The 55,992-nt window shown below is 60.5% G+C and carries 57 protein-coding genes and 1 other RNA gene (1 of these 58 running past the window's edge); 14 read left to right on the top strand and 44 right to left on the bottom strand.

Translation table 11 applies throughout. The annotated features are described in order from the left end of the window. Positions 1-151: 151 nt before the first annotated feature. The 7 genes from mnmA to A6U86_RS32065 form a co-directional block, all read right to left on the bottom strand. Entirely contained in the window at positions 152-1,351 is a 1,200-nt protein-coding gene (gene mnmA / locus A6U86_RS32095; protein WP_068400561.1) for a tRNA 2-thiouridine(34) synthase MnmA, read from the bottom strand. Positions 1,352-1,626: 275 nt separating this feature from the next. Beyond that, positions 1,627-2,277, bottom strand: a complete 651-nt coding sequence (locus A6U86_RS32090; protein WP_068400420.1) for a CDP-alcohol phosphatidyltransferase family protein — start codon at positions 2,275-2,277, stop codon at positions 1,627-1,629. Further along, the gene (locus A6U86_RS32085) at positions 2,267-2,683 is read right to left on the bottom strand and encodes a hypothetical protein (protein ID WP_068400417.1); all 417 of its coding nucleotides are present in this window, start codon (positions 2,681-2,683) and stop codon (positions 2,267-2,269) included. The genes A6U86_RS32090 and A6U86_RS32085 overlap by 11 nt, the downstream gene beginning before the upstream one ends. Further along, on the bottom strand, positions 2,680-3,630 hold the full coding sequence (locus A6U86_RS32080; RefSeq protein ID WP_068400415.1) for a phosphatidate cytidylyltransferase: 951 nt from the start codon (positions 3,628-3,630) through the stop codon (positions 2,680-2,682). Before A6U86_RS32080 ends, A6U86_RS32085 begins: the two co-directional genes overlap by 4 nt. A 2-nt stretch (positions 3,631-3,632) precedes the next feature. Beyond that, entirely contained in the window at positions 3,633-4,280 is a 648-nt protein-coding gene (locus A6U86_RS32075) for a lysophospholipid acyltransferase family protein (RefSeq protein WP_068400557.1), read from the bottom strand. Positions 4,281-4,487: 207 nt separating this feature from the next. Next, the gene (serA, locus tag A6U86_RS32070) at positions 4,488-6,083 is read right to left on the bottom strand and encodes a phosphoglycerate dehydrogenase (RefSeq protein WP_068400412.1); all 1,596 of its coding nucleotides are present in this window, start codon (positions 6,081-6,083) and stop codon (positions 4,488-4,490) included. Positions 6,084-6,169: 86 nt separating this feature from the next. Further along, positions 6,170-7,348 (bottom strand): phosphoserine transaminase, encoded by a 1,179-nt coding sequence (locus A6U86_RS32065; RefSeq protein ID WP_068400409.1) that lies wholly within the window; start codon positions 7,346-7,348, stop codon positions 6,170-6,172. Between the two features lie 268 nt (positions 7,349-7,616). Here A6U86_RS32065 and A6U86_RS32060 point away from each other — a divergent pair, with 268 nt between their 5' ends. Beyond that, the gene (locus A6U86_RS32060; protein ID WP_068400406.1) at positions 7,617-8,402 is read left to right on the top strand and encodes a glycosyltransferase family 25 protein; all 786 of its coding nucleotides are present in this window, start codon (positions 7,617-7,619) and stop codon (positions 8,400-8,402) included. A gap of 9 nt (positions 8,403-8,411) precedes the next feature. On the opposite strand, the gene A6U86_RS32055 is transcribed toward A6U86_RS32060, so the two are convergent. Both A6U86_RS32055 and A6U86_RS32050 read right to left on the bottom strand, forming a co-directional pair. Continuing rightward, positions 8,412-9,245, bottom strand: coding sequence for an outer membrane protein (locus A6U86_RS32055; RefSeq protein WP_068400403.1), 834 nt, complete (start codon positions 9,243-9,245; stop codon positions 8,412-8,414). Positions 9,246-9,488: 243 nt separating this feature from the next. Beyond that, on the bottom strand, positions 9,489-10,334 hold the full coding sequence (locus A6U86_RS32050; RefSeq protein ID WP_068400556.1) for an outer membrane protein: 846 nt from the start codon (positions 10,332-10,334) through the stop codon (positions 9,489-9,491). A 319-nt stretch (positions 10,335-10,653) separates the two neighbouring features. Between A6U86_RS32050 and A6U86_RS32045 the strand changes: the two genes are divergently transcribed. Next, positions 10,654-11,208 (top strand): SH3 domain-containing protein, encoded by a 555-nt coding sequence (locus tag A6U86_RS32045; RefSeq protein WP_068400399.1) that lies wholly within the window; start codon positions 10,654-10,656, stop codon positions 11,206-11,208. Between the two features lie 94 nt (positions 11,209-11,302). Here the strand turns inward: A6U86_RS32045 and glmM are convergent, their stop codons facing one another. The 11 genes from glmM to ybgC form a co-directional block, all read right to left on the bottom strand. After that, positions 11,303-12,655, bottom strand: a complete 1,353-nt coding sequence (gene glmM, locus A6U86_RS32040; RefSeq protein WP_068400396.1) for a phosphoglucosamine mutase — start codon at positions 12,653-12,655, stop codon at positions 11,303-11,305. A 654-nt stretch (positions 12,656-13,309) separates the two neighbouring features. Next, a complete protein-coding gene (ftsH, locus tag A6U86_RS32030) occupies positions 13,310-15,256 on the bottom strand; it encodes an ATP-dependent zinc metalloprotease FtsH (protein WP_068400390.1) in 1,947 nt (648 codons plus the stop codon). A 116-nt stretch (positions 15,257-15,372) separates the two neighbouring features. Next, entirely contained in the window at positions 15,373-16,704 is a 1,332-nt protein-coding gene (gene tilS, locus A6U86_RS32025) for a tRNA lysidine(34) synthetase TilS (protein WP_068400387.1), read from the bottom strand. A gap of 5 nt (positions 16,705-16,709) precedes the next feature. After that, entirely contained in the window at positions 16,710-17,726 is a 1,017-nt protein-coding gene (ybgF, locus tag A6U86_RS32020) for a tol-pal system protein YbgF (protein ID WP_068400385.1), read from the bottom strand. Between the two features lie 160 nt (positions 17,727-17,886). Next, entirely contained in the window at positions 17,887-18,420 is a 534-nt protein-coding gene (pal, locus tag A6U86_RS32015; RefSeq protein ID WP_047629123.1) for a peptidoglycan-associated lipoprotein Pal, read from the bottom strand. A 154-nt stretch (positions 18,421-18,574) separates the two neighbouring features. Continuing rightward, complete coding sequence (gene tolB, locus A6U86_RS32010; RefSeq protein ID WP_141683860.1) at positions 18,575-19,900, bottom strand: Tol-Pal system beta propeller repeat protein TolB; 1,326 nt, start codon at positions 19,898-19,900, stop codon at positions 18,575-18,577. Next, positions 19,900-20,322, bottom strand: a complete 423-nt coding sequence (locus A6U86_RS32005) for a TonB C-terminal domain-containing protein (RefSeq protein ID WP_068400382.1) — start codon at positions 20,320-20,322, stop codon at positions 19,900-19,902. The genes tolB and A6U86_RS32005 overlap by 1 nt, the downstream gene beginning before the upstream one ends. A gap of 8 nt (positions 20,323-20,330) precedes the next feature. Continuing rightward, positions 20,331-21,554, bottom strand: coding sequence for a hypothetical protein (locus A6U86_RS32000; protein WP_068400379.1), 1,224 nt, complete (start codon positions 21,552-21,554; stop codon positions 20,331-20,333). A 9-nt stretch (positions 21,555-21,563) separates the two neighbouring features. Beyond that, positions 21,564-22,025 carry a protein TolR gene (tolR, locus tag A6U86_RS31995; RefSeq protein WP_068400376.1) on the bottom strand — a complete coding sequence of 154 codons (462 nt, stop codon included), beginning with the start codon at positions 22,023-22,025 and terminating at the stop codon, positions 21,564-21,566. A 27-nt stretch (positions 22,026-22,052) separates the two neighbouring features. Further along, positions 22,053-22,775, bottom strand: a complete 723-nt coding sequence (tolQ, locus tag A6U86_RS31990) for a protein TolQ (RefSeq protein ID WP_068400373.1) — start codon at positions 22,773-22,775, stop codon at positions 22,053-22,055. A gap of 417 nt (positions 22,776-23,192) precedes the next feature. After that, complete coding sequence (ybgC, locus tag A6U86_RS31985; protein ID WP_068400553.1) at positions 23,193-23,648, bottom strand: tol-pal system-associated acyl-CoA thioesterase; 456 nt, start codon at positions 23,646-23,648, stop codon at positions 23,193-23,195. A gap of 137 nt (positions 23,649-23,785) precedes the next feature. Between ybgC and A6U86_RS31980 the strand changes: the two genes are divergently transcribed. The 3 genes from A6U86_RS31980 to A6U86_RS31970 are packed head-to-tail and all read left to right on the top strand — an operon-like array spanning position 23,786 to position 26,798. After that, positions 23,786-25,006 carry an NAD-dependent epimerase/dehydratase family protein gene (locus A6U86_RS31980; RefSeq protein WP_068400370.1) on the top strand — a complete coding sequence of 407 codons (1,221 nt, stop codon included), beginning with the start codon at positions 23,786-23,788 and terminating at the stop codon, positions 25,004-25,006. Between the two features lie 14 nt (positions 25,007-25,020). Next, positions 25,021-25,869: a glycosyltransferase gene (locus A6U86_RS31975; protein ID WP_068400550.1), complete on the top strand. Its 849-nt coding sequence runs from the start codon at positions 25,021-25,023 to the stop codon at positions 25,867-25,869. Continuing rightward, positions 25,866-26,798: an NAD(P)-dependent oxidoreductase gene (locus tag A6U86_RS31970; protein ID WP_068400367.1), complete on the top strand. Its 933-nt coding sequence runs from the start codon at positions 25,866-25,868 to the stop codon at positions 26,796-26,798. The genes A6U86_RS31975 and A6U86_RS31970 overlap by 4 nt, the downstream gene beginning before the upstream one ends. Here A6U86_RS31970 and A6U86_RS31965 read toward each other — a convergent pair. From A6U86_RS31965 to ruvC, 8 genes are all read right to left on the bottom strand, one after another. Next, positions 26,767-27,330: a DinB family protein gene (locus tag A6U86_RS31965; RefSeq protein WP_068400364.1), complete on the bottom strand. Its 564-nt coding sequence runs from the start codon at positions 27,328-27,330 to the stop codon at positions 26,767-26,769. The genes A6U86_RS31970 and A6U86_RS31965 overlap by 32 nt on opposite strands. Positions 27,331-27,342: 12 nt before the next feature. Continuing rightward, complete coding sequence (locus A6U86_RS31960) at positions 27,343-27,852, bottom strand: NUDIX hydrolase (protein WP_198929119.1); 510 nt, start codon at positions 27,850-27,852, stop codon at positions 27,343-27,345. A 5-nt stretch (positions 27,853-27,857) separates the two neighbouring features. Next, positions 27,858-28,760 carry a metallophosphoesterase gene (locus A6U86_RS31955; protein WP_068400362.1) on the bottom strand — a complete coding sequence of 301 codons (903 nt, stop codon included), beginning with the start codon at positions 28,758-28,760 and terminating at the stop codon, positions 27,858-27,860. After that, complete coding sequence (ruvB, locus tag A6U86_RS31950) at positions 28,761-29,801, bottom strand: Holliday junction branch migration DNA helicase RuvB (protein WP_068400359.1); 1,041 nt, start codon at positions 29,799-29,801, stop codon at positions 28,761-28,763. A 154-nt stretch (positions 29,802-29,955) separates the two neighbouring features. Then, positions 29,956-30,570 carry a Holliday junction branch migration protein RuvA gene (gene ruvA / locus A6U86_RS31945; protein ID WP_068400357.1) on the bottom strand — a complete coding sequence of 205 codons (615 nt, stop codon included), beginning with the start codon at positions 30,568-30,570 and terminating at the stop codon, positions 29,956-29,958. Positions 30,571-30,582: 12 nt separating this feature from the next. Further along, entirely contained in the window at positions 30,583-30,996 is a 414-nt protein-coding gene (locus A6U86_RS31940) for a type II toxin-antitoxin system VapC family toxin (protein WP_068400354.1), read from the bottom strand. 2 nt (positions 30,997-30,998) lie between these two features. Next, a complete protein-coding gene (locus tag A6U86_RS31935; protein WP_007701353.1) occupies positions 30,999-31,250 on the bottom strand; it encodes an AbrB/MazE/SpoVT family DNA-binding domain-containing protein in 252 nt (83 codons plus the stop codon). A gap of 61 nt (positions 31,251-31,311) precedes the next feature. Then, positions 31,312-31,824: a crossover junction endodeoxyribonuclease RuvC gene (gene ruvC / locus A6U86_RS31930; RefSeq protein WP_068400352.1), complete on the bottom strand. Its 513-nt coding sequence runs from the start codon at positions 31,822-31,824 to the stop codon at positions 31,312-31,314. A 191-nt stretch (positions 31,825-32,015) separates the two neighbouring features. Here ruvC and A6U86_RS31925 point away from each other — a divergent pair, with 191 nt between their 5' ends. Further along, on the top strand, positions 32,016-33,014 hold the full coding sequence (locus A6U86_RS31925) for an LLM class flavin-dependent oxidoreductase (RefSeq protein ID WP_068400349.1): 999 nt from the start codon (positions 32,016-32,018) through the stop codon (positions 33,012-33,014). 64 nt (positions 33,015-33,078) lie between these two features. Here the strand turns inward: A6U86_RS31925 and A6U86_RS31920 are convergent, their stop codons facing one another. The 3 genes from A6U86_RS31920 to A6U86_RS31910 all read right to left on the bottom strand — a co-directional run bounded on the left by A6U86_RS31920 (position 33,079) and on the right by A6U86_RS31910 (position 35,084). Beyond that, positions 33,079-33,516 (bottom strand): DoxX family protein, encoded by a 438-nt coding sequence (locus A6U86_RS31920; RefSeq protein WP_068400347.1) that lies wholly within the window; start codon positions 33,514-33,516, stop codon positions 33,079-33,081. A 106-nt stretch (positions 33,517-33,622) separates the two neighbouring features. Continuing rightward, complete coding sequence (locus A6U86_RS31915; protein WP_068400344.1) at positions 33,623-34,084, bottom strand: tetratricopeptide repeat protein; 462 nt, start codon at positions 34,082-34,084, stop codon at positions 33,623-33,625. Positions 34,085-34,109: 25 nt separating this feature from the next. Continuing rightward, a complete protein-coding gene (locus tag A6U86_RS31910) occupies positions 34,110-35,084 on the bottom strand; it encodes an MBL fold metallo-hydrolase (protein WP_068400341.1) in 975 nt (324 codons plus the stop codon). Between the two features lie 333 nt (positions 35,085-35,417). On the opposite strand from A6U86_RS31910, the gene A6U86_RS31905 reads away from it, so the two are divergent. Both A6U86_RS31905 and A6U86_RS31900 read left to right on the top strand, forming a co-directional pair. Further along, positions 35,418-36,206: a sigma-70 family RNA polymerase sigma factor gene (locus A6U86_RS31905; RefSeq protein ID WP_234906239.1), complete on the top strand. Its 789-nt coding sequence runs from the start codon at positions 35,418-35,420 to the stop codon at positions 36,204-36,206. Continuing rightward, positions 36,203-37,006: an anti-sigma factor gene (locus A6U86_RS31900; protein WP_068400339.1), complete on the top strand. Its 804-nt coding sequence runs from the start codon at positions 36,203-36,205 to the stop codon at positions 37,004-37,006. Before A6U86_RS31905 ends, A6U86_RS31900 begins: the two co-directional genes overlap by 4 nt. A 59-nt stretch (positions 37,007-37,065) precedes the next feature. Here A6U86_RS31900 and A6U86_RS31895 read toward each other — a convergent pair whose 3' ends face one another. The 8 genes from A6U86_RS31895 to A6U86_RS31860 all read right to left on the bottom strand — a co-directional run bounded on the left by A6U86_RS31895 (position 37,066) and on the right by A6U86_RS31860 (position 46,650). Beyond that, positions 37,066-37,812 (bottom strand): YebC/PmpR family DNA-binding transcriptional regulator, encoded by a 747-nt coding sequence (locus A6U86_RS31895; protein ID WP_068400336.1) that lies wholly within the window; start codon positions 37,810-37,812, stop codon positions 37,066-37,068. Between the two features lie 125 nt (positions 37,813-37,937). Next, entirely contained in the window at positions 37,938-38,780 is an 843-nt protein-coding gene (locus A6U86_RS31890) for an MBL fold metallo-hydrolase (protein ID WP_068400331.1), read from the bottom strand. Positions 38,781-39,007: 227 nt separating this feature from the next. Next, entirely contained in the window at positions 39,008-39,832 is an 825-nt protein-coding gene (locus A6U86_RS31885) for a TIGR00282 family metallophosphoesterase (protein ID WP_034476099.1), read from the bottom strand. Between the two features lie 3 nt (positions 39,833-39,835). Then, entirely contained in the window at positions 39,836-40,423 is a 588-nt protein-coding gene (locus A6U86_RS31880; protein ID WP_068400328.1) for a 5-formyltetrahydrofolate cyclo-ligase, read from the bottom strand. A gap of 103 nt (positions 40,424-40,526) precedes the next feature. Next, entirely contained in the window at positions 40,527-41,234 is a 708-nt protein-coding gene (locus A6U86_RS31875) for an HAD family hydrolase (protein WP_068400324.1), read from the bottom strand. A 192-nt stretch (positions 41,235-41,426) separates the two neighbouring features. After that, positions 41,427-42,824, bottom strand: coding sequence for a virulence factor (locus A6U86_RS31870; protein WP_068400322.1), 1,398 nt, complete (start codon positions 42,822-42,824; stop codon positions 41,427-41,429). Next, entirely contained in the window at positions 42,821-45,430 is a 2,610-nt protein-coding gene (gene mprF, locus A6U86_RS31865) for a bifunctional lysylphosphatidylglycerol flippase/synthetase MprF (protein ID WP_068400320.1), read from the bottom strand. Before mprF ends, A6U86_RS31870 begins: the two co-directional genes overlap by 4 nt. A gap of 737 nt (positions 45,431-46,167) precedes the next feature. Next, a complete protein-coding gene (locus A6U86_RS31860; protein ID WP_068400317.1) occupies positions 46,168-46,650 on the bottom strand; it encodes an SRPBCC domain-containing protein in 483 nt (160 codons plus the stop codon). A 67-nt stretch (positions 46,651-46,717) separates the two neighbouring features. Between A6U86_RS31860 and A6U86_RS31855 the strand changes: the two genes are divergently transcribed. Continuing rightward, positions 46,718-47,041 carry a helix-turn-helix transcriptional regulator gene (locus tag A6U86_RS31855; RefSeq protein WP_068400315.1) on the top strand — a complete coding sequence of 108 codons (324 nt, stop codon included), beginning with the start codon at positions 46,718-46,720 and terminating at the stop codon, positions 47,039-47,041. A gap of 9 nt (positions 47,042-47,050) precedes the next feature. Here the strand turns inward: A6U86_RS31855 and A6U86_RS31850 are convergent, their stop codons facing one another. Next, the gene (locus A6U86_RS31850) at positions 47,051-47,914 is read right to left on the bottom strand and encodes a helix-turn-helix transcriptional regulator (RefSeq protein WP_068400312.1); all 864 of its coding nucleotides are present in this window, start codon (positions 47,912-47,914) and stop codon (positions 47,051-47,053) included. A 101-nt stretch (positions 47,915-48,015) separates the two neighbouring features. Between A6U86_RS31850 and A6U86_RS31845 the strand changes: the two genes are divergently transcribed. Then, positions 48,016-48,663, top strand: a complete 648-nt coding sequence (locus A6U86_RS31845) for an SDR family NAD(P)-dependent oxidoreductase (protein WP_068400544.1) — start codon at positions 48,016-48,018, stop codon at positions 48,661-48,663. Between the two features lie 45 nt (positions 48,664-48,708). Continuing rightward, entirely contained in the window at positions 48,709-49,425 is a 717-nt protein-coding gene (locus A6U86_RS31840; protein ID WP_068400309.1) for an SDR family oxidoreductase, read from the top strand. A 39-nt stretch (positions 49,426-49,464) separates the two neighbouring features. Here A6U86_RS31840 and A6U86_RS31835 read toward each other — a convergent pair whose 3' ends face one another. Beyond that, the gene (locus A6U86_RS31835) at positions 49,465-49,902 is read right to left on the bottom strand and encodes a MarR family winged helix-turn-helix transcriptional regulator (RefSeq protein ID WP_068400305.1); all 438 of its coding nucleotides are present in this window, start codon (positions 49,900-49,902) and stop codon (positions 49,465-49,467) included. Positions 49,903-50,027: 125 nt separating this feature from the next. On the opposite strand from A6U86_RS31835, the gene A6U86_RS31830 reads away from it, so the two are divergent. Next, positions 50,028-51,827: a chloride channel protein gene (locus A6U86_RS31830; protein WP_068400303.1), complete on the top strand. Its 1,800-nt coding sequence runs from the start codon at positions 50,028-50,030 to the stop codon at positions 51,825-51,827. 73 nt (positions 51,828-51,900) lie between these two features. On the opposite strand, the gene ssrS is transcribed toward A6U86_RS31830, so the two are convergent. The 3 genes from ssrS to A6U86_RS31815 all read right to left on the bottom strand — a co-directional run bounded on the left by ssrS (position 51,901) and on the right by A6U86_RS31815 (position 52,826). After that, positions 51,901-52,059, bottom strand: a non-coding RNA gene (gene ssrS / locus A6U86_RS31825) — 6S RNA. 66 nt (positions 52,060-52,125) lie between these two features. Further along, positions 52,126-52,503: a cell division protein ZapA gene (locus tag A6U86_RS31820; RefSeq protein ID WP_068400300.1), complete on the bottom strand. Its 378-nt coding sequence runs from the start codon at positions 52,501-52,503 to the stop codon at positions 52,126-52,128. A 47-nt stretch (positions 52,504-52,550) separates the two neighbouring features. Then, positions 52,551-52,826 (bottom strand): DUF4164 domain-containing protein, encoded by a 276-nt coding sequence (locus A6U86_RS31815; protein WP_077469497.1) that lies wholly within the window; start codon positions 52,824-52,826, stop codon positions 52,551-52,553. 405 nt (positions 52,827-53,231) lie between these two features. Here A6U86_RS31815 and tkt point away from each other — a divergent pair, with 405 nt between their 5' ends. Both tkt and gap read left to right on the top strand, forming a co-directional pair. Then, positions 53,232-55,214, top strand: a complete 1,983-nt coding sequence (tkt, locus tag A6U86_RS31810; protein WP_068400294.1) for a transketolase — start codon at positions 53,232-53,234, stop codon at positions 55,212-55,214. Positions 55,215-55,278: 64 nt separating this feature from the next. Next, positions 55,279-55,992 carry the 5' portion of a type I glyceraldehyde-3-phosphate dehydrogenase gene (gap, locus tag A6U86_RS31805; RefSeq protein WP_068400291.1) on the top strand. 297 nt of this gene lie beyond the right edge of the window, so only the first 714 of its 1,011 coding nucleotides appear in the window; its start codon is at positions 55,279-55,281; its stop codon lies off the right edge, out of view.

Raw genomic sequence — 55,992 nt, 5'->3', positions numbered from 1 at the left:
TCTCTGAATATCATGCGTAGAGGTCAAACGAACCACCGCTCGAAAAGCGTTGGCCCGTCGGTTGAGCGGCTTATAAGGTGCGGCTCGGCTTTGTGTCAAGCGGATGATGTGGAAAAATCAGTGCTTTCTCATTACCAAAGCCGACCGGCCGTCAAGCAGCGACCGGGCTGGCCAGCAGAGCCTTCAGCGAGGCCTCGGCGACCGGCTCACGCTCGGAGCGTTCGATGAAGCCGCCGCCATAGACACGGGCGTCGTCACCCGGCGCCGAATAGAGCGCGCAGGCCTGTCCGGGCGCAACGCCTGCCTCGCCGATCGTCAGGTCGACATAGATGCCGCTAGCGTCGATGTGCAGCACGGCCGGCGATGGCGCGCGGGTGGAGCGGACCTTGGCGTAGCAGGCAAAACCCTCGCCGGAAGCCGCCTGAGCCAACGGCTCGTCGCCGAGCCAGTTGACATCACGCAGATAGACGCGGTGCGTTTCCAGCGCTTCCTTCGGGCCGACGATGACGCGGCGCGAGCGGGCATCGAGATAGACGACATAAAGCGGCTCGCCGGTGGCGACACCGATGCCGCGGCGCTGGCCGATCGTATAGTGCAGGATACCCTCATGCTGGCCGAGCACACGGCCATCGAGATGCACGATCTCGCCGGCGAGCGCCGCATTCGGCTTCAGCTTGGCGATCACGTCGGAATACTTGCCTTGCGGCACGAAACAGATGTCCTGGCTGTCGGCCTTCTTGGCGACGACGAGGCCCATTTCCTCGGCAAGCGCGCGCGTCTCGGCCTTCGGCATGCCGCCAAGCGGAAAGCGCAGATAGTCGATCTGCTCCTGCGTGGTGGCAAAGAGGAAGTAGCTCTGGTCGCGATCGGCATCGGCCGGGCGGTAAAGCGCACGGCGGCCGGGATTGTCGGCGGATGGGTTCGGGCGCGAGCGAATGTAGTGGCCGGTCGCCAGAGCATCGGCGCCGAGCTCCTTGGCGGTCAGCAGAAGGTCGGCGAACTTGACTGTCTGGTTGCAGGCGACGCAGGGGATCGGCGTCTCGCCGGCAACATAGCTCTCGGCGAAGGGGTTGATCACCGTCTCGCGGAAGCGCTTTTCATAATCGAGCACGTAGTGCGGGATGCCGAGCGTTTCGCAGACGCGGCGCGCGTCGTCGATATCCTGGCCGGCGCAACAGGAGCCGGCGCGATGAACGGCTGCTCCATGATCATAGAGCTGCAGCGTAATGCCGAGCACATCATAGCCCTGCTGCTTCAAAATGCCGGCAACGACGGAGCTGTCGACACCGCCCGACATGGCGACGACGACGCGGGTATCTTCCGGCCTCTTGTCAAAATCCAGTGTATTCACGGTCGTTGCCGCCAGTCTTGAACGATCTTCGATGCTGCCGAGCGGAATGACTTTTCTGCGAAAAGCCGTCACGCTCTCTCTATTTGATTTCGCATGATCTTACCCAAAAACCGCTACACACTTTTTGGGATCATGCTTCTCACCGCTGGATGCCATGCAAAAGCGGCGAATTTTCATCATGCGGGGCGTATCGGCCGCTCTTTGCGGCCCACCTCAATTGTGGAGGGATATAGAAAGGATTGCCATCCGGCGCAAGGGGCAGGCGGATATGCGAATCACCCCCTGGCTTTCAAATGCCCGATCAGATTGCGCCCACGGCGCAGCACGGTGACGGCCGACCCGACCGCGACGATCCACAGCGCAATGGTCAAGATCCACATGCCGCCGGTCCACAAGGCCTCGACAACGGAGAGGAGCGCCGCCGCGGTGGTGACGGCCATGCGGTGCTGCTTGGCCATGGGCCCGCCGAAATCGCTGGGATTGCCTGTCGCGCGCCCGAGCTCGCGGACATAGGCCGTCAGCACGGCAAAGGCGGCGGCAGCCCAGCCGAGCCCGGGAGACGTGATGCCGTAGCCGATGCCAGCGAAAATCAGGATGTCGGCAATGCGGTCCGGAAATTCGTTCCAGAAGGGCCCATCGGCTTCCCCCTTGCCGCCTTCGACTGCCACCATTCCATCAAGCAGGTTGCAGAGCAGCCGCAGTTGGCAGAACAAGGCCCCGAGGAGCAGCAGCAGCACGCGCGTCCCCGTGCCGCCAGAGCCGGAAAGCCAGAAGCTGGCGCCGGCCAGCGCTGCCATCGCCATGCTCGCCTGCGATATCTGGTTCGGTGTGATCGAAAGCGCGGTCATGCGCCGCGCCAGGGCTTGCGCCCATCGCGTATTGCGGCTGGCCAATGGCCGCCTGTCTCCTATCCCCTCACCCGCCATGGCTCTCACCTGTCATGCTTCGACGCCTTCCGCCGGAAATCGAATAATTGTAGATCGCCGCATAGCTCGACGACACCAGCAGCGGCACGGCAATCGTCTTCAGGATCTCCGGTGTGCCGCTCAAGGCATGGATGGTCACCAGGATCGCCGCAGAGCCCAGGCACGCAATCAGCGGCGGCGCCCAGAGGACGGTAAAGCCATTGAACCGCTTCGATAGAGCCTCGACGGCAGACTTCAGAAACAGTGTCAGGCAGCCCGACAGCACGCCCTGCACAAGACCGGCAATCAAAGGACGCGGCATCGGATGCGCGCGATTGGCAAAGACGGCCCAGCCGCCCATGGCGAGGAGCGCGAAAAGCACATGCACGATGCTGCTGCCGGCAAGTGCTTTCAGCCGGCCGCTCATGACACGGACCACCAGAAGCGAACGAGGTGGAAGAAGATGGGCGCCGAGAAGACGACCGAATCCAGCCGGTCGATCAGCCCGCCATGACCTTCGATCAGGTGACCCCAATCCTTGACCCCGCGATCTCGCTTGATCGCCGACATCACCAGCCCGCCGAAAAAGCCCATGATCGTAATGACGAAGGCCAGTAGCCCGGCCTGCAGCGGCGTGAACGGTGTCACCCACCAGAGCGCCGCGCCGATCAGCGAGGCACTGACAACTCCGCCGACAAAGCCTTCGACCGTCTTCGAGGGCGACAGCCGCGGCGCGATCTTCGTCTTGCCGAAGAGCTTGCCCCAGACATATTGCAACACGTCGCTCAGTTGCACAACGATCACCAGGAAGGCGATCAGCAGCACGTTGCGGCCTTCATAGCCCGGAATATGCAGAGTGAGCAGCGCCGGCACGTGCGAGGCGCAAAAGACGCAGATCATCAGCGCCCATTGCACCTCGGCGATACGCACGAGAAACCGCTCGGTATCACCGCGCAGCACCGCGATGATCGGCATGAACAGGAAGGCGTAGACAGGAATGAAGATCGAATAGATGCCGTATTGCTCGGCCCAGAGCAGATAATATTGCACCGGAACGGCGACGAAGAAGGCGGCGGCCAGCGCCCAATGGTCGGCCCGCTTTGTGTTGATCAGCGTCACGAATTCGCGCAGCGCGGCAAAGGAGCAGAAGGCGAAGAGCAGGATGACGCCGGCACGTCCGGCCACGAAGGCGATGCCGATCAGCACCACCATAACCCACCAGGCCTTAATGCGCGCATTCAGATTTTCGATCGCCGCATTCGATCCGTCGGGCGACAGGCGCTGTTCGAGCACATAGCCGACGATGGAGGCGACGATCAGCACGCCGAAAATGCCGAGAACGAGATGGATCAGATCGGCGCTGGCAGCACTCATGCTCAATCCCCCGCCCGCTTCGGCGCAAGCGCCAGCAGGGCCGCTTCGGCCCTCGCCAGGAAATCCGCCTTCTCTTCGGCCTCGCCGATGTGCAGGGCCTCGCCGAAGGTAACTGTGCAGATCAGCGGAATGGGCACGAACTCGCCCTTGGGCATGACGCGATTGAGATTATCGATCCAGACGGGAACGAGATCGATATCCGGACGAGCCTGGGCGAGATGGTAGAGCCCGCTCTTGAACGGCTGCAGCGGCACCTCGGTCAGATTGCGGGTGCCCTCGGGAAACAGGATCAGGGATGAACCGTCATCCAAGGCCTGCGTCATCTGCGTAACCGGATCTTCCTTGCGCGCTTCCCGGTCCCGCTCGATCAGCACTGCATTGAAGACATCGCGGCCGATGAAGCTGTTGAGAGAGGATTTCAGCCAGTAATCGGCGCCGGCAACAGGCCGAACGCGCCGGCGCAGCCTGGGTGGCAACACCGCCCAGATCAGGATGAAATCGCCATGGCTGGAATGATTGGCGAAGTAGATGCAGCGGCGGGTATTCATGCCGCTCTCGGGCCAGATTGCCCTCACCGCCGTAATGGCCCGCGCAAAAAGCACGATCGCAATCGAGACGGGCTTTGCCAGCCACTCGATCGGCGTGCCCATTCCTTCCCCGAGAATGTTCTTCCGCAAAGCCTCCATGGCAAAGAGATAGGCCCGTTTGGCAAAGCTCGATAGTCCGCCGGAACGACTTATCCACAACCCTTGCAACAATGAAAGAAACCCGGCGCAACTTGCGTCGCACCGGGTTTCGGGATTGGCTCTTGGGAGGAGCAGATGAATGCCCTCGCCCCCTGGTAGAGGCGAAGAGGTTTAGTCGACGTTGAATACCAGCGGCTTGGCCTGGCGGATCGCGTGATGCGCCGTCAGCTTGGCAAGCACCTCATCGCTGATCGGACCATCGACATAAAGCAGCGCGATGGCGTCGCCACCCTGCTTGTCGCGGCCGAGCTGGAAGTTGGCGATGTTGACGCCAGCGGAGCCGAGCGTCGTACCGATGAAGCCGATCATGCCGGGTACGTCGGTATTAGCGAGATAGACCATGTGGTTGCCGACATCGGCATCGAGGTTGATACCCTTGATCTGGATGAAGCGTGGCTTGCCATCCGAGAAGACAGTACCGGCAACGGAACGCGTCATGCTGTCGGTGGTGACCGTCAGCTTGATATAGCCGTCATAGACACCGGTCTTGTCGCGCTTCACTTCGGCAAGGACGACGCCCTTTTCCTTGATCATGATCGGTGCCGAAACCATGTTGACGTCGGCGACCTGATTGCGGATCAGGCCAGCAAGCAGCGCGCTCGTCAGGGCCTTGGTGTTCATGTTCGCGGTGACGCCGTCGTAGAGGATTTCGATTTCCTTGATCGGATCATCCGTGACCTGGCCGACAAAGGCGCCGAGAACATCGGCAAGCCTGATGAACGGCTTCAGGATCGGCGCTTCCTCGGCGGTGATCGAGGGCATGTTGATGGCGTTGGAGACGGCGCCCTTGACGAGGTAATCGGCCATCTGCTCGGCCACCTGCAGCGCGACGTTCTCCTGTGCTTCCGTGGTGGAGGCACCGAGATGCGGCGTGCAGACGACATTCGGCAGGCCGAACAGCGGGCTTTCCTTGGCCGGCTCGACTTCAAAGACGTCGAAGGCAGCGCCGGCGACATGGCCAGACTTGATTGCGGCGGCAAGAGCTGCCTCATCGACGAGGCCGCCACGGGCGCAGTTGATGATGCGAACGCCCTGCTTCATCTTGGCGATCGCGCTGGCGTCGATGATGTTGCGGGTCTTGTCGGTCAGCGGCACGTGCAGGGTGATGAAGTCGGCGCCAGCGAAAAGCTCGTCGAGTTCGACCTTGGTCACACCCATTTCCTCGGCGCGCTCCTTTGACAGGAACGGGTCGTAGGCAAGCACATGCATCTTCAGGCCGAGTGCCCGGGCAATGACGATGGAGCCGATATTGCCGGCACCGATGATGCCGAGCGTCTTGCCGGTGATTTCGACACCCATGAACTTCGACTTTTCCCACTTGCCGGCCTGGGTCGAGGCATCGGCAGCCGGGAGCTGGCGGGCAACGGCGAACATCAGCGCGATGGCGTGCTCGGCCGTGGTGATCGAATTGCCGAACGGCGTGTTCATGACGATGATACCGCGGCGCGATGCGGCCGGAATATCGACATTGTCGACGCCGATGCCGGCGCGGCCGACGACCTTGAGATTCTTCGCCGCCTCGATGATCTTCTCCGTCACCTTGGTGGCGGAACGGATGGCGAGACCATCATAATTGCCGATGATTTCGAACAGCTTGTCCTTGTCCTTGCCAAGCTGCGGCTGGAAATCGACTTCGACGCCGCGATCGCGGAAGATCTGGACGGCGGTTTCCGACAGTTCGTCGGATACGAGAACGCGAGGTGCCATGGTAGGCCTCCTGAAAAAGGTCGGGTAACGATGAATTCGGAATGCTGGGCTCCGCCCTATCGGCGGAGCCGTAAACGCTTCAAACCTCAGGCAGCAGCCTGGGAGAGCATTGCCTTCTGCGTTTCGAAAGCCCAGGCGAGCCAAGGCATCAGCTTCTGCATGTCGGAAGCCTCGATGGTAGCGCCGGCCCAGATACGCAGGCCAGACGGGGCATCACGATAGTGGCCGACGTCATAGGCGACGCCTTCCTTTTCGAGGAGCGCGACCAGACCCTTGGCGAAATTCGCCTGACCGTCTTCATCGAGAGCAGCAACGTCCTTGTCGACGATCTTCAGGCAGACCGACGTATTGGACTGTGTCTCGACCTTGGCGGCGAGATTGGCAATCCAGCCATTGGCGGCGACGAAGTCGTGAATGACCTTGGCGTTGGCGTCAGCACGGCCGATCAGAGCCTTGAGACCGCCGAGATCCTTGGCCCAGAGCAGAGCATCGATATAATCCTCGACGCAGAGCATCGACGGCGTGTTGATCGTCTCACCGGTGAAGATACCTTCGATGAGCTTGCCGCCGCTGGTCATGCGGAAGATCTTCGGCAGCGGCCAGACGGGCTGATAGGTGGTCAGACGCTCGACGGCGCGCGGCGACAGGATGATGACGCCATGAGCGCCCTCGCCGCCCAGAACCTTCTGCCAGGAGAAGGTGACGACATCGAGCTTGGCGAAATCGAGGTTCTGAGCGAAAGCCGCCGATGTGGCGTCGCAGATCGTCAGCCCCTTGCGGTCGGCCGGAATGAAATCGCCGTTCGGAACACGGACGCCGGAAGTGGTGCCGTTCCAGGTGAAAACCACGTCACGATCGAAATCGATCGTGGAAAGATCAGGCAGCTCGCCGTAACCGGCTTCGAGCTTCCGGACGTCCTTGAGCTTCAGCTGCTTGACGACGTCGGTAACCCAGCCGGCGCCGAAGCTTTCCCAGGCGACCATATCGACGCCACGTTCGCCGAGCAGCGACCAGAGCGCCATTTCGACAGCGCCGGTGTCCGAGGCGGGAACGATGCCGATGCGGTAGTCCGCCGGCACTTGGAGAATTTCGCGGGTAAGATCAATGGCCTGCTTCAGCTTGGCCTTGCCGACCTTCGCACGGTGCGAACGGCCCAGGGCCGCGTCGGAAAGAGCGTTAAGCGTCCAACCGGGACGCTTCGAGCATGGACCAGAAGAGAAATGGGTATTATTCGGACGGATGTCCGGCTTGGCGAGCTTAGTCATAATGCTATCCTCTCAGATAGAAAGCTCCTCGTTGGGGAGGAGTGTCCCGCCGCCGGATATATTGGAAGCCGCCAGTGAGCGCAACAGCAAAATGCGCGCGCGTCATAAGATCACAAATCTGTGTGTGAAGTTTGACGAGAGGGCAAGGTACACGCAATGGAGTTGAGTTAAATTAAACACTGCAAAGACTGGTTTATGTGCCGATGCGCAATCATATAAGTTCCGGTGCGGATTGATTTGCGCCGACGGAAAACAACAAGTGTGCTCGATGTCTCTCACTGCACTCGCCGAAAGCCCGCTCGTCCTCACGCAGCCTATCCCTGTCTATCTGATCAATATCGACCGGGCAGTGGACAGGCTGGCGGAAATCGAGCGGCAGAGCGGCGAATTCGGCTTCCGGTTTGAAAGAATCAACGGCGTGGATGGCGCGCTTATCCCGCGCGACCAGTGGATCGATGTCGATCACGCCCGCTTTGAGCGACGCCATGGCCGAACCATACTGCCCGGCGAATACGGCTGCTATCGAAGCCATCTGATGGCCTTGCGCCAGTTTCTGGCGGGCGGCGACGATATGGCCGTGATCATCGAAGATGACGTGGCCCTGGATGCGGATTTCCTGGCTCGCGCTGCGGCGGCCAAAGAAGCGGCGCCAACCGCCGATCTGATCAAGCTCGTCAATCACCGCTGGAACGGTTTCCGTCCCATGACCAACAGCAGCAAGGGTGATGTCGTCGGCCGATGCCTTTTCGGGCCGCAGGGTTCGACGGCCTGCTACCTCGTGACACGCAAGGGTGCGGAAAAGATCGTCAAGGCGTTGGCCGTCATGTCGCTGCCCTGGGATGTCGCAGTCGAGCGCGGCTGGGACATGCATACGTCCATATTCACCACCCGTACCAATATTGTCGGCTTCAGCCGGCTGCAAAGAAGCACCATGATCGGCTGGCGCCGCGACTATCGTGCCGCCAAGGCTCCGCCATGGCGACGTGTACCCGCGCATCTGTTCCGTACCTTGGATTTCTTCCGGCGTATCGCCTACATCCTGACGGCGCCATAAGCGCCCAACCTACCAGGTGGTAATCCGCAGGCCGATTCGAATTTCGTGGCGCGACAGCGCGCCGTCACGCCCCATGGCGCCGCCTGCACCTGCGGCCGTATCGGCAGCCGAATAGCCAAACATGTCGCCGCCGGCGACATGGGAGAAGCGATAGCCAAGGTCAACCTTCACATTCGGCGCAACCTCATAGGCCACGCCGGCCATCAGCGCGTAGGTCATGCGCCAATCGCTATCACCGGGATAGCGCGTACTGACCGAAGCCGCACCACCGCAGCCAGAGACGCCGTCGACACAGGAGCCGATGGTATTGACATTGCTCCACGAAATGCGGGTCGCGCCAAGGCCCGCACCCAGATAGGGCGTGAAGCCCGCAAGGGTTCCAAGGTCGACATAGCCGTTGACCATCAGGCTGCCGGCCCTGAACGAAGAGCGCGCCTTGGTGGAGCAACCGGTGCCGCCTGCCCCGCCGGAGCACGGCAAGCCGCTCGACACATGGCCATCATAGTCGCCACTAAAGAAATCGCCGGTAACATCAGCGCGAAACAGATCGTTGAATTGATAGCCGACGCCAAGGCCGCCTGAGAAATCGCCGCCGAAGCGATTGGAATCAAAACTGCCCGAATTATAGTCGCCACCGGTCGGATCGAAGGCGCGGAACTTGGTATCGGTACGGCTGGCGTTGACGGCATAGCCGACATCGCCGCGGACATACCATCCCTTGGCATCCTTGACACTCACTTCCGCCATCTTGATTTCCGGCGGCGGCGCATCGCCGGCAAGGGCAGCGCCCGCCGATGCGCCTGCCATCGCTGCGGCCAGCGCCAAAGCGTCGAAACGGATCATTACCCCCTCGCCTTCCATCTTTCTGCGGATGCCCGCATATCGAATTGGTCGCTTTCCTGGTCTCTCCAGCACCCGAAAGAGGGTGCAAGACCGGGAAGCCGCCATTCTCATTTCATTAACCATAGGGAATTCATGGTTAATGAAGCTTTAAGGCATGGGAAAATTGCTTAACGGGGAAGGAGAAAAAGCAAAAGCCGCCCGGGGGAAACCGGACGGCTTTTCAAAGGCTTGCGCGAAGGGCGCTTACTTGTAGACGGGCTGGATCGGGATCTCGGCCGGCGGCATGTAGCTTGCGGTCTGGCAGCCGCCGAAGGTGTAGCGGGCACCGATGCGGGCTTCATGCAGGTTGATGCCCTTGTCGTAGCCAGGGCCACCATTTTCCGCATAGCCGAACATGTCGCCACCAGCGACGTGGCGGTAACGATAGCCGACGTCGGCCTTGAGATTGCAGGTCAGGTCTATCGAAGTACCAGCCATCAGCGCGTAGGTGAAGCGCCAGCTGCCGCGACCGTTATGGCTAACCGATCCGTCGCACGAGTCCGGATTGGCGTCCGAGCACGAGGTGTTCTTCAAGTTGCTCCACTTGACATAGGTGCCGCCGAGACCACCACCGACGTAAGGCGTGAACACGCCATAGGTACCGAGGTCGACATAGGCGTTGGCGAGCAAGCTATAGGCCGTCAGAGACGCCAGATCACGCGATGTAGCGGGAACAACGGTGAAGTTCGGGCCGCAGCTGCCGCAATCACCCTTCGTGGAACCCTTGAAGTCGGACTTGAAGAGATAGTCCAGCGTCAGGTCCGTACGCAGATAGTTGTTGATCTGATAACCGACGCCGCCGCCAAGCGTAACGTTGCCATCCAGCTTTGCCCTATCAAAATCGACCAGGCTGGAATTGGAACCTTGAAAGTAGTTGGACCCGCGCAGATTGGTGAAGGCGTAGCCGACATCGCCGCGCAGGTACCAGCCGCTGGACTGTGCGACAGACACTTCCGCCGGCTGCTGGGGCTCCGGTGTATAAAGATCAGCGGAAAAGGCTGACGTGCCGACAAGCAAAGTGGCAAGTGCGCCGATCAGGGTTTTCATCATGGCTTTGGCTCCAAATTTCTTGCCATTGGCACAGCAGATGCTTGCCGATCGAAAAGACATGATGGGGATAATGAGCAAAAGGAGTTAAAACCTGATTAACTACGAATATTTACCCTGTTTATTCACGAATTATACTCCAACATTTATATTAGATTTACAGAATATTCAAATAACGCGAACGAGATAGACCTGCCGGCCTTCTCCTTGCTTGTGGCAAGAGCATCGGCCCGGCCCGCAGTCCGGTCCGGCTCTTTAAACCAATTTGCAAGAATCCGGCCATTACAGTGCATCGTCCGGGGGGGTAATTCAGGAGTAAGCCTTGAGCTTCTATCGAAAACTATACACCGGCCTATGCTTGGCCTCTGTCTTTCTAAGCTCCGGCGCACTGGCCAACCCTGCACCCGAAAAACCCGTTACCGCCACCGCATGGAACAAGGGGCGCGAGACGGGATTGCCGATCCCCCGCTTTGTTTCGGTGAAAGCGCATAAGGCGCGCATGCGGGTTGGCCCATCAACGATCTATGCCATCAAATGGATCTATACGAAGCCCGGCCTTCCGATGGAAATCATCGACGAGTATGGCAATTGGCGGCAGGTTCGCGATGATACCGGCGTCACCGGATGGATGCACAGCGCTCTTCTCTCAGGAGCACGTTCGGCTCTGGTGGCGCCCTGGCTGAGCAAGAACGCCCTGTTGCGTACCAAACCGGAACCGGCCGGCGCAACGATCGCTGAATTGCAGCCGCGTGTGCTGCTTTGGTTGCGGTCGTGCACCGGAACGTGGTGCCGCGTCTCCGTCGCGGAGCATTCGGCGAAAGGCTATGTCAGGCAAGACAGGCTCTGGGGCACCTATCCCGGCGAAATGTTCCAATAAACGATCAGCCACCTGGCCGGAGGCGGAAACAACATGGCCGCCCTCGATGAAGGCGGCCATCCATCCCAAATTCGCGATGATTACGACCTGCTGCTCAGGCAGCAGTGCGCACGCTCGAAATTACGTCGATCAACCCGCCGACGATGCGCTCGATCTGGCTGCGATCGTCACCCTCCGCCATGACACGGATCAAAGGTTCGGTGCCCGAGGGGCGGATCACCAGGCGGCCATTGCGGGCAAGCTCGCTTTCGGCATCGGCTATTGCCTTCATCACCTGATTGTCTTCCAGCGGCCGGCCGCCGGAAATGCGGACATTGCGCAGCAGTTGCGGTACCGGCTCGAAGCGCCGGCAGACCTCGCTAACCGGCTTGCCAGTGCGCTTCACCGCGGCAAGGATCTGCAGAGCAGCGACGAGGCCATCGCCTGTGGTGCCATAGTCCGAAAGCACGATGTGACCGGACTGCTCGCCACCGACATTGTAATTGTGCTTGCGCATATGCTCGACGACATAACGATCGCCAACGGCGGTGCGGGCCAGGGACATGCCGCGCTCGCCCAGGAAGCGCTCCAGGCCGAGATTGGACATCACGGTCGCAACAATCCCATTGCCGCGCAGCAGCTGGCTATCGGCCCAGCTTTCCGCGATGACAGCCATCAGCTGGTCGCCGTCGATGACCGTGCCGGTCTCGTCGACGATGATGACGCGATCGGCGTCACCATCAAGCGCGATGCCGATATCGGCGCGCACTTCATCAACCTTCTTCTGAAGCGCCACCGGGCTGGTAGAGCCGCAATTGAGGTTGATATTGGTACCGTTCGGCTCGTTGCCGATGGTCACGACTTCGGCACCCAGTTCCCACAGGGCGGCAGGAGCAACCTTGTAGGCCGCGCCGTTGGCGCAATCGATGGCGATGCGCAGCCCCTGGAGCGTGACGTCGCGCGGCAGCGTGCGCTTGGCATGTTCGATATAGCGGTCATGCACGCCGTCCACGCGCTTGGCGCGGCCAATATTCGCAGCCTTGGCCAGATGCTCCGTCATATCCTTTTCGAGGAGATCCTCGATCTGCATCTCCAGCTCGTCGGAAAGCTTGTATCCGTCAGGGCCGAAAAGCTTGATGCCGTTGTCTTCGTAAGGATTATGCGATGCGGAAATCATGACGCCGATGTCGGCGCGCAGCGACCGCGTCAGCATGGCAACGGCGGGCGTCGGAATAGGACCGAGAACGAAGGCATCGACGCCGGCAGCCGTGAAGCCGGCCACCATCGCATTCTCCAGCATGTAGCCGGAAAGACGCGTGTCCTTGCCGATGACCACTCGGTGGCGGTGGCTGCCTCGATGGAAGATCGTGCCGGCAGCGATACCCACGCGCATGGCAAGATCCGGCGTCATCGGATAGATATTGGATTGACCGCGAATTCCGTCAGTTCCGAAATAGCGACGTTTCATATGCACTCCTGTCGTTGCGACACCTTCACCAGGTGCAGCGGCATCGAAATCGCTGTTCCAGTCTCCGGAGACACGACGAGCATCGACGCTTGTGGCTCATGCCACAGATTGTAAAAATCGGCACTTAAATTACCGAGAAAGCCTATTACAACGCGTTACCATTAATAAGCACTAAAAAACGCCGGTTTCCCACGGAAACCAGGCCATCTGGTTTGTCATTTCGGACCAGAACAGTCTTCAAACTTCGCTGCTCGCGCTTTGCCCGATGCCGAAGCGCTGCCATGCCAGATCCCAGCAGCCGGCACACAGGATTTTGAAATCGGCGGCCCGGAACCAATCCTCGCTCCACCCGTCTTGCAGCAGTGCCGTTTCGCAGGCTTGACACCAGGCATCGGGCCGGGCCGATTGCGTAGGACTGGAACAGTAGCAACCAAGCGTTGCGGCAGCGCCATCGATGGCGGCGGCTACGTGAATGCAGGCAATGCCAATTCCCTGATCTCCATGCCTATCGCATGTCACACGCATAGTGACCGCCCTTCGTTCTCACCTTCGATGACGAGCCGCCAAAACTGTCATTCGCGCCGCTCAAGCAAAAGGCCAGCTTCCGATGAAGGAAGCTGGCCTCTTCGTCTGCGTTTTCAGCTATCTCACGCGTTAGCGCGGCTGCGGCTCGAAGCCACCTTCGGGCTCATCGCCCTCCTTGGTGCCGAGCGAGCCATCCTTCTTCGCGCCGGTCTTCGGCACGGCCGAACCGCGGCTCGGCGGCGTGTCGTCACCGAGGTCACGAGCTGGCTTTTCGCCGCGAATAAGCGCCTTGATCTCTTCGCCCGTCAGCGTCTCGTATTCGAGAAGGCCCTCGGCGATTGCCACGAACCCGTCATGCTGTTCGGTGAGGATGTCCTTGGCCTGATGATAGGCCTGGTCGATCAGGCGGCGTACTTCGTTGTCGATCGTCTGCGCGGTCGCTTCCGAAACATTCTTCGACTGCGAAACGGAGTGACCGAGGAAGACTTCCTGCTGGTTCTCACCATAGGCAACCAGACCGAGCTCGTCGGAGAAGCCCCACTGCGTCACCATCGCACGGGCAAGCTTGGTAGCCTGCTCGATATCCGAGGACGCGCCGGAGGTGATGTTCTCCTTGCCGAAGGTCAGTTCTTCCGCAACGCGGCCACCCATCATGATGCAGAGGCGCGAGACCATCCACTTGTAGCTCATCGAGTAGCGATCGCCCTCGGGGAGCTGCATGACCATGCCGAGTGCACGGCCGCGCGGAATAATGGTCGCCTTGTGCAAGGGATCGGCGAGATCGACATAGAGCGCCGTGATGGCGTGGCCGGCCTCGTGATAGGCAGTGAGCTTCTTTTCCGCCTCGGTCATGGCCGAAGAGCGGCGCTCGGCGCCCATCATGATCTTGTCCTTGGCGTCTTCGAACTCCTGCATCGTGACTACGCGCTTGTTGCGGCGGGCAGCCATCAGGGCAGCTTCGTTGACGAGGTTCATCAGATCGGCACCGGAGAAGCCGGGGGTGCCACGGGCAAGCGTCTTCAGATCGACATTCGGCGCCAGCGGCACGTTGCGGGCGTGAACCTTGAGGATACGCTCGCGGCCGATGATATCCGGGTTCGGCACGACGACCTGACGGTCAAAACGGCCCGGACGCAGCAGCGCCGGGTCGAGGACGTCGGGACGGTTGGTCGCGGCAATGAGGATGATGCCCTCATTGGCTTCAAAACCGTCCATCTCGACCAGCAACTGGTTCAATGTCTGCTCGCGCTCGTCGTTACCGCCGCCAAGACCAGCGCCACGATGGCGACCGACGGCGTCGATTTCGTCGATGAAGATGATGCAGGGTGCATTCTTCTTCGCCTGCTCGAACATGTCACGGACGCGGCTTGCGCCGACACCAACGAACATTTCCACGAAGTCGGAACCGGAGATGGTGAAGAACGGCACATTGGCTTCGCCGGCAATGGCGCGCGCCAGAAGCGTCTTACCGGTACCGGGAGGTCCCACGAGCAGAACGCCGCGCGGGATGCGACCGCCGAGACGCTGGAACTTCTGCGGATCGCGCAGGAATTCAACGATTTCTTCTAGATCCTGCTTGGCTTCGTCGACACCGGCGACGTCCTCGAACGTGACGCGGCCATGCGCTTCCGTCAGAAGCTTTGCCTTCGACTTGCCGAAGCCCATGGCACCGCGCGAGCCGCCTTGCATCTGCCGCATGAAGAACAGCCAGACGCCAAGGATCAGCAACATCGGCAACAGAGTGCCGAGATAGCTCAGGAAGCTGGATGATCCATCAGATTCCGGACGGCCAACGATGTTGACGTTCTTGGATTGCAGGCGGTCAAGCAGGCTGTCGTCGACGACCGGAGCATAGGTCTGGAAGGGCGTACCGTTTTCGACATAGCTGCCAACGACGCGATTGCCCGTGACGGTCACGTCACGAACACGGCCGGAATCAACTTCCCGAAGGAACTGCGAATACGGAATTTCCCTGGAGCCTGTTTGTGCCGGCGCGTTCTGAAACATACTGAACAGGGCAATCAACAGCAGAGCTATGATTGCCCACAGAGCGAAATTACGAAAATTAGGGTTCATCGAACTCCCCAGCACTGAAACTTCCGCCGCTTGAGCGACGGCATTACTTGATCCCTAACATAGGGTTGCGCCAAGCCGTTGCCAAGGCAAACCACATCGACGCATGTTTTTTCCGTCTATAGGGCTGAAAGCGGCGGCCGCATATAGGCTTCACGGCCAAAAGCGACAGAAAGCCGGTTGGCGAAAGTAAGGTCGAATCGTGTCAGAAAGCGGTCGAACGGCGCAAGATGGGGCACGACCGTGACAGCCGCTGCCTCTTCGTTCCCATCCGCCGAGACCAGCGGCATCGCCGCGCCCGCGCGCTGCACCGCCCCTTTCGGCAGATCCGGAGGAAAAGTCGCAGCAGGCTGCGCCCCGCGAGCTTGTATCCGAACGGGTACCGCGCCGGAATTGAGCACGTCGAAACGACCGTCCCAAATAGCCTTTGCACCGGGCATCAGCATCAGCGGCTCGATGTTACGACTTTCCCGCATGAGGTAGAGCGCATCGCGGCGCATATCGAAGACCACCCCGCCTGCCGTCCGCCGTCCCGGATGCCCCGCCTTTACGAAATCGAGAATGCGCGCCATCTGCTGGCGACCGGGGCCGTAAACCTCTCCACCGAAAACGGCGGCCAGAGTGGACAGCGCGTAAGTCACAACGGCCGCATCTTCGCAGAGCGCGGCTCGGTCGATGGCGCAAAGCACATTGGCGTGAACGGTCACATATTCATCCACCCACGACGCCGCCTTGCCGGAAAGCACGGTACGATTGGCGCCGCCATCGGCGAGAACGGCCTGTTCGGCGTCTTGCGCGAGTGTCTTGCGCGTACGCACCCGCTCGAAACTTGTGTCCTCGTTGCTGGGGTCGTCGAGCCAGGAAACGCCGTGCCTGTCGAGATAGCCACGGATATCCATTCGCCGGCAGGCCAGAAACGGCCTGGCGATCCAGATACGGCGGTCAAATAGCAGAGCATCGGCAATACCGGTGCCGACGCCATCTTCACCCTCACGCCGCCGCGAGGCGCGCATGAGGATTGTCTCCCGCTGATCGTCGACTGTGTGGGCCGTGACGATCACATCGGCTGAAATTTCGGATGAGATATCGGCAAGCAGTTCGTAGCGCGCCTCGCGGGCAGCGGCCATGATGCCGTTCTGCGGCTTGTCGCCATCCCAGCAGCGGACGAAATGCGGAATGTCACACGAGGCGCAGAGAGCGGCAACGTTTAGCGCTTCATCTGCAGCGGACGCACGAAGGCCGTGATCGATTGTCGCGGCGGAAAGTGTAATATCCGGATAGGGAAGAGATTTGAGCTGCTCGGCAAGGGCGATCAGGAGCCCTGTGGAATCGCTACCGCCGGAAATGGCGACGAGAATATGAGCAGGCTTGACGAGGGAATTGAGAAAATCGGCTGCGGCGGTTTCAGGCATAGGGGCTGTGGCAGCAGCAGTCACAGCATCGTCAGACATGGCAATCAGCAGGCAAGCCGCTTCTGTTCGCTGGCAACCTTGCCTGTAACGGCTTTGGAAGCCTTCGGATAACGCTTGGTCACTTCGCGCAGCGTCGCGCAGGCCGTATCCTTGTTATCAAGTGCCGCAAGCGACATGCCGAGCTTCAACAGCATTTCCGGCGCCTTTTCCGAGCCGCTATACTTCTGATGCGCGTTGAGGAAAGTCTTGGCCGCATCATTATATTTGCCCTGCGAATAAAGGGCTTCACCCAGCCAGAAATTTGCATCGGCAGACCGCGAGCTGGTCGGGTAGCTCTCGATGTACTGGCGGAACTCCTGTTCGGCGACGCTGTAGTCGCCGGACAGGACATGTCCGTAGGCAGCCTTGTATTGATCGTTCTCGTTGCCGAGCGAAGCCGTCTGGGTTCCGGAACCGGCGCTCGGCGGCGCACCCGAGCCATTATTGGTTCCGGTCGCCGAGCTTCCCACCTGGTCGCCGCTCTGATCGAACTGGATCGACCCGAGCTGGGATGGCGGCTTTCCCGAGCCGCTACCCTGCTGCGACGCTACGCCGCTGCTCTGAGAATCGCTGATGACGCCGGCGATGTCGTCCTGCTGGCCGCCTGCACCCTGGGAAGGAGCGTCGGCTTCGCTCTTCTTCATCGTACCAGTGTTAGACGCCGGTGCGCTACCACCGCGCTTCTCGAGCTGCTGGAAGCGAAATTCATTGTCTTCCTGCGCCTTGCGGATCGTCTCCTGCATCTGCAGCAGCTGATAGCTCATTTCCTCGACGCGGCCGTTCAGCTGGCGCATCTGGTCCTCGAGCTGCTGTACGCGAACCTCGGCATCGCTGTTCTGAACATTGATGACCGGCGCACGGCCATATTGCGCTTGTCGCTGGGGCGCATTGTCCGGAGCTGACTGCGAGGCAGCGTCGCGGCCGCCAAGATGGATTCCAAACAGCGACAAGGCAGAGGCCTCGCGCTCACTACCTGCAAAGGCAGCGAGACAAAGCATGCTCGCCACGACAAGTTTTCTCATATGGATCGTCCTGTCTCATTGATTCTTCGGGCCTGGGGCTCGAACAGGAGATTTTTACAATTGCTCTCAAAAAGCAACGGAGTTCGGCCAAAGTGTGGTCAAAAAAGTAAAGGCGACCACGAGGGCCGCCTTTATACATTTCGACCGGTCGTTTGACCTATCAGGAACCGGCGCCGTTCAGCACAGTGACGGCACGGCGGTTCTGCGACCAGCAGGACTCGTTGTCACAAGTAGCGACCGGGCGCTCCTTGCCGTAGGAGATCGTCTTCATGCGGTTCGCGGGAACGCCGCGCGAAGCAAGGTAGCTTTTCGCTGCGGCTGCGCGACGGGCACCAAGAGCGAGGTTATATTCGCGCGTGCCGGTCTCGTCGGCGTGACCTTCGACCGTGATGGAGTAGTTCGGATAGCGAGCCAGCCACTGAGCCTGACGATCGAGCGTCTGGGCTGCCTCGGAGCTGATGGAGGAGCTATCGACAACGAAGAAGACGCGGTCGCCGACATTGACCGTGAAGTCCTGCGGCGAGCCTGGCGTAGCATTGCCGGCACCGTTCAGGCCGAGACCGTTGGCATCGTTCGGCAGCCCCTTCTTGGAAGCGCAGCCGGCCAGCGAGAGGCCAACAAAAAGCGCGATCATGATCGGGTTGCGTGCGAGGTTCTGCATGTGGCCAACGGCCGGGGTTGCGATGCGGCTCATGGCCGGTCTCTCCTTAAGTCTCTCTATCAGGGTTGCCAGACTGTAACCGGGTTCGGTTAATCGGATTCCAACGAGTATGGTTAATGATGTCCTAAAATTGTCCCGAAACGGTCCAGTCACAGGACTTTGCGGCGATAAAGTGGCAAGCCCTTTATTACTCGAGGAGCGGCGACCATGCTGGATCAGAAGCGAAGCCCGGCGTCGGGATCTTCTGTTCGTTGTAGCCGGTGAGGTCGATCGAATAAATTTGCGGCCCGCTTGCACCCGACGGCGCGCGGAAGAACATGATGACGCGGCCGTTCGGCGCCCAGGTCGGCCCCTCGCTGTAGGAGCCGGAGGTCAGGATTCGCTCACCGGAGCCGTCAGGCTTCATGACACCGATGGCAAAGTTGCCGCCGGCCCGCTTGGTGAAGGCTATGAGATCGCCGCGCGGCGACCATACCGGTGTGGAGTAGGAGCCATTGCCGAACGAGATGCGGTTTTGGCCCGAACCATCCGCATTCATGACGTAGATCTGCGGCTGGCCGCCGCGATCGCTTTCAAAAGCGATTTTCGTACCGTCAGGCGAATAGGACGGCGAGGTATCGATAGCTGCCGTCGAGGTCAGACGCGTCGTCGTGCGTGAACGCAGGTCCATCGTGTAGATATTGGCGTTGCCTTCCTGCTGAAGGCTCATGATCACCCGCTGCCCGTCCGGCGAGAAGCGCGGCGAGAAGGTCATGCCGGGGAAATTGCCCACCAGCTCACGCTGGCCCGTCTGCAACTGCAGCAGATAGACGCGCGGCTGCTGGTTGGCGAAGGACATGTAGGTCACTTCCTGCCGGTTGGGCGAGAAGCGCGGCGTCAGCACGAGGTCGCTGCCATCGGTCAGCATGCGCACATTGGCGCCATCCTGATCCATGATGCCGAGCTGCGTCTTGCGAGCCGTCTTCGGGCCGCTTTCCGCAACGAAAACAACACGTGTATCGAAATAACCCTTCTCGCCGGTGATCTTCTGGTAGATCGCATCGGCAATGATATGGGCGACACGGCGCCAGTTATCCGGCTGTGCGTAGAATTGCTGGCCGATCATCTGGCTGTTGCCGAATGTGTCCCACAGGCGGAATTCGGCGCGAAGGCGCCCGCCTTCCTGCGTCACGCGGCCCGTCACCAGCGCCTGGGCGTTGATCGAGGTCCAGTCCGGGAAGCGCGGGGTCGAATCCGGATTGGTGATCTTCTCGATGAAGGCCTGCTTGTTGATCGGCGCAAACAGCCCCGAACGCTGCAGATCCGCGGCGATGACGCCCGAGATCTGCGGACCGAGGCTGTCATTCGACAGCAGATCGGTGATGGCGATCGGCATGGGCTGAACGTTGCCCTTGTTGATGTTGAGCTCGACCACGGCATAGGCCGGGGTGGAGAGCACTGCCATCAGGCCTGCCAGCACCAGCAGGAGACGGACGAAGGGTTTTCTGATCATATGTATCAAGCCTTTCAGCATTAATTCGCCGGATCGCTGGCATCGAAGTTGATGATGACTTCTTTCCAGTCGTCATATTGATCTATTGGCAGGTTTTTGAACGGGGCAGCCCGGGACACGGCTCGCACCGCGCTTGCCGCGACAGCTTTTTGGGTGTTTTCGGGGCCACCGGTCATGGTCACCTTCGGCTTGCCAACTATATTTCCAGCGCGATCAAGCTCAAACCGGACCTGGACGCGGACATCTTTCATGCCCGTCATGTCGGCAGGTGGAGGCCAGTTCGCCATGACATTGTTACGAATGTTTTCCATGGCGGCGTGACTAAGCTTGTTCTCGCCGCCGGCGACTGCAGGCTGCACCCATAGGGAAGCTGCCAGCATGATTACGAGGGCCGCAATCGATGACAGGCCAAAACGCGGACAGTGGTTTGCCGAAAGCTGCATTCCCCGCATCACATCCCCAGATCCGCTGCGCTGAAGTTGACGACGACTTCCTGCCAGTCGTCATACTTATCCGCCGGAAGAATGGTCATGAACTCCGATTGCGCCCGAAGAACCGCGCGCACAGCGGCGGACTGCATGGCACCCTGCGTCGAAGCCGGTCCACCATTCGTCGTCGCCTCCGGCTCACCAACAATCTGCCCGGATTTGTCGAGCTTGAAGTGCACCTTGATTCGCACGTCGCTGGCGCCTTCGAGACCCGGAGGAAGGTTCCAGTACTTCTGGATCAGGTCACGCAAACCGTCCTGCTGGCTCTGGCTAAGCTTGCCTGCGCCAAGCGACTTCATACCACCGCGTGAGGCGACCTGCGTATCGGCGCCTGCCGAGGCCGGTTTGGACGAACGCGCCGCGCCACCCTTCGAAGATGTATTATTCAAAACGTCGGCGATCTCGTCGGCAAGACCGTCGTCCAAGCCCTTGTTGGAGGCTTTGGCCGTCTGACGCTTCTTGTCAGCATCCTTCTTGCCGTCATCGGCAGAGGTATTCTTGCTGGTGCTCTGCGTCGTCGTCTTGTCGGTCGGCTTGGCGTCGGCCACCTTCACGTCCGGCTTCGGCGCAGGCTTTACTTCAGGCTTCTGCTCGACGGTCTTCTGCGGCGTCGGCTGCGGCTTGACATCCGGCACGGGAACATTGTTCGGGACCGGAATTTCAGCCTGCTGCTCGGTTGGCGGCGGTGTCGGCGCAGCATCGGCCTTCGGGGTCGCCGGCGCAGGGTCCGTCTTCGGCGTCGGAGCAGGCGTCACCTCAGGCTTTTGCTGCGGAATGGCAGCCACTTCCTTTGGCGCAGCCTCGGTATCCTTCTGCTCTATCGTCTTGACGTCATTCGGCCGCGGATCATTTTGCGGAACGGGCACATCCACCTTCTTCGGGGCCAATGCTGCCGTTTCACTCTCCGGCCGCTGCGTCGGCACGACCGGGCTCTTGATATCCACCTTGTTCTCGCCTGCGTTCTGGGCGTTGGCGACCTGATCCTGCTTCGTCGTCGGCTTGCGCGAGACGTGATCCGTCACCGGCGCCTTCTTCTCACCCTGCTGAAGCTGGTCCGCCTGCACGATGTCGACGTCCATCGCCGTGCTTTCCGGCGTCTCCAGAGGCGCCGGCGCACTCAGCGTCACCATGGCGCCGATGAGCACCAGGATGTGAAAAACCGCAGATGTGGCAAGACTGCGCTTCATGGCGATCCGTCAGTGATCCGTTGTCTGCTGCTGCGTGACCAGGCCGATATTCTTGTAACCAGCCTCCTGGATGCGCGACATGACGTCGGCGATGACGCCGTAAGGCGCCTTGCCGTCGCCACGCACGAAGATGCGTTCGCTGTAACCAGTGGTCGCGATCGCCTTCAGCTTGTCGGCAATTTCGGTGGTCTGGATTTGCGATTCCCCGATGAACACCTGGCCATCGGCCTTGATCGAGATGGTGATGGGCTGGGTCTGGGCGTTGAGCGCGCCTGCCTGCGTCTGCGGCAGATCGATCGGCACACCCGATGTCATCATCGGCGCCGCAACCATGAAGATGATCAGCAGCACGAGCATGACGTCGACCAGCGGCGTCACGTTGATTTCGGAAATCGGGCCGCCTCGGCCTCCGCCACGACGACCACCCCGGCGGCCACCGCCGCCACCCTTGCCTCCAACAGACATTGCCATGTGTATTACTCCGGTTCTGTCCGCTACTTACTGAGCCGCCTGGCGAGGCTGCAGCTTCTCATCGATCTGGCGCGAAAGAATGGCGGAGAATTCATCCGCAAAACCTTCCATGCGTGCCGAGAGCTTGCCGGCATCGCCAGAAAACTTGTTGTAGGCGATAACCGCGGGAATAGCCGCGACCAGACCGATGGCGGTCGCCAGCAGCGCTTCGGCGATACCGGGCGCGACAACCGCAAGATTGGTCGATTTCGAACCGGCGATAGCCTGGAACGAGGTCATGATACCGACGACGGTACCGAAGAGACCGATGAACGGGCCGGCCGAGCCGATGGTCGCGAGCGATCCGAGGCGCGCCATCAGATGCTCGGATTCACGCGCGAGCGTGACGTCCATGGCGCGATCGATACGCATCTGCAGGCCGATCGGCGAACGCGCACCGCGCTCGAACGACTTCTTCCATTCCCGCATCGCGGCGACGAAGATGGCGCTGAGGCCGGTATTGTTACGCTCCGAAAGCGTGCGGTAGAGCTCTTCGAGCGACTGGCCGGACCAGAACACCTGCTCGAAGTGATCGAACTGGCGGCGCGCTCGCGCGTAGCTCAGATACTTGTCGATGACGATTGCCCACGTCCATACGGATGCGGCCAGAAGGCCGATCATGACGAGCTTGACCACCAAGCCCGCCTGCATGAATAGCGACCAGAGGGTGATGTCCGGTGTGGTGGCCGCTGCCAATGCTACTTGTTCCATTGATCCAAAATCCCCGAATCCAAACGCCCGGCGCTAGACCGGGCGGCTAAAAGTGATCTCACAAGAAATGTTTGGCAGCCGCCGCTGAACGCCCTGGTCAAGCCTTCCAAGCTTACAACTGCCTTCTTGCCGTCAAATTTGGTCAAAGGAAGGCGTGCACCGCACAAACTCCGCCTTAACCAGTAAGACACTATTATGGTTAAAAGAATGTTAGCGTCGAAACATGAAGAATTTAACGGCGGCGAAGGCTATTCTAGCTCCTGGGAAGAAATGACCGGACGAAACCGGCGGCAAACGCAGGCAGATCTTGCGCGGCGAATTCCTTCACACAAAACTCAAGTTTTTGCAAGGCGACTCTTAGCAATCGCAATATCTTTGCATATCGCTGCCTGCCGCACCAAAAGCTGAAAGCCCTTGCTAGCCGGCGGATTCCGATGCTGCGAGCATCTGTGCGGCCAGCTTCTCCGGCAAGCGCCGCGGCCGTCCCTTGGCATTGATGACGGCGATGATGACCTTGGCGGCGATCAGCAAACTATCGCCCCGGCGTATTTCCTGGGAGAGCACCATCTTGGCGCCGCCGGCCTTCTCGGTGACCGTGCTGATCGTCAGCACGTCGTCCATGCGGGCCGGCCCCTTGAAGTCGATCTCCATGCGATGAACCACGAAGACCAGTCCTTCTTCATCGGCATTCAGCAGCTCGCGCTGTTCCACTCCGAGACAGCGAAGATAGTCCGTGCGGCCGCGCTCGAGGAAATGCAGATAGCGCGCGTGATAGACGAGGCCGGAAAAATCCGTATCCTCGTAATAGACTCGCTGCACCAGCCGGTGGCTTCCGGCTTCCAGTTCCCCAGCTATCAGAAAGGGGCTGTTCATCGTTGCCGCATCTCCTTGTATGTCCGGCATCTCTTTGGCCGAAGTTCTGCCATCAAGCAAGCTTTGAACAATTGTCATAGAGTCCGACTATCCGGGATGGTGCCGGGCAGCGGATCGGCGCAGAAGGAAAAAATCTCATGAAAATAGCGGTAATGGGTGGTGACGGATTCATCGGTTGGCCAACCTCGCTCCATCTCTCCGACGCCGGTCATGAGGTCCATATCCTCGATAATCTCTCCCGCCGATGGATCGATACCGAACTGGGCGTCCAGTCGCTGACGCCGATGGACTCGATCCAGGAACGCACCCGCATCTGGCACGCCGAAACCGGCCGCCGCATCCATTTCAACCTCATCGATCTCGCCAAGGACTATGAGCTTTTGAAGAAGTGGCTGGCCGAGCATCGCCCGGATGCGATCGTGCATTTCGCCGAGCAGCGCGCCGCGCCCTATTCGATGAAGAGCGATCGCCACAAGAACTACACGGTCAACAACAACGTCAATGCCACGCATAACCTGCTGAATGCGCTCGTGGAGCTCAACCTCGACACGCATCTCGTGCATCTCGGCACCATGGGCGTCTATGGCTATTCCACCGTCGGCGCGGCCATTCCCGAAGGCTATCTGCCTGTCGGCATCGAGACGGCCGATGGCCGCACCGTCAGCCAGGAGATACTCTATCCGGCCAACCCCGGCTCCATCTACCACATGACGAAGTGCCTCGATCAGCTGCTCTTCCAGTTCTACGCCAAGAACGACGGCCTCAGGATCACCGACCTGCATCAGGGCATCGTCTGGGGCACGCACACGGAACAGACGCGCCGTCACGAACAATTGATCAACCGCTTCGACTATGACGGCGACTACGGCACCGTGCTCAACCGCTTCCTGATCCAGGCGGCGATCGGCTATCCGCTGACCGTGCACGGCACCGGCGGCCAGACCCGCGCGTTCATCCATATCCAGGATTCGGTGCGCTGCATCGAGCTTGCGTTGAAGAACCCGCCGCAGCGCAACGCCCGCGTCGAGATCTTCAACCAGATGACGGAGACGCATCGCGTCCGCGACCTCGCCGAGATGATCGCCAGGATCAGCGGTGCCGAAATCGTCCGCCTGCCCAATCCGCGCAAGGAAGCACCCGAGAACGAGCTGATCGTCAAGAACGACAAGTTCCTCGGCCTCGGGCTGGCGCCGATCACGCTTGAGACCGGCCTGCTGAGTGAAATCGTCGATGTCGCCAAGAAATATGCCTATCGCGTCGACCGCTCGCGTGTGCCCGCCGTCTCGGCATGGACGAAGGATCTCGCGGCGACCGTCAATCACGATCCCGAAGGCAAGAGATTGAAGTCCGTCTCATGATGCCGGGAAGCGAAATGCTGCAGGGGTTGCGCCCGCGCACCCGTCCACGCTCCGGCCAGGCATTCGTGACCCTCGTCACGAATGCCGACTATGCCATGGGCGCACTGGCGCTGGCGCGTTCGATCACTCGGACCGCCACCAAGGCCGATATCGTCGTTCTACATACGGCAGCCGTCCACGAAGGCGATCTCGCTCCGCTCATCGCGCTCGACTGCCGGCTGGTCGAGGTCGAACACCTGTCCCTGTCGGATGCCTTCAACGAACGGCATGCGCGCGGCAATCTTCATTCCGCCGCGCCCTTTACGAAGGGTCGCAAGCCTTCCTTTCACACGCCACTCGATAATTTCTGCAAGCTGCGGCTCTGGCAGCTCATCGAATACGACACCTGCGTCTTCATCGATGCGGATGCGCTCGTGCTGAAGAATGTCGACAGGCTGTTCGACTATCCGGAATTTTCAGCCGCGCCGAATGTCTATGAAAGCGTCGCGGATTTTCACCGGCTGAATTCCGGCGTCTTCGTCGCCAAGCCCTCGCTTTCGACCTTTCAGGACATGTTGCATCGGCTCGACCGCCCCGATGTTTTCTGGCGACGCACCGACCAGACTTTCCTTGAGACCTTCTTCCCCGATTGGCACGGCCTGCCTGTATTCATGAACATGCTGCAATATGTATGGTTCACCATGCCTGCCCTCTGGAACTGGCAGAGCGTGTCGATCCTGCATTACCAATATGAAAAGCCCTGGGAAGAAAACCATCCGAAGGCCGAGCAGCTGAGACCGCTTATCGACTTGTGGCATTGCTTCCATAATGGGCTCGATGTGCCCGATATCGCGACGCTCGCAAATCCCAAAGAGGCGGCATGAAGGTCCTCATATCCGGCGGAACAGGTCTTGTCGGCCGATACATTGCCGAGGAGCTGCTGGCCGCCGGTTACAGGGTCGCCGTCGGCGGGCGCAACCCACCGCAGCCGGGCCTCTTTTCGCGAGACTTTTCTTTCGTGCCGCTCAGCCTGGATCCCGTCGAAGACCAGAGCCATGCCTTCGATGAGGCCTATTTCTTCATCCACGCAGCCTTCAGCCATGTGCCGGGCAAATATCGCGGTGGCGAAGGAGATGACCCCGAGGAATTTCGTCGGCTCAATCTGGACGGCACCGTCAAGCTGTTCGAAACGGCGAGAAAGGCCGGCATCCGCCGCTGCGTCTTCCTGTCGTCCCGCGCCGTCTATGGCGATCAGCTGGTTGATGGGGAATTGACCGAGGCGACCGAGCCGATGCCGAATACACTTTACGGTGAAGTGAAGCGCGATGCCGAGCATGCCCTGTTCTCCCTCTCCGCCCCCGGCTTTGTAACCGCAAGCCTGAGGGCGACGGGCGTCTATGGCGACCTCCGCCCGAACAAGTGGGAAGATCTCTTCGATGACTATCTGAGCGGCAAGAAAGTCCCTTCGCGTGCCGGAACAGAAGTTCATGGCCGGGACCTTGGCCGAGCCGTGCGTCTGCTGTTGGAGACAGAGGCTGGCCGCATCGACGGCGAGGCTTTCAACCTCTCGGATGTATCAACCGACACCTATGAAATCCTCGGGTACCTGCAACGAGCGACGCACTGTCCTCATCCCCTCCCCGCTCCGGCAGCCGAACGCACAGGCGGCGTGATGAACACGACGAAGATCCGCGCATTGGGATGGCAAAGTGGCGGAAAGCCGTTGCTTCAGCAAACGATCGAGACGCTGGCAAAGACAATGCCACCTCGCCATGCCGATCTCAGCGCATCAGCTTCGTCTCGTCCCAGCTGAGCTTGGCCAACTCCCCGCCCCTGAACCGTGCATCGTCAGCGACGATGAATTCGTCGAGCTGCGGCGGCGGTACGCTGGTTCCGGACAGCATCGCATGCACCTGACCGCGATGATGCGTCTGGTGCTGGAACAGATGGTTCAGCACATCGTCGGCCCGCTCCCGCTGGATACGGCCGCTGCGCTCGATATCGACGATCTGCATTGCCGTCTCCGGCGTCAGGCTCTCGCAAAAGGCTACGAGCCGGCGATCGACCTCCGCCTGCTGCAGGGATAGCTCCTCAAGCCTTTCAAACGGCTCCTCGATATCGAACGCCTTCAGGCCCAATGTGCCGCCTTCCAGCGCATCGACGTAGAACCAGTCTACCGTCAGGATGTGATTGAGGGTCCACTTGATCGACGGAAAGAAGCTGACCCGCTTCGCTTCGAATTCACCGGGCTGCAGTGCTGCACAGGCACTATGCAGGCGAACATTCGCCAAGGCATTGTTGTAGGCGAGCTTGCGAAAGCTGCGAATAGGATCGAAACCGGACATCGAACTTCCTCCCTAAGCCTTGTCGAGATCGCCATCCCGCCAGACGAGGTGACGCGGCGTCAGCGGCAGGTTCTCGATTTCCTCGGCAATGAAATAGGGCGGGATATCCAGTGCAGCCAGCGCCTCCCGGGTCGCCCGTACCCATTTGAATTCCAGCTCGTTGTCTCCGTCCTGAATGCGATGGACGATTTCCTGGTGGTCGAATGGAAAGCTGACGGGGATCTCCATCAGGTAATAGAGACCGAACTCGTGCCAGTCGCGCTGCTCATAGTGAAAGAAATTCTCCACCGACCAGAGAAGGCGCCCGACCGTCACGTCGACACCCAGTTCCTCGACCATTTCACGCCGCAGCGTTTCCTCGGAGGTCTCGCCAATCTCCGCGCGGCCGCCGGGAAAGGTCCAGAATGTCTCATGCACGGCCCTATGGACAAGCACATGCCCTTCGCGAAAACCGAGGCCCGCCACCCGCATCTGAAAGCGAATGCTGCCGGCGTTCAATCTGATAAGCTTGCGTTTCGGCACGATTTTCATCCCACATCAACAACGACGATTTCCGGAGGCACCCCGAAGCGAACCGGCGCGATGGAGCAGCCGAGGCCGCCGGAAACGATGATATGGCGTTCCTCCTCGACAATATGCCCGTAGACATATCTGTCGCCATAGCGCGACGGTGAATAGGGCGACCAGCCGAAGACCCTCACCTGACCGCCATGCGTATGGCCGGACAGGGTCAACGATACCCGCTGGGGAACGCTCGGGAAAATATCTGGCTCGTGCGCAAGAAGGATGACGGGCGCGTCATCCGTAACCTGCGCCAAGGTGCCGCCGAGATCATCGAGCCCCTTCGTAAAAGGTCGCTTCCAGCGCATGCTGCGGCGCAAGGCCAGCTGATCCTCGACGCCGGCAATCCAGAAGCCCTGCCCGTCTTTCTCCAGCCGCGCCGAGCGATTGGAATAGACCTCGATACCAGCTCCTGCCAGGGCCCGATGGCTGAAAGTCGGACCGTGACCACTCCTCTGGGCCGCCGCATCATGCCACCAGTCGTGGTTGCCAATGATGGCGTGGACGCCCAATGGCGCCTTCAGCTTTGCAAGCTCTGCCGCCCAAACGCGATGATCGACTCGGGCGGTAATGAGATCGGTTCCCGACGTATAGTCGCCGAGCAGAAGGATGATGTCGCCGCCAAGTTCATTGGCGCGGGCGCAGATCGAGGCGATGCGCTCAGGCCCCATCCACGGCTCGCAGGCATGAAAATCGGCAAGCGCCACGATCCTGAGCTTCAGACCCGGCGTCCATCGCGGCGGGGTCAGGGCATAGCGAGTGACACTCAGGCGAACGACAGGCTCATATCCGAGCGCATATCCCCCGAGTGCCAGAAAACCGAATACGCTGCCGCCGAAAAGCTTCAGAAAGGCACGACGGCCGAGCATTCATTCTTCCCCCTGGAACAACCGGAACTGCGCGGCCTCCATATCCTTCGGCGGCTGCATGTCGAGATGTTTCCAGGCAATCGCGGTCAAGACACGACCGCGCGGCGTGCGCTGAATGAAGCCCTGCTGGATCATGTAGGGCTCGATGATGTCCTCGATCGCATCACGCGGCTCGGAGAGGCCGGCTGCAATGGTTTCAATGCCCACAGGCCCGCCGCCGAAATTGACGGCGATCATGTTGAGGTAGCGCTTGTCGAGCTGATCGAAGCCGACATTGTCGACAAGAAGCCGCGTCAGAGCCTCATCGGCAATCTGCTGCGTCACCGCCTCGACCTTGGCGACTTCGGCGAAATCGCGCACGCGACGCAGCAGTCGGCCAGCGATACGCGGCGTCCCGCGGGCGCGCCGCGCTATCTCGCGCGCGCCCTCGTCGGTCATGGGGAGGCCCATCAGCCTGGCGCCACGCCGGACGATCAATTCAAGCTCTTCAACAGTGTAGAAGCTCAACCGAACCGGAATGCCAAAACGATCCCGCAAAGGCGTCGTCAGCAGCCCGAGGCGCGTCGTGGCGGCAACCAGCGTGAACTTGGCAAGATCGATCTTCACCGAGCGCGCGGCCGGACCTTCGCCGATAATCAGATCGAGCTGGAAATCCTCCATGGCGGGATAGAGGATTTCCTCGACCGCCGGGTTGAGGCGATGAATTTCGTCGATGAAGAGCACGTCGCGCTCCTCGAGATTGGTGAGCAGTGCCGCAAGATCGCCGGCCTTGGCGATGACCGGGCCGGAGGTGGAGCGGAAATTGACGCCAAGCTCTTTCGCCATGATCTGCGCCAGCGTGGTCTTGCCGAGGCCGGGAGGACCAACGAACAGCACATGATCCAGCGCCTCGCCGCGCCCCTTGGCCGCTTCGATGAACACCTTCAGGTTGGCACGCGCCTCCGCTTGGCCGGTGAATTCGTCCAGCGACTGCGGCCTGAGCGTCGCATCGATATCTTCGCCCCGCTTTTCCGGCGATATCAGGCGTGCGGCTTCACTCATGTCAGAAGTTCCATTCCCGGTATGCGTTTCGCGTCTCTTTCGCTGAAAACGGCCTCAATATCTGCCGCTTTCAAAATAATCCCTCACGAAAGAGCGTCGCAAGTCGATCCCTCGACTTTGAGACAATAGTAAGGAATGCGGAAGGTGCAAAGCCTTACCGCGCCAGTTCCTTGAGGCCGAACCGGATCAGCTTGGCGCTGTCAGCACCCTCGCCGGCCAGTTTCATCGCTGCCGCAACGGCATTGGCCGCCTGATCGCGCGAATAGCCGAGATTGGTCAGTGCCGAAACCGCGTCGGCAACGGGTGCTGCGGCTACCCCTTCGCCCAGTTCCTGTTTCAGACCGATATTCGCCGCCTCGCCGGCAAAGGCCGGCGCCTTGTTCTTCAGCTCGGTCATGATGCGCACCGCAACCTTAGGGCCGACGCCCGGCGCCCGCGAAACCGCGGCGCGATCCTGCAGCGCGATCGCATTGGCAAGCTCGGCTGGCGTCAGGGTCGACAGCAGCGCCAGGGCCACCTTCGCGCCGACGCCCTGCACGGTCTGGAGGATGTTGAACCATTCGCGTTCCAGCGCCGTGGTGAAACCGAAGAGCCGGATCTGGTCTTCACGGACATAGGTCTCGATGAAGAGAATGCAGGCCTCACCGGCGGAACCGAGCTTCGACAGCGTGCGAGCCGAACAATAGGCGACATAGCAGACGCCATGCACGTCCACGAGCACATGGTCCTCGCCGATCTCTTCGATTGTGCCTTTCAGCTTGCCGATCATGAATTTCGTCCGTCAGGGATGGGTTTCGGGGGAGATGAGATCAACGGTCGGGAAATAAGATCGATAGCCTTTGGAATCCCGCGTCAATATCGAGTAACCGCGAATGGCGGCATGTGCGCCAATCAGAAAGTCGGGAAGAATACGCTCACGTCCACCACCGCTCTGGCGATAGATCTTGAAGGCTGCGGCAGCGGCAAAGGCAGCGGCCCAGGGTAGGTTTTCGCGGCGAAATTCACTTTCCGGCAGCAGCTCATCCACACGGTCCATGCTGCTATAGCGCACCGAAAACTCCGCATAGATGATGGGATTGATAACAACAGGGCCACGCTTGAAAGCGGAAAAAACCTGCCCATTCGACCAACTATGCCAGGCTGAACCGGGCATGGCCAAGTCCACCAACACGTTGGTGTCTACGATGGTGACCATGATTACCGGTCACGTGTCAAAGACATCAGCGCTTCGGCGTCGATATCCTGATCACCAGTACCTTCAAGGCGCTTGAGGGTGGCCATGAACCGATCAAGCCGCTGCCGATCCTCGATTTCGCGCTTGCCGTTCTTGGGCGAAACAACGAGCTTTCCATCCTCGACGGAAAATATGACTTCGCTGTTGAGCTCTATGCCGGCCAACTCGCGCAGGTCGCGGGGGATAGTTACCTGTCCTTTGGATGTCACGCGCATTTTCGCTCTCCGGATCTCGCGGTAAGAATTATCATTACCACAAGAACATGTCAAGAACATACTACCCCGCCAATGCCGCCTGCCGCAGCCGGTTGGCGCCGCGATTATGGGCGTGACAAATGGCGATGGCGAGAGCATCGGCCGCGTCGTTGCCCTTGAATTCGACCTTGGGCATCAGGATCTTCAGCATCATGTGGATCTGCTGCTTCTCGCCATGCCCGACGCCGATGACGGCTTTCTTCACCGCGTTCGGCGCATATTCGGAGACCGGAAGACCAGCGCGCGCCGGCACGAGCATGACGACGCCGCGCGCCTGCCCGAGCTTCAGCGTCGCAACAGCATCCTTGTTGACGAATGTCTGCTCGACGGCCGCCTCATCCGGCTTGTAGCTATGGACGATCTCGGCAAGCCCGTCGTGAAGCTGGCAAAGGCGGGAGGCGAGATCCATATCGCCGTCCGAAGTCACGGTTCCCGACGCCACGAAGCGCAGGGAGTTGCCAAGCGTATCGATGACGCCCCAGCCAGTGCGGCGCAGGCCCGGATCGATGCCGATGATGCGAATCGTATTCTGCATGGGTCAACCTATCTTTCAGGCCTGACATGTGCCAGCAAAATGTGAACAAAACAAAAACAAGCCACAGATTGCCACAGCAGGGACCGCGCTTAAAACATCGTGACGAAATTGCGGCGGCAGGGTTTGGAATGCGAAGGCGGCGCTCCTACATGTGGAGGCAACCCTCCCTTCCACCACGCAGGTTTCTTGCCATGGTTCCCTTTTCCATCCTCGATCTTTCGCCCGTTGCCGAAGGCAGCACCATTCGCCAGTCCTTCGACAGTTCGAAGCGCATGGCGCAGAAGGCGGAGGAGCTGGGCTACAACAGGTTCTGGCTCGCCGAGCATCACGGCATGCCGGGTGTCGCCAGCGCCGCGACCGCTGTCGTCATCGGCCATGTCGGCGCGGCAACCTCGCGCATCCGCATCGGTTCGGGTGGCGTCATGCTGCCCAACCACTCGCCGCTTGTGATCGCCGAGCAGTTCGGCACGCTGGAAGCCCTGTTCCCCGGCCGCGTCGATCTCGGCCTCGGCCGGGCGCCGGGCACCGATATGCGCACGGCGCAGGCTCTGCGCCGCAACATGGATGCCGGCGCGCAAACCTTCCCCAACGACATCGTCGAGCTGCAGCATCTCTTCAGCGCCGCCGACGAGAACCAGATCATCCTCGCCGTCCCCGGCCATGGCGCCAACGTGCCAATCTGGTTGCTCGGCTCCAGCCTCTACAGCGCCCACCTCGCCGCCATGCTTGGCCTCCCCTATGCCTTCGCCTCGCACTTCGCGCCCGAATCTCTGTTGGATGCCGTCGCCATCTACCGCGACCGCTTCACGCCTTCGGCGACCCTCGACAAGCCCTATGTCATGGTCGGCGTCATGGGCTCGACGGCGGATACGGACGAGGAAGCGCAATATCATTTCACCTCCGCGCAACAGCAATTCGTCAATCTGCGCCGCAATGTGCGTGGCCCCTTCCCTCGCCCGCGCAAGGACATGGACGATTTCTGGACGCCGATGGAAAAGCTGAATGTGGAAAACACGCTCCGCTACGCGGTGGTCGGCTCTCCTGCGACGGCGGAGAAGAAGCTCTCGCAATTCATCAGGGATACCGAGGCCGACGAGGTCATCATTTCGATGCCTATCCACGACATCGAGGCACGCCTGAAATCGGTGGAGCTGTTCGCGACGCTTCCGAGCTTCAAGAAGGTCTCCTAAGCTTCCGAGAAAAACACCGATGAGCCAACCTCTTGTGGGTGGCTCATCGGGTGCAATGAGTCGATCAGGATGCGAGATTCATCTTCCAATAACGCTGGATGACCGTATCCAGAGACAACCTGCCAGCCCCGGCGACGATCAGCACGAGCATTCCGCCTGATATCGCCAGGTCCTTTTCAAAGTGCAGGAATTCATTGTGGCTGGCGAAGTTTGTGTGAAACAGCAGTGCGGTCAGCACGCAGAACAGGCAGAGCCCGAGAGCCGCCAACCGGGTCATCAACCCGGTGGCGATGGCAAGTCCACCGGCAATTTGCAGCACGATGGTCGCAGTCGCAACCGGGGCAGCAACGCCGAGCTTGGCCATGGCATCCAGTGCATTGTCGAAATGGCTGAGCAGTTCGATACCCTCCTGCAGGAAGAGCAGCGACAACAGCATGCGACCGAACAGCAGCCCTATGTCAGTCAGATTGACGAGGGTTGCACTTTCCTCTTCGAATTCCATGGATTCTCTCCTTCACTCCGAAACCCAACGGGTTCGCGACCCGGCCTCGGCGGCATCTCCACAATTGGACGAATGAAAATGCCGCCGGGTCGGATGATGCCGAGTTCTACTTGGTCCCCTTGGCGGCGATAGCCTTGGTCAGATCCTCAAGTTCCTCGCAGCCAGCCGGGCAAAGCTTGGTAAGCGTGGCAAGCTGCTCGCGTGCCTTCGGCATGTCGCCGGTCTCGACATAGAGTTCGCCGAGATATTCATGCGCACCCTTGTGATCGGGCTGCAGCTCCAGCGCCTTGGTGTAGTAGGTGAGCGACGTCCGGAAATCCCCGGTCTTGCGCAGGGTGAAGCCCATCAGATTGTAGACATCGGCCTGCTGATGCTCCTCGGCGATGTCGCGAAGCTCGGCAAGCGCGCCGGCATAATCCTTCGCATCGATCTTGGCGCGCACCGAGGTCAGGTCAGGCGCGTCGGTGGATTCCATATTGTCGACGGCAAAGGCGACGCCCGCCGTGGCGGCTGGAAGGATGGCGACGGCGCACAGGCCGGCAATCCCGATAAGAGCATGTTTCAACATGGTTTTAGCTCCTCTGTTTGGCCGTTCAGGCCTGGATGGTGGGGGTGAATCCGTAGGTATTGCCGTCCTTGACGAAGGTGCCGGAGCCCGGGAATGGAAAATGCGAGCCGCAGATCCTGATCTTGTCGGCGATGACACGGTCGATCAGCCTGCGGCGGGTGGCGACAGCCATCGGGCCGTCCTGGTCGTAGCTGCCTTCCCATTCGGGATGAGGTGCTAGCAGCGCCGGCACGTACATGATGTCGGCCGAAACAAGCAGCTGTTCGCTGCCGCCATCGATATGGAAGACCGAATGGCCAGGTGTGTGACCGTATGCCGCCATGATGCGCACGCCCGGCACGACCTCGGCACCGTCATCGACCAGCTTCCAGTTCTTCCATTTCGGAAAGACGGACGCGATGCGCCGGCCGGCTTCCTTGCGGCCCTCCGCCAGCTTGTCGACACGGCTGGGATCGGTCCACCAATTGTATTCGTTGGCGTTGACGATCAGCTCGGCATTCGGGAAGACAGGTGCGTTCGTTCCCTTTTCCATCAGGCCCCAGACATGGTCCGGATGGAAATGCGAGATCATGATCGTATCGATCTTCCGGTAGTCGATGCCGGCAGCGGCCATGTTGGCCGGCAGATGCGTGGCATTGGTCTGCCATTGCCCGACACCGGAGCCTGCATCCATCATGATCTTGCGACCGCCAATATCGAGAACAACGACGGTCAGCGGAATGGGCATGAAGTCGGTCGTGAGACCAGCCTTGGAAAGAGCCTCCTTGGTGTCGTCGACGGAAGCGTTCTTGATGAAGGCCGGGTCGTGCGGCTTGCGCCAGATACCGTCATAGATCGCGGTGATTTCGACCGAACCGACCTTATACTTGTAGAAGCCGACGGCCGGCTCCAGCGGCGTCGCGGCAAAGGCTTGGGGAATGAATTCGAGCTTCGACGACAGTCCGAAGGCTGCCGCGGCGGCGGCCGTTCCGAGCACGGCACGGCGGGTCATGTCCAACATCGCAATATCTCCTCAGGGTGATGGCCTTTCAGCCAGGCGAAGGACGCTGCAGGTTGCCGTCCTCGCTGAGGAAGAAGATCGAAGGCCGCCGGGGCTTATTCCCTCCGACAAGAAGAATTCGTTCAAGCATTTGAAAGTAAACGATTATTTTGATCGTTGGCTGAGGGGTCAAATCGCAATCCGTCCGATGCTGGTCGACTGGATGCATCGCCTTAGATTTTTTTCCTGCCCAGGGGAATAAAACCCATGCGAGCGCGATCTAGGTTCTTAGGCAACATTGCAAGCGCCGGAACCGAGGCTTAAAGTCGGCATCGGCGTTTCGCGGGGACCATGATGACAGACGCCCAGATGATCAGCTCTATTTCATTCGACCGTCAACTTCATACAGTGACCTTGAACTGGCTGCGAACGAGCGCGATACACAGCCTGCAGCAGTTTGCCGCTCGATTGGCAGCCCTCCTTGCGGGAGAGAGCGAGCGCGGAAGAGCGACACCCGCTTGTCCCAATCTCATGACGGCAACCGGGCTGGGCGACACCGCCAAACCGCATGCGCGTACGATCTCATCCGCCGACGAGACCATGCGCCATTTCCAGCGCACCATCATTCCACATCTGGATGCCGCCTATAATTTTGCACGTTTCCTCAGCCGGGATGCCGATGCCGCGCAGGATATCGTGCAGGAGGCGTTCCTGCGCGCCTATCGCGGCTTTGGCGGCTTTCGCGATGGTGATGCCCGCGCCTGGACCTTCACCATTGTCCGCAACTGCTATCACGCCTGGCTGCAGGAGGGGCGGCGCAAAAACCGTCACGAACAGCCGATGACTAGCGGCGATGACTTATCGGAAGACACACCGTCGCCGGAGGCGGTTTCCGAAGAAGACACACCTGAGATGGCCCTTGTCCGCAAGACGGAAACGCTGCGGGTACGTGAGGTCATCAACATGCTGCCCGACGCCATGCGCGAAGTCCTGGTGCTGCGGGAACTCGAAGACCTCTCCTACAAGGAGATCGCCGAGATCATCGATGCCCCGATCGGCACCGTCATGTCGCGCCTCGCCCGCGCCCGCCGCGATTTCGGCGAGGCCTGGCGCAGCCTCGATGAGAAAGGGGCGGCGCGATGAGCGAAGGGCAAATCAATGATCACGGCGAGTGGAGCGACCTTCTGCACGGTTTCATCGATGGTGAACTCGATGCCAGCAACGCCGCGCGCTTCGAGGCGCATCTTGCGACCTGCGCAGACTGCGCCCAGGAGATGGAAGAGGCTCTCATGGTGAAGCGCCTTGCCGGCCGCGACGGCGTGAAATGGCAGACGCCGGATGCTGTCCACGCACGCGTCCAGACTGCGCTGGCGCTAGAGCAGGCGATGATGGCGCGCGCTATGACGGCGGCGACCAGCACGGAGAGCCCATGGCATCGCTTCTGGCAATTCGTCCGGCAATGGAGCTTCATACCCTCCCTCGCCGTACTGGCAGCGAGCCTGATGCTGGTCTTGAACGTGCCGCAGCAGAGCCAGACGATCGAGGATCAGCTTCTGGCGAGCCATGTGCGCTCGATGCTCGCCGATCACCTGACGGATGTGCTGACCTCCGACCAGCACACCGTCAAACCATGGTTCAACGGCAAGATCGATTTCTCCCCGCCGGTGGTCGATCTGGCGACACAGGGCTTTCCCCTTGTCGGCGGCAGGGTGGACTATCTGAACGGCCGGGTCGTCGCGGCGCTGATCTACCGCCGGCATGGCCATGTCATCAATCTCTTCATCTGGCCGGGGACATCAGCCAATCGCAACACGGCGGAGAAGGACGGTTACAATTTCGCCGAATGGTATGCGGATGGGCTGGTATTCTGGGCGGTCTCGGATGTCAGTGCACCGGATCTCACGGCCTTCCGCGACGACTTCTCACGCGCCACCACACCCTGAGGCAAACAAAAAAGCCGGCCGCATCGCTGCGGCCGGCTTCCTTCAATCAATCACGCCGATCAGGCTGACAGCTTGGCCATCACCTCTTCGGAAACTTCGAAGTTCGAATAGACATTCTGCACATCGTCGTCGTCTTCAAGGCTATCGATGAGCTTCATCAGCGATTGCGCCTTTTCTTCATCGACCGGCACATTATTCTGCGCGCGCCAGATCGCCTTGACGGTTTCGGCTTCGCCGAGCGTCGCTTCGAGCGCCTTGGCAACCTCGTTCATCGCTTCGAAACCGCAGATAATGGTGTGGCCTTCTTCGTCGCTCTCGACGTCGTCGGCGCCGGCTTCGATCGCCGCTTCCATAACCTTGTCGGCATCGCCGACGGTCGGCTTGTAGGTAATCTCGCCGACATGGTCGAAGGAGAAGGAAACCGAACCGGTTTCGCCCAACGCACCGCCTGCCTTGGTGAAGATCGAACGGACGTTCGAGGCTGTGCGGTTGCGATTGTCAGTCAGCGCCTCGACGATGATCGCCGTGCCGCCGGGGCCGTAGCCCTCGTAGCGAACTGCATCGTAGTTTTCGCCGTCATTGCCGGAGGCCTTCTTGATGGCGCGGTCAATATTGTCCTTCGGCATCGACTGGGCCTTGGCGTTCTGTATCGCCAGGCGCAGGCTCGCATTCATGGTCGGGTCGGGCAGACCCGCCTTGGCGGCGACGGTGATTTCACGCGCCAGCTTCGAGAACATTTTCGAACGCACCGAGTCCTGACGACCCTTGCGGTGCATGATGTTTTTAAACTGTGAATGGCCAGCCATGGCACCCCTGTTCACGTCTTTTGTTGGGAATGGGCGGCGTTATAAGAGCGAAGCGGCCTTGATTCAAGCAAAAAGCCGGATTGAGGACGGCCAGCGCTCACAAAGCGTTGCTGCGGTGCCGATGATCAGATGCCCTTCAGCACATAGATCAGCGGCTTGCGCGGCAGGGTCTTCAACGAAACCGTGACGCTTGACGTCGGCGCGTAGCCAACATCGAAATCAGGGCCGAACAAAGCCAGGAATTGATCGACAGGCGGTCCCCAGCGATGCATGGGCAGGATGAGCGACGAGCGCAGCCGCTTGACCACCCGGCTCATACTGTCGGCTCCCATGGTCAGGCCGCCATCGACCGGCACCATCACGACGTCAAGGCGCCCAATCTCGGCATATTGCTGATCGGTCAGTTCGAAATGCAGGTGCCCGAGATGGCCGATGCAAAGCCCCGCCACTTCGAAGATGAAGATCGAATTGCCGTTGGGCTCGACGCCGCCACCCCAGGTGCGGATATCGGTCACCACGTTGCGGATCAGCGTATCGCCTACGGTCAGGTGGATCTTGGCCGGCTCACCGGGCGTGTCGTTCCAGCCGTGCAATACATATTTGATCGCCGGGTCGGGCGTCAGCGTGTAGTGGCTCGGATGCGCCTTGTTCATGGTGACGACTTCGGGCGTGTAGGGCGGTGGATAGGCGCCGCTGAAGTCCGTGGCGATCGAAACGCCGCCTGGTGTTTCGATGAATAGCGTCGCATGGCCGAGGAAGGTAATTTTCACGTCGTCATTGACGGTATCGCTGGCAGGCGTTGCCGCCGGCCCCGAGAAGCTGGCGAAGGTCGCCTTTGGCAAGGATTGGGCAATCGCCTGGCATTGGCTGGGCTGCGGGCGAGAAGGCTTTTGCTGGGCGTCAGCCGTGCCCCAGCCGAATATGATCGATAGGAAGAACACGGCAAAGACAGGAAACCGCGGCATCATGCCATCCCCTCAAGCCCGATAATGGCGAAAGGATGCGACATGACCCGAAACAGGTCCAGCGACAATCAGACGCGGTTGCTCACAATCGCGTCATTGGATTGCGGTGATGAATTATCGTGCAGCGTTTAGAGCATTTCCAGGAAAAGTGCACAGCGGTTTTCCGTCCGGAAATGCGTAAAAACAAGGAGATAGAGCATTTTCGCGATTCGAAGAAAAGCGAAAAGGCGCTAGCGCCAGAATTCGGGAATGGTTTCCGCCAGCCTTGGTCCGAGCCTCAACGGCGCGATCTTCTCGGCAAGTCCCGTCGCATCCGATATCTCCACGCCGACGCCGCAGATGGTCGCGGGTCCAGATGCCGCTTCGAAGCGGCCCTTCGGCATCTTCGAGATGAACCGGTTGAGCGGTTCCTCCTTCTCCATGCCAAGCGAGGAATCATAGTCACCGCACATGCCGGCATCCGACATATAGGCGGTGCCGCCGTTCAGGATCTGCGCATCGGCGGTCGGCACATGCGTATGGGTGCCGACGACGAAGCTGGCGCGGCCATCGACGAAATGGCCGAAGCATTGCTTCTCGCTAGTCGCTTCGGCATGAAAATCGAAAATGATGGCGTCCGCCTGTTCTTTCAGCGGGCATGCGGCAAGAATGGCTTCGGCTGATTTGAAAGGATCGTCCAGCTCGGGATGCATGAAGACGCGGCCCATGATGTTGGCGACGAGCACGCGGGCACCGTTGCGCGCATAGTAGATGCCCGAGCCACGACCCGGCGTGCCGGCCGGATAATTGGCGGGACGCAGGAATTGGTCATGGCGCTCGCAGAAGGTAACGGCCTCCTTCTGGTCCCAGACGTGATTGCCCGTCGTCACCACATCGGCACCGGCGTTGATCGTCTCCAGAAAGATATCCTCGGTGATGCCGAAACCGCCGGCGGCATTCTCGCCATTGACGATGACGAAATCGAGTTTCAGATCAGACACGAGACCCGGCAAGCGGTCCCACACCGCAACCCGCCCGGTCTTGCCGACCATGTCACCCAGAAAAAGCAGCCGCATTCGCTATCCAATCGCTTCCGAAACGAAATTAAGTCCGCTCTCGGTCAAAATCGCGTCAAGGCGGACATCATGCGGCTCAGCCGGTACTGATGGCACTTCTTGGCAATCGAATGCAATGCCGATGAGGCGCGGATTCAAGCCTTTTTGATGCAGACGGTCGATGGCGCGGTCATAATGGCCGGCGCCATAGCCGATGCGGTGGCCGGTTTTGTCGAAAGCCGAAAGCGGCACCAGCATCACCTCCGGATCGAGGACAGCCGCATCAGGCCCCGGTCCTAACGTCCCGAACCCGACAGGAACCAGTGGTACACCCGGCACGAATTCGCGAAAGACGATCGTACTGCGGTCGAGGATGACGGGCACGCAGAGCCGCGCACCACGTTCACCAAGCCTTGCCATCAATGGCTGGATATCCACCTCCGAGCGGATCGGCAGAAAGCCGGAAACGATCGTGCCCGGCCGGACATCGATCGCGTCGCCGCCATGGGCGGCCATGGCCAGCCCCTTTGAGATGCGTTCATCGGCCGGAATGGCATCGCGCGCCGCCAGACGCTCGTTTCGATACTGGGCTTTCAGTTCTTTGGGGGTCATCTCATCTTCGCGATTTTAGACAATATCACGAAAACATAATGAGCCGGCAGCCCATTGCAAAGCATGAAAACGACATGTGGCGATGGCATAGCGCGGGCGAGCATCAGCCGCCGTTGTGCAAGATCGACATCCTGCCATCGCCTTCTATGTGCACGCGGACATTCTCATAGTTCGGCAGGCTCGAGTGAGTGGTTTCGACTGGATGCGAATGCGTGGCGGTAATGACCATCACGTCGGCGCCAGCCGCCTCGCCCGCCTTGATGCCAGCCAGGACATCCTCGAACACCAGGCAATCGGAGGTGCGCAGCCCGAGACGTTCCGCTCCGAGGATATAGCCCTGCGGATCGGGCTTGCCGACCTTGACGTCCTCTGCGGTCACGATGAAACGCGGCACCGGGATGCCGGCGGCGTCAAGTCGTGCCATCGCCAGACGGTACGGGGAGGACGTCACGATCGCCCACCGCTCCGGCGGCAGTGACGCCAGGAAATCGGCGGCACCCGGAAGAGCGACCACGCCCGCGAGGTCTGCAATCTCCGCCTCCATGATACCAATCGACTCGGCAACCGGATCAACGCCAGGCAAGTTCAGCTGACCGATCGTATCGACACCACGCTTGCCATGCATGGTCGGCATGAATTCTTCGACGTTCAGACCCTTGCTGCGAGCCCAATTGCCCCAGACGCGTTCGGCCGCCGCGATCGAGTTGATGATCGTGCCATCCATATCGAACAGGAAGCCGGAATAGGTCTTGGTGAAGGCGGAAGACAAAGCTGAACCTTTCTGGAGGTGAGAATGAATGGCCGCTGGCATGTGCCATTCGCGATAGATGTCTTTCCGGACTAATGGCAGCCGCGGCAAGAAGCAAATGATTGCTGGGCGGCGGGCACGGAATAAGCACTCCGTTCGCCTAGCCGACCCATAAGCGCAAACGGCCTCGCATTACGACGAGGCCGCAAGAACACATACGCGCGGCACAGGCCGGCCGCGCGTATCAAGCATCGATTATTCGCCGAGGCGGCTCTTAAGGCCATTGATGATATGGTTCGACAGCGCCTCGTAGTCGTCGTCGAAATGGTGGCCGCCATCCATGGCGATGACTTCGGCGCCGGTGCCTTTCAGCAGCGGGCATCCGACATCCTCGTCGTCGTCCTTGCCGTAGATGCATTGCACCATTTTCGGATTGACCGATTTGAGGTCGTTGATGGGATCACCACCCTTGCCCTCGCTTGAAGCTCCGAGCCAACCCATGACCGAAATCACGTAATCGACCTTCTTCGACAGCGACAGGAGGGACATCTGCACGATCTTATCCTTGTCGGGCTGCTTCAGGCGGTTGTAGCTCGCCGGCAGCACATCGGCGCCGAACGAATAGCCGATCAGCACGACATGCTTGACCTTGAAGCGCTTGGTGTAGAACTGGATCATGCGCGCGAGATCGTCGGCCGTCTGTTGCGGAGACCGCTCCGACCAGAAATAGTGCAGCGAATCCACGCCCACTACCGGAATGCCCTGGTCCTGCAGATAGCTGCCGACTTCCTTGTCGATATCGCGCCAGCCGCCATCGCCCGAATAGACGATCGCAAGCGTGTCTTCGGTGGGCGTCGTCTCCATGACATCGACAGGCAGGCCGAGCGGCGATTTCGCGCTGTCGATCGACTTCATCAGATCCGTCAGCGAAGCCTCGAGCGTCGCGTATGTATCGTCGAGATCGGAATCCGTGGTCTGGACTTCAGGATGATCCTTCTGGATCTCCTCGACATGATCGCGTCCGTCCTTCGGGGCCTTCGAGGTGAAGGTGACCATGATCGGATTGGGCAAGGCACCGTCCTGCAGGCCGAAGGACACCATGTCGCCATCGGTCTTCTTCTCGGCCGGCGTGCAAAGCTCCTGCTTCAAGCCGATGCCGGCGGTCGGATCGACGGCAAGCGTGCCTGCGACGGTCGCATCGGGCGTCTGCGCTGCAATCGTCAGCGCCATGGCGCCGCCTGCACCGACGCCGGCGATGACAGGCAGCTGGTAGGTGCTGTCGGCGAAGGACCGCTGCACCTGCTGGCTAAGCGATTCCAGATCCGCAACGATGTAGATGCAGCCGTCGTTCTGGCTGACATCATACTTGTTCAGCGAGGTCAGGAAGGACGGATAATCGATGCCGATGACAAGCGAGCCGCTGGTAACGAGCTTCTCGGCAACCGCCTTTTCCTTGTCGCCCCAGCCGGCGACGTCGGAGATCAGCACGACCTCACTCGTCACCTTGCCTTGCGGACGCAGGATATGCGGCGCCGGGATCATGCCCAGATCGTATTTGGTATCGTCTTCGTCAGCCCTTGCCGAACCAGACACCAGCAGGCCCATCGACAACATGCATGCGAAAGCCAATGACATTGCGTATTTCAAGATCATTTCCTCACGACCCCCTTAAGTCCGCCCCCGATGAGGAATGTGGCATCCATCAACGCGATCATGGGACTTACACCTCCCGACACAGCCAGATAGCGCGGCTGCCATTCGGGATGGAACTTTGATTTGAAGGCACGAAGCCCTTTGAAATTGTAGAAACGTTCACCGTGCTCGAAAACGGTCCCCCCGACCCTGTCCCAAACCGGTGCCGATTCTCGTCTCGACATGCCTGAAAGCGGCGCCATGCCGAGGTTGAAGCGATGGAAGCCTTGCTCCCTGAGGTATTCGAGGATCTGCACGAACAGAAAATCCATCGACCCCTTCGGAGCATCAGGCGAGAAACGCATCAGATCGACGGATCCCTCTTCCTTGGTCTCCGTCATCAGAATATTCGCAAAAGCGACGATCTTACCATCCTTCTTCAATACGCCCACCGGCTGTGAAGTCACATAGTCCGGATCGAACGCGCCCAGCGAAAAGCCTTTTTCCTTGGCATTATGATCGGCAAGCCATGTCTCAGACACATGGGTAAGCTGATCCATCACATCAGGTATATCCTGAGGCTCGATAACGGCAAATTCTAGTCCATCGCGAACTGCACGGCTTGCCGTCTGCCGAAGGTTGGCCCATTTGCCGCCCTTTAGCTCGAAATTCGAGAGATTGACCACCGCCAGTTCACCGAGCTTGAAAGCCCGCAGACCCGCATCCGCGCAATAGGACAGCAGCGCCGGCGAGATCTGATAGAAGACGGAACGGCACCCCGCCGAGCGCGCAGCCTCGACGAAGCGCCAGATAAGATCCGGGAGTGCGTGGCGCGGGCCAACCGGGTCGAAAAGGGCAATCCACGAGCGGCCCTGCTTGCCGTACATGATGAAAGCATCGCCCTTTTCCGAGAACATGATGCTCTTGTCGGCCATGCGCACCAGATTGGCGTCGGCGATGCCTTGCTTGCGGACGATCGCCACGGCACGCGCCACCACATCTTCCGTTACCGGCTCCAGACGCTTCGTTGCGGGACGCAGCAGGCTGAAGATCGCGATCGCCGACGACAGAATGGAAATGCCAAGTGCTGCGCGAAGCCCGCGCGGCGCTTCATCGGCAAATTCGAACTGCCACCATAGCTGGTTGCTGTATCCGACATCGCGATAGACGAAGAACAGAATGACGATGGCGCCGATGCAGATCACCGCAATCGCCGTCAGCCAGCCGGCGGTCAACGTCTGGCTCAGCAGCGAGGCCGGCCGGGTGAACAGCCGGCGACTGACGATGAGACTGAAGACGAGGAATGCCAGCAATCCGGCCTCGACGATGGCGATGGCCTTCAGCAGCGACAGCAAAAGCGCCAGCACGGCCGAGAAGACACAAACCCACCAGGCACCGTCCAGACGCTGACCGAGGCCACGCGCGGCGACGACCATCGTCAGTCCGAGAAGGCTGGAAAAGAAATGCGCGCTTTCGACGACTGGCAGCGGCAGATAGTCGGAAAGGACGATCAGGTTCTGGTCCGGCGTCGGCGTCACGCTCGAAAAGATCAGCATCATGCCCAGCAGCAGTGCAAAGGCCGACAGCAGCTGCGGCATGAGGCGCCCGCCGACCCGGCGCATGCTGGACGCGGCCGGATGATCGACAAACCGGCGCAATTCCGCCACCGAGATCGCCGCAATGGCGATGACGAGCGGAATGACGTTGTAGATGACGCGATAAAGAACGAGCGAACCCAACACGGCATCTTCGTTCACCGAGCTGCCGAGCCAGGCGATGATGATGGTCTCGAAAACGCCGAAACCTGCCGGAACGTGGCTGAGTACGCCCAGACCGACCGCGATGGCATAAATCGCAAAGAAACCCGGCCAGCCGATGGAGGATTCCGGCAGCAGCACGTAGAGCACCGAGGCGGAAGCGGCAATGTCGAATGCCGTCACCAGGAACTGCCGCGACCAGGTGCGCGAATCCGGCAGGCGAACGGCGATCGGCCCGATCCGCACTTCGCGCCCGTTGCGTCCGATAAAGATGACGAATGCGAGCGCCGCGAGAATGGCAACGGCAACCAGACGCAGCCACAGTCCGTCGACATCGATCAGCGGCCCGATCTCATCTGCGATCACAAGCAGCGCGATGGCGCCGACGGCAGCAAGGCCGAGACCGAAGGCAAGCGTGACGAATGCGATGACGCGAGTGATGTCATCAGGCGAGAGACCCAGCCGGGTATAGGCGCGATAGCGGATTGCGCCGGCGCTCAGCGCGCCGAAGCCGGCCGTGTTGCCCACCGCATAGGCGCTGAACGATGTCAGCGCGACATGCGGAAACGGCAGCCGCTTGCCGATATAATCGAGCGCGTTCTGGTCATAATAGATCAGGGAGGCAAAGCTCAGACCCGTGAACAGCAGCGCCAGCAGCACCGAGGAAATCTTCGTCGTCGTCAAGGCATGCACGACGTCGTCGTAGCGGACTTCATTGGTCAGATCGAAGATCGCATAGGCAGCAAGACAGAAGACGGCAACGGTGAGGACAGCGACAATCAGCGTGCGGTAGCGATTGAGAAAGCCGACGATACCGCCGCGCTCTTCCAATTCCTCATCGGCTTGTTCCAGATCGATTGGGCTCGACATGCTCTACCTGTTTATATTGACCTTCGCCGGTCCCGATTGTTCGGATATTCAGTAACACCGGCGACCTATGTTCGCGTCACCGCTTTACACTGCTTTCAATGAGCCCGTTATTACGCGCGCTCCCATCATTCTGAATTTAGGCAATTTTGGCGCAGACCTTGTTCCGCCGGCAGTGAATTCACGATTATTTAAAGAAATTCGCCACTCACACTGCTTTTGAACGTGCCCCACACACAAAAGTGATCTTCGCATCCCACCTTAAGCGCAGCTCCCTATCAGGAATTTGTAGCCCGGTCACCTGCCCCGGAACAGCTTTCGGACGAACATTTTCTTTCCGCCAAACGATGGTCGCCGCGTAGTCGCAGCCGGGGTTCTGCAGGCAATGCCGGCAGGTCGATTCCAAAGCGAGGAAGAGACGCGCCTCTTCCGATCATCGAGGTTGCTACAACGCAAGATAGATGAATAGGTCACTCCGTCAACCAAACCTGCGGGGTGCGCCCGGCCGGAAGATCAATGATCGAGGCGATTTCGTTCTCCCTGGGTCGAGTGGCTAGACGGAAAGGTGCTTCCATGCGGCGGAAGCTGCTCTCGGCATCCCGGGATCGCCTGTGTCGCCGGCAGCAAAAAGCCCATTCCCGGCGCCGACGGCAGCACTGGAAATGGGCTTTAAAGGCAGAAGCGGAGGGCAGCACGCGCCTCACTACTCTCGGACCGGCGGCAGAGAGCGCCGCCGGGCATCAACGATCCGGCGCCTCCGCCGGCTCGCCGCGCATCTCGCTGAGGAAGAAGCCTTCGCGCAGGTTGATGCCATATTCGACAAAGGCCTTCATGCAGCAGAGCATTTGCGTCCAGCCCTCGCAGTTGAGGTAGGTGCCGCGACGGCCGGCCTCGTCCTCGCGCCAGCCGGATTCCTCTATGATCACCAGCGTGCCGCCATCATCCAGCGGATCGAACGTCATCTCCACCTTGGTCTTGTAGCGGATGCCATCCTCACCGGTACCGCCGTCCCAGCGAAGGACGATCCGCCGGTTGACCTCCAGCTCCTCGACTTCGACCGGCGCGTCCTTCCACCAGATGACGGTCGTTCCCGCCACCAGCGGCGCGCTGGCACCGCCGACGGTGGTGAAATAGCTCGACAGCTTTTTCGGATTGACGACGGCGTCGAAGACCTCCTCGACCTTGCGGCCAATCCGGCCTGAAATACGAACATTCAATGTCATGGCGTCTCCTCCGCAAATTGATTGCCGCACGATTGCGAGCGGCCCCATTATGTTATAAAAATATAACATGTCAAACGAATCAGACAGCGACCTCATTTTCAAGGCCCTTGCGCATCGTCGCCGGCGCGAAATCCTCGACCTTCTCAAGGAGGCGCCGCGGACGACGGGAATGCTTTGCGAGACCTTCGCGGATATGGACCGCTGCACGGTGATGCTGCATTTGAAGGTATTGGAGGAGGCGGACCTCGTTATCGCCAGGAAAGAAGGTCGGGAGCGCTGGAACCATCTGAACAGCCTTCCGATAAAGCAGATCCACGACCGCTGGATCAGCGCCTATGCAGGGCACGCACTGTCCATCCTCGATCGGCTGAAAAGCGACATGGAGAGCTGAAACGAGAAATTACGCCGCGCTGTTCCGGCGCAACAGTTCCTTCAATTTGCCACTCGTCCCATCCTCGTCGAGCGGCGTATAGACCACCAGCTTAATGTCGGGCCGGTCCATGACGGCAAGAGCGGTATATTCGAATGTCATCAGCCCACCTTCGGGATGACGGAGGCGCTTGTGACCGGTAAGCGGCCGCAAGACGTCCTGTCTCGGCCACCAGGCGCGAAATTCCGGGCTGACCTGCGTCAAGGTGGCGATCAGCCGTTCGAAATCGGGATCGCCGGCGTAGCGGGCGCTGTCGGCACGGAACATCGCAAGCGAATTTGCCGCCACGATCTCCCAATCGACGAGAAGCTGCCGATGGGCAGGATCGGTGAACACGCGATGGACGCTGTTGCGCGCATCCCCCTGCAACTGGCTGTAATCGCCGAAAAGCGCGACCGCTGCCGCGTTCCAAGCCAGCACGTCCCAGCGCCTGCCGAGGACATAGGCCGGCTGCCCTGCAAGGCTCGCGAGCATCCGCCGCAGCGCATCCGGCACATCCTCAGGCCCGCGTGACGGCGCCTCAGCCGGCGGCCGATCGCTGAGGGTGAAGAGGTGTCGCCTCTCGGCGGGATCGAGCCGAAGCGCATCCGCCAGTGCCGACAGAACCTCCGATGAGGCGCGAACGTCCCGCCCCTGCTCCAGCCATGTGTACCAGGTGGTGCCGACGCCGGCGAGAAGCGCCACTTCCTCGCGCCTGAGCCCCGGCGTGCGCCGCCGAAATCCCTCCGGCAGCCCGACGCCTGATGGCGTCAGCTTCTCCCGGCGGGAACGCAGAAAGGCGCCGAATTCGCGACGTCTGACTTCGAGAACGGTCTGGCTCTGATTGATGGTCATCGCTTATCATAGCAGGATCAATACTAGGATAAAGCCAGAACTGTTTATCGCTTTTGCAAGCTGCCAAATATCAGGTCAGAGACATGACGGAGGCAGTTGCGATGGACATGAGCGGCAAGACGATCCTGATCACAGGTTCGACGGATGGTGTCGGCCGCAGGGTTGCGGAAAGACTGGCGGCGACAGGTGCCACGGTGCTGGTGCATGGCCGCAACGCCGCACGCGCCGAAAATCTGGTCTCCCGCATCCACAACGCCGGCGGAAAGGCGGCCTTCTATCTCGCCGGCTTCCTGCTGACCCATCGTCTCCTGCCGCTATTAAAGGCAGGCAGCCCAGCCCGCGTCGTCAATGTCTCCTCCGCCGGCCAACAGGCAATCGACTTCTCCGATGTCATGCTGACGCGCGGCTATAGCGGCGTGCGAGCCTATTGCCAGAGCAAATTGGCGCAGATCATGTTCACCTTCGATCTCGCTGAGGAACTGGCCGGCGCCGGCATCACCGCCAACTGCCTGCACCCGGCGACCTATATGGATACGACCATGGTGCGCCTGTCGGGCGTCACGCCGATCAGCACCGTCGATCAAGGCGCCGATGCCATCCTCAATCTGGCAATAAGCGACGATCTGGTTGGACGCACTGGCCTCTATTTCGATGGGCTGCGCGCTGCCCGCGCCAGCGCGCAAGCCTACGACACGGCTGCGCGCCAAAAGCTGCGAACATTCAGCCAAAGCCTGACCGACCTCACCTGAACCACAACCTCCCATACACTCCCCTACCCCAGAAAGGAGACACCCATGTCGTCTCAACACGTTGTTATTGTCGGCGGTTCATCCGGCATCGGCCTTGCGGCTGCTGTCCATCTTCTCGAAAAAGGATATCGTGTCACGATCACAGGTCGCGACGCAGCGAAGCTCCAGACAGCGGCGCAAGGCCTGAATGGCGATGTCACTGCTGCCGTTATGGATGCGGCTGACTTTACCGGCCTTGCCAACGCTTTTGACGCAATCGGACCGCTCGATCACCTCGTCCTGGCTTTGGGCGGCGGCAACGGCGCAGGTCCTTTCGCCACTGTTGATCTCGCCGATCTCAGGAAGGGCTTCGAACAGAAGACGATGGCGCATTTTGCCTGTGCGCAGGCCTGCCTTCCCCACCTGTCGAAGCAGGGCAGCATCACCTTCGTCTCCGCCGTCTCGGCCCAGGCGGCCATGCCCGGAACTGCGGGGCTCGGAGCCATCAATGCCGCCATTGCCGCCCTCGCACCGATTCTCGCCGTCGAGCTCAAGCCGATCCGGGTGAACTGCGTTTCGCCTGGCGTCGTCGACACGCCCTGGTGGGATTTCCTGAGCGCTGACCAGAAAGAGCCGACCTTTGCCGGATTCGCGGCACGCACGCCAGTCGGCCGCGTCGGCCGCCCGCAGGAGATCGCCGAGGCCATCAGCTTCCTGATCGGCAACGGCTTTACAAGCGGCCACACGCTGATCTGCGACGGCGGCATCCGCCTCGGTCAATAATCCCTAGGCCATTGCTGCCCCGTAGCGGCAATGGCTCCTTCAGTTATTACGCACATCCGCCTGTAGATGCTTGAGGATCTCGATGAGTTCCGGCGCCATGTCGCGGATTTCGCGCAGGTGGATGGCGCTCAGCCGCAGCAACACCTCTTCGGATTGCTCCGTCAGCCGCAGCGTCTGCCGGCGCTTGTCGACGGGATCGGGATGCCGCGTGACATAGCCGGCATCAATCAGCCGCCCCACAAGTTCGGTCGCTGTATGCGGCGCGATCAGCAACCGCTCCGCCAGCATGCCGATCGTCATCGCCTCGCCCTGCCGATTGCCCTTGATGGCCAACAATGCCTGATGCTGCTGCGGCGGCAGGCCGGCCTCCTGCGCTGCCGATGTGCTGAAATCAGTGAATTTGCGCAGTGTGTAGCGCAATGTGGCCAGCGCCTCGTAATCCGCCTGCGACAAGGTCTCATCCGAACTCTGCACCATCAAATCGTCCTCATTGCCGCAATTAGCGATCTCTGTTGATTTATATCGCATTACGATATATTTGCCATCTCGACGCCAAAAGCGGCCGAATGACGGCCGCGCACGCTTAGCACAGAAGGTCGCCGATGCAGGACACCACTACCTCACAAAATCATGGCCACGATTTCTCCGGCGGCGCATCGCGAAAGGACAATGGCGATTTTACCACCGACAAGCGCGTGTTGCTGCTGATCGCCATGGCGCTCGTGGTCGGCACCGGCGGAGCCTTTGCCGCCTGGGTGCTGATCAAGCTCATCGCGCTCGTCAGCAATGCCGTCTGGCTGTTCAAGATCAGCACCGCGCCACTCTCCTTCAGCACAGTGGCACGCTCGCCATGGATGGTGGCGGCCCCTGTAGTCGGCGGCCTCGTCATCGGCCTGATGGCTCGCTACGGTTCGGAGAAGATCCGCGGCCACGGGATTCCGGAAGCGATCGAAGCCATCTTGATCGGCGGCAGCCGCATGTCGCCGAAAGTGGCGGTGCTGAAGCCCCTGTCATCGGCCATCTCCATCGGCTCCGGCGGCCCCTTTGGCGCGGAAGGCCCTATCATCATGACCGGCGGCGCCATCGGCTCGCTTTTCGCGCAGCTTTTTCATCTGAGCGCCGCCGAGCGCAAGACGCTGCTGGTCGCCGGCGCCGCGGCCGGCATGACGGCGGTATTCGGCACGCCGATTGCGGCTGTCATGCTCGCGGTCGAATTGCTGCTGTTCGAATGGAAGCCGCGCAGCTTCATTCCGGTCGCTGTCGCAGCTTGCGTTTCAGTCGTTTGGCGGCCGTTGCTGATCGATAGCGGCGCGCTGTTTCCAGCCCATTTCGAAACGACGCTCTCCTGGTGGGGCATTCTGCTCGCCGCCGGCCTCGGCATCATCTCCGGTCTGCAATCCGGCCTGCTGACGACGCTGCTCTACCGCATCGAGGACGCGTTCGAGACGCTGCCGATCCACTGGATGTGGTGGCCGGCGCTTGGCGGCCTGGTCGTCGGCCTCGGTGGATTGATCGAGCCTCGCGCCCTCGGCGTCGGCTACGACATCATCGCCGACCTCCTGCACAGCCGGGTCGCGGCAGGCGCCGTTCTCGCAATCCTCCTGGTCAAGGCGGGCATCTGGCTGGTCGCTCTCTCCTCCGGCACCTCAGGCGGCGTGCTGGCGCCGCTCCTCATTCTCGGCGGCGCGCTGGGCTGGCTGGTGGGTCTCGTCCTGCCTGGTGACCCTGGCTTCTGGGCACTGCTGGGCATGGCAGCCATGATGGGCGGCACCATGCGCGCACCGCTAACCGGCACCTTCTTCGCCATGGAACTGACGGGAGACATGGGAGCGCTGATACCGCTGCTTGCGGCGACGGTCGCCGCCTATGCCGTCACCGTGCTGCTGCTCAAACGATCAATCCTCACGGAAAAGATCGCCCGTCGCGGCCAGCACATCACCCGCGAATACGGCATCGACCCCTTCGAGCTGACGCGGGCCGCCGATATCATGATCGCCAAGGTGGATACCCTGCCCGCCACCATGCGGCTATCGGAAGCGCTGGCCTATATGACGGAACGCGTCGGTGCCCATCGCTTCTATCCCGTCGTCGACGGCGACGCCCGGCTGGTCGGCATGATCTCGCGCGCCGATGCCTTGCGGTGGCAGAGCAAGCCGGACCTGATGGATCAATCGCTCTATGATGTGATCTCGGATACGTCCATTCCGGTCGCCCATCTGGAGGATACGGTCGGGCGTGTTGCCGACATCATGATCCATGCCGATACGGGCCGCGTTCCCGTCGTCGAGGCGCAAACCGGGCGACTGGTGGGCTTGATCGCCCGCAAAGACCTGCTGCGACTGCGCAGCGCGACCAATCGCGCCGAACTCGAACGCGGCGCCTATCTCGGATCAAAACGTTAGGGGAGGAGGAGTGGCGTCAGCGCGGCACAAGAACTGCGCGGCGCCTTCCTTACCATCAGCCAAGAAACTTGAAGAGCGATCCACGACGACCGATGGATGTTTACGATCCTGGGTGCCTACAAACGTAGGTGGGCGCCGTGTGTCTAAGCCCAGGGGCCTAGCCAGGGACAGCTCCCTTTGGATCGAGTATGGCCCCAGGGATTGTGGTTCCTGTCGGGAAGCGCAGACCGCCTGAACTATATAAAGAGCTTTGAGGCTTTGTACCAGAGGGCCCCAGCCGGCATCCGCAGAAATAAACTCAAGCCTGCTCCGTGCCCGGCCGGGCTATCAGCTTCTCGGTGATGCCGCTGATGCGCATGGTCACTTCGTCGATGACGCTTGCCAGCGTCTCCTCGGCGCGCGCATTGGCCGCAACCGTCATATCGCGGTTGCTGGTGAGCGTTTCCAGCTCGGCTTCGAGCGCCGAGACGCGGCGCGTCAGCTCCGAAACCTCATCCATGATCATGATGCCGGCCATGACGGTCAGCCTGAGATCGCCGATCTCTCCGAACTGGCTCTTCAGATGCAGCACATAGCGGTCGAAGCGATTGGCCAGATCCGTCAGATGATCTTCCTGCCCCTCTTCGCAGGCCATCCGGTAGGCTTTGCCGTCGATCGTTACCGTTACTTGTGCCATTCGACTTTCCGATCATTGCCGTGCCACGGCGGCTGCCTCCCGAGGGATCAGCGGTCCAGCACGGCTCTTATGGTTTCCATCGCCGTAACGAGCCGGCGCGACACCTCACGATTGACTTCCTCGAGCCGGTTCGCACGGAACTCGGCCTGATCAAGTTCCTGGGCCAGGCGCGAACGATCGGTATGAACCCGCCGCACCTCGCCTTCTATGTCGCTATGTGCACGTTCGCGCTCGAACCGTCCGTCAACCGCACTCTCCAAAGTGGAAAGCGCCTGGCGCAATTGGGCAAGCGCTGCATCTACCGTTTTGCCTGAAGGTGTCATGGCCTTCGATACTCCGCGCAAGGCCCGAATCAAAACATCCGGCCACTTGTCTGATTTCGCAACAATATTCAACTCGGCGACTGCACGTCAATAAAGGCGGCCATGCGGCAGGCACCCTATTCTGTGGATGAATGCTGCCTTTGCCTGTCCTACAGGCTTTGTCGCATCATTGTCGTCTTTTGTAAAAGTGAACGGGCAAATGTTAAAAAATTGCCGCAGCGGCCCCGGATTGGGTCCTCGATTTATTGACTTGCTCGCCCCAACTGCTATGTCTCAGCCGTCTGAGGCGACGTTGAAAATGGAGTTCAGAGGACCGTCTGTCTCCCTTCTGCCCGCCTTTCAACCGATGGCTTCCCTCCCAAGCGTGCGGCCATCCCCCGAACCCGGAACATTGCGGAAAAACCCATGATCTCTCGCGAACAAAACGACCGGATGGCAAATGCGATCCGTTTCCTTGCCATGGATGCTGTCGAGAAGGCCAATTCCGGTCACCCCGGTTTGCCTATGGGCATGGCCGATGTTGCCACTGTTCTCTTTAGCAAATATCTGCGGTTTGACCCCAAGAACCCGCTTTGGCCGGACCGTGACCGTTTCGTCCTGTCGGCCGGCCACGGCTCGATGCTGCTCTATTCGGTTCTCTACCTCACCGGCTACCCGGACATGACGGTTGATGAACTGACACGCTTCCGCCAGCTCGGCTCCAAGACCGCCGGCCATCCGGAATATGGTCACGCCACCGGCATCGAAACCACCACCGGCCCGCTCGGTCAGGGCATTGCCAATGCCGTCGGCATGGCCATCGCCGAGCGCAAGCTGCGCGAGGAATTCGGTTCGGAACTGCAGGATCACTACACCTATGCCATGTGCGGCGACGGCTGCCTGATGGAAGGCATCAGCCATGAGGCGATCGCGCTTGCCGGCCACCTCAAGCTCAACAAGCTGATCCTGTTCTGGGACAATAACTCCATCACCATCGACGGCGCTGTCTCGCTTTCGGACTCGACCGACCAGATCATGCGCTTCAAGGCCGTTCACTGGAACACGATCGAAATCGACGGTCATGACCAGGCCGCCATCGAAGCCGCCATCGAAGCCGCCCAAAAGTCCGACCGCCCGACCCTGATCGCCTGCAAGACGATCATCGGCTTCGGCGCCCCGAACAAGCAGGGCACCCACAAGGTTCACGGTTCGCCGCTCGGCGCCGAGGAAATTGCCGCGACCCGCGTTGCGCTGAACTGGCCCTACGAGCCCTTCGTCATCCCGAACGACATTCTCGGTGAATGGCGTGCTGCCGGCGAACGCTCCATCGGCACCCGCGAAGCCTGGGAAGGCCGCCTTGCCAGTGCCGACGCTGCCAAGAAGGCTGAGTTTACCCGCCGTTTTGCCCACGAGCTGCCAGCCGGTTTCGACGCCGCCATCAGCGACTACAAGAAGAAGCTTGCCGAGACCAAGCCGACGCTTGCAACCCGCAAGGCATCGGAAGATGCGCTGGAAGTCATCAACGGCTTCATTCCGGAAACGATCGGCGGCTCCGCCGACCTGACGCCGTCGAACAACACCAAGACCAGCCAGATGAAGTCGATCACCCCGACCGATTTCTCCGGCCGCTACATGCACTGGGGCATCCGCGAGCACGGCATGGCTGCCGCAATGAACGGTATCGCGCTCCATGGCGGTCTCATCCCCTACAGCGGCGGCTTCATGATCTTCTCGGATTATTGCCGCCCGCCGCTCCGCCTCGCTTCCCTCATGGGCATCCGCGCCATCCACGTCCTGACGCATGATTCCATCGGCGTCGGCGAAGACGGCCCGACCCACCAGCCGGTCGAGCAGGTCGCCAGCCTGCGCGCCATCCCGCACTTCCAGCTCTTCCGCCCGGCTGACGCCACGGAAACGGCCGAGTGCTGGCAGATCGCCATCAAGTCGACCAACCGTCCGTCCGGCCTCGCGCTGACCCGCCAGAACCTGTTGGCCGCTCGTACGGAATACAGCGAAAAGAACCTCTGCGAACTCGGCGCCTACACGCTGGCCGGCAATGCCGACGCCAAGGTGACGATCTTCGCTTCGGGCTCCGAAGTCGAACTGGCCGTCGCTGCCCGCACGGCTCTCGAGGGCAAGGGCATTTCCACCCGTGTCGTTTCCGTTCCCTGCACCGAGCTCTTCTTCGAGCAGCCCGACGCCTACCGCAAGGAAATCATCGGCAACTCGCCGGTCAAGGTTGCGGTCGAAGCCGGCGTTCGCGAAGGCTGGGATGCCTTCATCGGGCCGGAAGGTGCCTTCATCGGCATGAAAGGCTTCGGCGCTTCGGCTCCTTACAAGGACGTCTACAAGCACTTCGGCATCACCACCGAAGCTGTGGTCGCCGCTGCTGAGGCAAAGCTTTCCTGAGGGCGCTGACAAGCGCTCTCAAATCCAATAGATAAACACCCTGAGTGAACGGGAGTGAATTTCAATGACTGTAAAAGTAGCCATTAACGGCTTTGGCCGTATCGGCCGTAACGTTCTGCGCGCCATCGTCGAATCCGGCCGTACCGACATCGAAGTCGTTGCCATCAACGACCTCGGCCCGGTCGAGACCAATGCGCACCTGCTGCGCTACGACTCCATCCATGGCAAGTTTCCGGCCGAAGTGAAGGTCGAAGGCGACACGATCATCGTTGGCGGCGGCAAGCCGATCAAGGTTACCGCCATCAAGGATCCGGCAACCCTGCCGCACCGCGATCTCGGCGTCGACATCGCCATGGAATGCACGGGCATCTTCACCGCCCGCGACAAGGCGGCCGCTCACCTGACGGCCGGCGCCAAGCGCGTCATCGTTTCGGCTCCTGCCGACGGCGCCGACCTGACCGTCGTATTCGGCGTCAACCACGACCAGCTCACCAAGGAGCACCTGGTCATCTCCAACGCGTCCTGCACCACGAACTGCTTGGTGCCGGTCGTCAAGGTTCTCGACGACGCCGTCGGTATCGACCATGGCTTCATGACGACCATTCACTCCTACACGGGTGACCAGCCGACGCTCGACACCATGCACAAGGACCTGTACCGCGCCCGCGCCGCAGCCCTGTCCATGATCCCGACATCGACCGGCGCCGCAAAGGCCGTTGGTCTCGTCCTGCCGCACCTCAAGGGCAAGCTCGACGGCACCTCGATCCGCGTTCCCACC

It is taken from the genome of Rhizobium sp. AC27/96 (assembly GCF_001692325.1).
Classification (GTDB): domain Bacteria; phylum Pseudomonadota; class Alphaproteobacteria; order Rhizobiales; family Rhizobiaceae; genus Rhizobium.
Note: the sequence above shows the minus strand (reverse complement) of the source record. Positions and strands in the feature narration are given on the sequence as shown.

Bases quoted from the DNA above. Each gene is read 5' to 3' on its own strand.
- A6U86_RS31975 (WP_068400550.1), top strand. From the start codon at position 25,021: ATGCTGCAGGGGTTGCGCCCGCGCACCCGTCCACGCTCCGGCCAGGCA.
- A6U86_RS31875 (WP_068400324.1), bottom strand. From the start codon at position 41,234: ATGCCAGCGGCCATTCATTCTCACCTCCAGAAAGGTTCAGCTTTGTCT.
- A6U86_RS31900 (WP_068400339.1), top strand. From the start codon at position 36,203: ATGAGCGAAGGGCAAATCAATGATCACGGCGAGTGGAGCGACCTTCTG.
- A6U86_RS31890 (WP_068400331.1), bottom strand. From the start codon at position 38,780: ATGATGCCGCGGTTTCCTGTCTTTGCCGTGTTCTTCCTATCGATCATA.
- A6U86_RS31845 (WP_068400544.1), top strand. From the start codon at position 48,016: ATGGACATGAGCGGCAAGACGATCCTGATCACAGGTTCGACGGATGGT.
- serA (WP_068400412.1), bottom strand. From the start codon at position 6,083: ATGGCACCTCGCGTTCTCGTATCCGACGAACTGTCGGAAACCGCCGTC.
- A6U86_RS31915 (WP_068400344.1), bottom strand. From the start codon at position 34,084: ATGTTGAAACATGCTCTTATCGGGATTGCCGGCCTGTGCGCCGTCGCC.
- A6U86_RS32050 (WP_068400556.1), bottom strand. From the start codon at position 10,334: ATGATGAAAACCCTGATCGGCGCACTTGCCACTTTGCTTGTCGGCACG.
- ruvB (WP_068400359.1), bottom strand. From the start codon at position 29,801: ATGAGTGAAGCCGCACGCCTGATATCGCCGGAAAAGCGGGGCGAAGAT.
- tolB (WP_141683860.1), bottom strand. From the start codon at position 19,900: ATGCTGAAAGGCTTGATACATATGATCAGAAAACCCTTCGTCCGTCTC.
- A6U86_RS32065 (WP_068400409.1), bottom strand. From the start codon at position 7,348: ATGACTAAGCTCGCCAAGCCGGACATCCGTCCGAATAATACCCATTTC.
- A6U86_RS31910 (WP_068400341.1), bottom strand. From the start codon at position 35,084: ATGTTGGACATGACCCGCCGTGCCGTGCTCGGAACGGCCGCCGCCGCG.
- A6U86_RS32000 (WP_068400379.1), bottom strand. From the start codon at position 21,554: ATGAAGCGCAGTCTTGCCACATCTGCGGTTTTTCACATCCTGGTGCTC.
- A6U86_RS31860 (WP_068400317.1), bottom strand. From the start codon at position 46,650: ATGACATTGAATGTTCGTATTTCAGGCCGGATTGGCCGCAAGGTCGAG.
- A6U86_RS31920 (WP_068400347.1), bottom strand. From the start codon at position 33,516: ATGGAATTCGAAGAGGAAAGTGCAACCCTCGTCAATCTGACTGACATA.
- tkt (WP_068400294.1), top strand. From the start codon at position 53,232: ATGATCTCTCGCGAACAAAACGACCGGATGGCAAATGCGATCCGTTTC.
- A6U86_RS31835 (WP_068400305.1), bottom strand. From the start codon at position 49,902: ATGGTGCAGAGTTCGGATGAGACCTTGTCGCAGGCGGATTACGAGGCG.
- A6U86_RS31980 (WP_068400370.1), top strand. From the start codon at position 23,786: ATGAAAATAGCGGTAATGGGTGGTGACGGATTCATCGGTTGGCCAACC.
- A6U86_RS31970 (WP_068400367.1), top strand. From the start codon at position 25,866: ATGAAGGTCCTCATATCCGGCGGAACAGGTCTTGTCGGCCGATACATT.
- A6U86_RS31925 (WP_068400349.1), top strand. From the start codon at position 32,016: ATGGTTCCCTTTTCCATCCTCGATCTTTCGCCCGTTGCCGAAGGCAGC.
- ruvA (WP_068400357.1), bottom strand. From the start codon at position 30,570: ATGATCGGCAAGCTGAAAGGCACAATCGAAGAGATCGGCGAGGACCAT.
- ybgF (WP_068400385.1), bottom strand. From the start codon at position 17,726: ATGAGAAAACTTGTCGTGGCGAGCATGCTTTGTCTCGCTGCCTTTGCA.
- A6U86_RS32075 (WP_068400557.1), bottom strand. From the start codon at position 4,280: ATGGGCACGCCGATCGAGTGGCTGGCAAAGCCCGTCTCGATTGCGATC.
- A6U86_RS31895 (WP_068400336.1), bottom strand. From the start codon at position 37,812: ATGGCTGGCCATTCACAGTTTAAAAACATCATGCACCGCAAGGGTCGT.
- A6U86_RS31935 (WP_007701353.1), bottom strand. From the start codon at position 31,250: ATGCGCGTGACATCCAAAGGACAGGTAACTATCCCCCGCGACCTGCGC.
- tilS (WP_068400387.1), bottom strand. From the start codon at position 16,704: ATGTCTGACGATGCTGTGACTGCTGCTGCCACAGCCCCTATGCCTGAA.
- tolQ (WP_068400373.1), bottom strand. From the start codon at position 22,775: ATGGAACAAGTAGCATTGGCAGCGGCCACCACACCGGACATCACCCTC.
- ruvC (WP_068400352.1), bottom strand. From the start codon at position 31,824: ATGCAGAATACGATTCGCATCATCGGCATCGATCCGGGCCTGCGCCGC.
- A6U86_RS31885 (WP_034476099.1), bottom strand. From the start codon at position 39,832: ATGCGGCTGCTTTTTCTGGGTGACATGGTCGGCAAGACCGGGCGGGTT.
- A6U86_RS32090 (WP_068400420.1), bottom strand. From the start codon at position 2,277: ATGGCGGGTGAGGGGATAGGAGACAGGCGGCCATTGGCCAGCCGCAAT.
- A6U86_RS32060 (WP_068400406.1), top strand. From the start codon at position 7,617: ATGTCTCTCACTGCACTCGCCGAAAGCCCGCTCGTCCTCACGCAGCCT.
- ybgC (WP_068400553.1), bottom strand. From the start codon at position 23,648: ATGAACAGCCCCTTTCTGATAGCTGGGGAACTGGAAGCCGGAAGCCAC.
- mprF (WP_068400320.1), bottom strand. From the start codon at position 45,430: ATGTCGAGCCCAATCGATCTGGAACAAGCCGATGAGGAATTGGAAGAG.
- A6U86_RS32085 (WP_068400417.1), bottom strand. From the start codon at position 2,683: ATGAGCGGCCGGCTGAAAGCACTTGCCGGCAGCAGCATCGTGCATGTG.
- A6U86_RS31955 (WP_068400362.1), bottom strand. From the start codon at position 28,760: ATGCTCGGCCGTCGTGCCTTTCTGAAGCTTTTCGGCGGCAGCGTATTC.
- A6U86_RS31850 (WP_068400312.1), bottom strand. From the start codon at position 47,914: ATGACCATCAATCAGAGCCAGACCGTTCTCGAAGTCAGACGTCGCGAA.
- A6U86_RS31855 (WP_068400315.1), top strand. From the start codon at position 46,718: ATGTCAAACGAATCAGACAGCGACCTCATTTTCAAGGCCCTTGCGCAT.
- A6U86_RS32005 (WP_068400382.1), bottom strand. From the start codon at position 20,322: ATGCAGCTTTCGGCAAACCACTGTCCGCGTTTTGGCCTGTCATCGATT.
- A6U86_RS31870 (WP_068400322.1), bottom strand. From the start codon at position 42,824: ATGATCTTGAAATACGCAATGTCATTGGCTTTCGCATGCATGTTGTCG.
- A6U86_RS31880 (WP_068400328.1), bottom strand. From the start codon at position 40,423: ATGACCCCCAAAGAACTGAAAGCCCAGTATCGAAACGAGCGTCTGGCG.
- pal (WP_047629123.1), bottom strand. From the start codon at position 18,420: ATGAGCCGCATCGCAACCCCGGCCGTTGGCCACATGCAGAACCTCGCA.
- A6U86_RS31840 (WP_068400309.1), top strand. From the start codon at position 48,709: ATGTCGTCTCAACACGTTGTTATTGTCGGCGGTTCATCCGGCATCGGC.
- A6U86_RS32055 (WP_068400403.1), bottom strand. From the start codon at position 9,245: ATGATCCGTTTCGACGCTTTGGCGCTGGCCGCAGCGATGGCAGGCGCA.
- A6U86_RS31830 (WP_068400303.1), top strand. From the start codon at position 50,028: ATGCAGGACACCACTACCTCACAAAATCATGGCCACGATTTCTCCGGC.
- A6U86_RS31965 (WP_068400364.1), bottom strand. From the start codon at position 27,330: ATGTCCGGTTTCGATCCTATTCGCAGCTTTCGCAAGCTCGCCTACAAC.
- A6U86_RS31905 (WP_234906239.1), top strand. From the start codon at position 35,418: ATGACAGACGCCCAGATGATCAGCTCTATTTCATTCGACCGTCAACTT.
- A6U86_RS31815 (WP_077469497.1), bottom strand. From the start codon at position 52,826: ATGACACCTTCAGGCAAAACGGTAGATGCAGCGCTTGCCCAATTGCGC.
- A6U86_RS32080 (WP_068400415.1), bottom strand. From the start codon at position 3,630: ATGAGTGCTGCCAGCGCCGATCTGATCCATCTCGTTCTCGGCATTTTC.
- glmM (WP_068400396.1), bottom strand. From the start codon at position 12,655: ATGAAACGTCGCTATTTCGGAACTGACGGAATTCGCGGTCAATCCAAT.
- A6U86_RS31940 (WP_068400354.1), bottom strand. From the start codon at position 30,996: ATGGTCACCATCGTAGACACCAACGTGTTGGTGGACTTGGCCATGCCC.
- ftsH (WP_068400390.1), bottom strand. From the start codon at position 15,256: ATGAACCCTAATTTTCGTAATTTCGCTCTGTGGGCAATCATAGCTCTG.
- A6U86_RS31820 (WP_068400300.1), bottom strand. From the start codon at position 52,503: ATGGCACAAGTAACGGTAACGATCGACGGCAAAGCCTACCGGATGGCC.
- tolR (WP_068400376.1), bottom strand. From the start codon at position 22,025: ATGGCAATGTCTGTTGGAGGCAAGGGTGGCGGCGGTGGCCGCCGGGGT.